Genomic DNA, 56709 nt, shown 5'->3' on the forward strand with positions numbered 1-56709 from the left:
AGGCGTGCCCCCGCTTCGGGTTCTTCGGCAGCAGCGGCGACAGTATGGCCCACTGCTGCTCCGTCAAATCCGTCCGTCCCATGCCGTTATCCTGCCAAATTCAGCCAGACAGACCCTAGCCCTGATGACGGTGATGCCGAGCGTGTATTTGAACCGCCTGCTCCGAACCTTCCTCAAGAACGAGGAATTTCTCCACCAGCACGGCTATTCACTCCGCTATACAAGGTGCAACTCCTGAGGATAACCCTCCGTCTTCGGCCCGGTCAGCAGGCACAGGGGAAGTGTAGAGGCACAGGCGTGTGCGTCACATTCGCCGTTCGGCGCACCATACAACTAAGCCAAAACAGCGAGGGCTGAGGTGCATCAACCTCAGCCCTATCCTCTGTACATGCACTTTATTCCAGGGTCACCAGATAGTCGTACAGGTCCGGGCCGCCCATGTGGGTTTCGATCTCGGCGTCGCTGTAGGCTTCGCCAAGGCGCGCGGCCAGGGTATCTAAGTCCTCCTGGGTTTTCTGCGGGCCGCCGAACACCGTGATGATCTCCTGGCCGTCGTAGTGGCGGCCCAGCATTTCCAGCACGCTGTCTTCGGGGTTGCCGCCGCTCTGCACCAGTTCGTCATCCTTCAGGCCGATCACGTCGCCCTCGGCAATCGCCAGGGTGCGCCCATCCTGCACGGTGATGCTGGTGGTGCGGCTGGCGCGCGTAACCTCCAGGGTGGTGACGGCCCCGGCGGCCTCGGTCATGGCTTCTTTCAGATCCTCGGCGGGGGTGTCGGGGCTGAAGTTCAGGGCGGCGCCCATCCCCTGGCCCAGGGTGCGGGTCGGGATGACGACGGCGCGGCCGTCCATCAGTTCCATCGCCTTTTCGGCGGCCATCAGCACGTTCTTGTTGTTGGGCAGGATGATGACCTTCTCGGCACTCACCGAGCGCACCGCGTCCACAATGTCCTGCACGCTGGGGTTGGCGGTCTGCCCGCCGGACACGATGCGCGCGCCCAGCGAGCGGAACAGCTTGACCAGCCCGTAGCCACTGGCCACCGCCACGAGGCCGCTGGGCGAAATTTCTTCTTCCGCGCGCGCCGCCGAGCCCGCCATGCCCAGGATCTCGGTGTGCTGCTCACTCATGTCCTCGACCTTGGTTTTCAGCATCTTGCCGTAGCGGCCCACGGTGGCCAGCAGCTGGTCGGGCTCGTTGGTGTGGATGTGGCCCTTCACGTAGCCCTCGGCGCCCACCACCAGCAGGCTGTCGCCGTAAGGGCTGACCAGCTCACGGATTTCCTCGATAGGCTTGGTGGCCTCGCTCATCAGGAACTCGGTGCAGAAGCCGAATTCCTCGTTCTCGAATTGCTCCTGGGCATACGAGGTGATCTCGGGGGCGGGCGGCAGCGCCTCGCCGCGCAGCTGCGCCAGCATCCCCTGCACGATGTACAGGTAGCCCTGGCCACCGCTGTCAATCACGCCCGCCTGTTTCAACGCGGGCAGCATCTCGGGGGTCTGGTCCAGCAGTTCCTGGCCCCTGAACAGGGCCTGTTCCAGCACGGCTTCAATGTTCTCGCCCTGCGCGCCCTCGGCCACGCCGCGCGCCACGGTCAGAATGGTGCCTTCCACCGGCTTCATCACGGCGCCGTAGCCCACGCGCTGGGCGGCCTGGAAGGCGCGGGTCAGCGTGGGGGCGTCCACCGCCCTCTGGTCCTTGATGACTTCTGCAAAGCCCTTGAGGAGCTGCGAGAGAATCACGCCGCTGTTGCCGCGCGCGCCCAGCAGCGCCCCGTAGCTGATGGCGCGGGCCACCTGGGCCATACTGCTCTCGTCGCAGGTGTCCAGTTCGCGGCGCACCGACTGCATGGTGAGGTGCATGTTGGTGCCGGTGTCGCCGTCGGGCACCGGGTACACGTTCAGGGCGTTGACCTGCTCGCGGTACACGCCCAGCCAGTCGGTGGCGTAGCGCAGCATGCGGGCCAGATCGGCGGGCTGCAGGTGGGTGTGGGGGGCCACTTCAGACACGCTGCACCCCCACGGCGTGCACGCGGGTGGCGGCCAGCTCCAGGCCCGCCTGGGTTTTCACGGTGTGTTCCACACGCTCGGCAATGTTGCGCGCCACGGTGGGAATGCTGACGCCGTAGGCCATGACCACATACAGGTCGGCCGTGTAGCGCGCGCCGTCCTTGGCGATCACCACGCCGTCACTGACCTGCGCGCGCCCCAGCACGCGGCTAAGGCCTTCCTTAAGGTTGGCGGGGGCCATGCCCACCACGCCCGGAATTTCATGGGCGGTGAGGCCGATCAGGGAGGCCAGCGCCGCCTCGGTGATTTGAATGGAGCCGTTCACAGTAAAGGGCAGTATAAGGGGCGGTAGAAAAGGGAGCGGGGCGCGGGGTGCAGGAAGCGGGGGGCCGGGGTGTCTGGCGTGGGTGAACAGGGCGGGGGCGGGCGTGGTTTACTCCGCGCATGTCACTTGTGAAGAGGCTGGAGCGTGCCGATCTGTCGCTGGTGTTGGCGGGCCCCGAACAGCTTGGGCGGCTGACCCAGGATCTGAAGGCGGGCGAGGTGCGGCTGCTGGCCCGGACCGAAGATGGGGATGAGGCCCTGGCCCTGGCCCCCACGAGCGCCCAGGAGGCCCGTGAACTGGGCGCGGCCCTGGCCGGGCTGGCGCGTGAGCTGAAGGCGGCCTCGGTGAAGGTGCCGGCCACCCCGCACGGCGCGGCGCTGGCGCAGGCGGCCCTGGCCGGAGGCTGGCGAGAAGGCCGCTACCGCCAGACGCCCGTCGCTGCCCCCGCCCTGCTGGTGGAAGGCCTGAGCGACGAAGCCCACGCGCGCCTGAACGCCCTGAACGCGGGCCTGACCTTCGCCCGTGAACTCACCAGCGCGCCCGCCAATGTGCTGAACCCGGTCACCCTGGCCCGCGAGGCCCGGACTCTGGAGGCCCTGGGCCTGGATGTGGACGTGTGGGACGGCGACGACATTCAGGGACGCGGCATGGGCCTGCTGGCCGCCGTGGCCGCAGGGAGCACAGCCGGTCCCCGCCTGATTCGCGTCACCCTGCCCGCACGCGGCGAGAAGACAGCGGTGCTGGCGCTGGTGGGCAAGGGCATCACCTTCGACACGGGCGGCTATTCCATCAAGCCGGCCGCCGGCATGAACGGCATGAAAAACGACATGGGCGGCGCCGCCGCCGTGCTGGGGGCCATGCGCGCCCTGGGGGAACTGCGGGCGCAGGTGCCCGAAGGTGTGGAGGTGCGCGCCTACGTGGCCGCCGCCGAGAACATGGTGGGCCCGAACGCCATGCGCCCCGGCGATATTTACCGCGCGGCCAACGGCCTGCACGTGGAAGTCACCAACACCGACGCTGAGGGCCGCCTCGTGCTGGCCGACGCCCTGACCGTGGCCTGCGAGGAAGGCGCCACCGAACTGGTAGACCTGGCCACCCTGACCGGCGTGAAGGTGAGCGCCCTGGGCAACGACATTGCGGCCCTGTTCAGCAGCGACCCCGCCCTGACCGCCCGCCTGATAACCGCCGCCGAGGCCGCCGGCGAGCACGTCTGGGAACTGCCCCTGCACCAGCCCTACCTGAAGGGCTACCAGAAAAACACTGTGGCCGACCTGAAAAACAGCGACATGAACCCGGCGGGCGCCAGCATCAAGGCCGCCCTGTTCCTGCAGCAGTTCGTCACCCGCCCCTGGGCCCACCTGGATATCGCTGGCAACGCCACCCGTGAGGAGGTGGCGACCGGCTGGGGCGTGGGCACGCTGGTGGAATACGTGTTGGGGCGGTAGGCGGTGCGCGGGCAGCAGGGCGCAGTGGAGGGCTTGTCCCGCTGCCTGCGCCCTGCTCCCCGCTTCCCCTTTACACCGCTGGCCCCAGCTTTCCGCGCAGCATCAATTGGACGCGCTGGCGCAGGCGTTTGTAGACCGGCGGGGCGTACTGGGTGCGGAACTGCACCGTGGCCTCCTCGCTGCCCACGTCGTGGCCGCCGTGCTGGGTCAGGAAATAGCGGTGGTCCATGATCCACAGGTACAGATCGGCCTCGGTGCGGCCGGGAAAGCGCGCCATCACGTCGTGCTTGCCAATGTTGTCCACAATGCGGCAGTACAGTCGTCGGTACCAGCTTTCCACGGCTTCTTCCCAGGTCACGGGCGGCAGGCCCGCGCGTTCAGGCTTGCGGTCCAGAAAGTACTGGCGCGTGCGGATGTGCTCCAGCAGCTTTTCGTAGCGCCCCGGCGTGGTGAACAGGATTTCATGGTGACCCGGCACCACCCGGTCGAGGTTGGTGGCCTTTAAGAATTGCGCGTACTCGCCCTTGATGATCAGGTCCTTGAGGGTGTCGCCTTCCTCGGGAGGGACAGTGACCTGCAGTTCGATCACGTCGGCGTCAATGTATTTCTGACCCTGGCGCCGGGCGACAGAGACCCGGTGATTGCCGTCCTTGACGAAATACAGCTCGCCCACCTGGTACACCTGGATGGGCGGGAGTTCCTTGCCCTGCAACTGCGCGCTGCGCACGCCGATCCAGCGTTCATCCAGGTGGCGTTCTTTGGGCAGGTAATGGCGGTCAAACTCGCGGTAGCGGTCCACCGACCCGATGATGTGGTCCACCTCGATGGTTTGCAGGCCGCGCGCATACTCGCCTTCGGGGGCCAGATGGCGCACCCAATCAAAGGGCAGCAGCTCGTTGGGCTGCCGGCGCAGAATGGACAGCAGGTCGCGGACGTCGCTGAGAAAGCGCGCGCGTTCTACTTCGTGCCGGGCCTGATCGAATGCGGACATGGAAGTTCGGCTCCTTGGAATGCCCTGGGGTCAGGGACGCAAGTCGGCCGGGTCGCCTTCGTTGCCGGGGGAAAGAAAGAGCCCCGGTCGCTGGTGTTCAGGGTACACCAAGGGGCGTCAGGGGCGTGTGATGAAAGCCCCGGCTGCGGGGCGGCGGCGCATAAGACAAGCCTTTAGGCGGCCCACACATCGTGGGCTGGACCCTGGGCAGCCCGGGCGGGGCAGGGGTTGAATGCGGCCATGCTTGGCAAGTTCTTCAAAAAGCCCGCCGACGACATGGGCGGCCGGGTGCCCCCGGGCCAGAGCCTGACCACCCGCTTCCCGGTGCTGACCTATGGCCCCACCCAGCACTACGCCCCGCAGGACGTGGCCGTGCGGATCTTTGGGTTGGCCGAGGAACACACGCTGACCTGGACCGACCTGCTGGCCCTGCCCCAGACCACCCTGACCTACGACATTCACTGCGTGACCCACTGGAGCAAGCTGGACACCACCTGGACCGGCGTGCGCGTCACCGACCTGATGGCGCACGTGCGCCTGAAGCCCGGCGCCACCCACGTCATGCAGCACTCGGTGGGCGGCTACACCACGAACCTCAGCCTGGACGACTTTTCGCGGCCTGACAATCTGCTGGCCCACACCTTCGACGGCCAACCGCTGGATGCCGAACACGGCGGGCCGCTGCGACTGGTGGTGCCGCACCTGTACTTCTGGAAAAGCGCCAAGTGGCTGACTGGGCTGGAGTTCATGGATGCCGACCGGCCCGGCTTCTGGGAGCGCAACGGCTACCACATGCGCGGCGACCCCTTCAAGGAAGAGCGGTATGACGACGACTGAGCCGACAACTGCGCGGGCGGCGGAAGGCGCCCCAGGAGACCTGACCGGCGGCGGCGAGTACCTCGTGCCGGATGTGCTGCGCCCCGGGCTGACCCTGGTGCTGGTGGGCACGGCGCCCAGCCGCATCAGCGCGCGGGCGCGGGCCTACTACGCCAACCCTGAAAACCGGTTCTGGCGCACGCTGCACGAGGTGGGCCTGACCCCCCGGCAGCTCTCTCCCCACGAGTACCCCCTGCTGCCTGACTACAGCATTGGCCTGACCGACGTGGCCAAGCGGCATTCGGGCGTGGACGCTGCCCTGCCGACAGACGCCTGGGCCCCCGAGGAACTGCGGGCCAAGGTGCGCCAGTACCGCCCGCAGGTGGTGGCCTTTACCAGCAAGCGGGGCGCCTCGGAGACGCTGGGGATGGCCACTGGCCGCCTGCCGTACGGCCGCCAGGAGGTCACGCTGGAAGGCACAGAACTGTGGGTGCTGCCCAGCACCAGCCCGCTGGGGCAGACGCACTTTCAGCTGGCCCCCTGGCAGGCGCTTGCCGCGCGGGTGCAGGCGCTGCGCCCGGCGGCGGGAACCTCTGCGCCCGCTGGCCCGTAACCGGGGTATGGCTTTGCACACTCCGCAACCCATTCGGTCTGGTGTGGCCCGGCGGCTGCTCCGGGCCCCGCTGCGGCTGACCCGGGGACTGTGGCGCGCGGCGCAGCCCTGGCCGACCCCCTCCGGCGATTCCTGGGCCCTGGCCCCGCAGACCGGGCAGGGCGCCGGGCTGCGCCGGCTGGCGGGACTGGGCGCCCTGGCGCTGCTGACCCTGGTGGGGCTGTCGTTTCTGGGCACCCTGACCGTACTGCTGGGGATCGGCGTGGCTTCGGGCAGCGACCTGGCCGGCTGGCTGCTGGGATTGACGCTGCTGCTGGCGGTCGTGCTGCTGGTCTGGGCGCGGGGCCGCTTGCGCCAGTGGCAGGCCCAGGCCCACCCGCTGCCTGCCTCAGACGAGCTGGGGCAGTTGCGGGCCCTTCATGCCCAGGCGCGCGCCCTGCCACGCCCGGACCGCGCGGCGGTGCTGGGGGCGCTGCAGGCCACCGCGCAGGCCCTGCAGGTCACAGGCGGCGGGGGCACCCTCACCCGCGACGCCTTTGACGCCCGGCAGGCCGCCCGCGAGGACCTGCCTGAACTGCTGGCTGCCGCGCGCAGTGGGCGAGGCGCCGTGCAGCCACAACTGCAGCTGATCGAAACGCGTATGGCGGCCATTGCTGAACGGGGGCGCGCGGCCCAGGCCCGCGCCGCCCAGGCCCAGGCAGCGTACCTGCAGGACAAATACGCCCCCGGGAAGACGGCGCCTGAAGAGACTGCTTTTTCGGAGACTGGGGGCAAGTCGCCCCCCAGGCGTTAAATTTCGAATAGACGGCCAGGGGCGGGTGATACACTGCGCACTGTGTTCCCGCCAAGCCTGTGGACGAACCTGCTGCTGATCGGTGCAGCCGCCCTGCTGGGGTATGCCACGGTTCGGGACCTCCACGGCCTGATGATTGCCGCCGCTCTTCTGATGGCGGTGCTGACCGCCGGGCGCCGGGGCGGCGTGCGCTGGGTGCCGCTGGGCGCCTACGCGATGGCCTTTGTGGCCTCGCTGCTGCTGCCGGGGCCTACGGCGGGCCTGCCGGATCTGGGCGCCGCGCTGCTGGCCCTGCTGAGCCTGGGCCTGCTGACGGTCCGCGAGCAGGCCAACGCGCGCGAGCTGACCTGGCAGCGCAACACAGTGGCTGCCCTGCGCGCCGGCAGCGAGCGCCTGGCCGATGCCCGCGACGCCGACGCCATTATTCGTGCGGGGATTGGCATTCTGGACAAGCTGCAGGTGGCGCCCAACCTGGCGTTCGTGGCTTACCGCAAGGGCACGCCGCACATCCTGGCGGCCACCGGGGCCTTTGAAGCCTTTCTGGAGCGCCCCATTCACCCCAGCGACAACGACAGCCGCAGTGTGCAGGCCGATCACTGGGTGGCCGAAGAGGTGCTCGCGCTGCTGGACAAGACCCAGCGGCGCGTCTTTCACGTGGCCCCGGTGTATGGACGGGCCTCGAACCACCTGGGCGTGGTGATTCTGGCCCGGCCGGTGCCGGTGCTCTTCGATGAAGACGAGAAGGGTGTGGTAGGCGCTTTCTCGCGGTTGCTGGGCGCGCAGCTGGGCCAGTGGCAGGCCATCCGCGACCTGCGCGACGCCAACGACCTGACCCTGCGCTCGCTGGGCGCGGCCCTGGAACGGCGCGACGACGATACTGGCGGCCACACCATGCGCGTGGTCAGCATGAGCGTGCGGCTGGCCCGGCGCCTGGGCTGGGACGAGGATCAGGTCAAGGCCCTGCGCTGGGGTGCCTACCTGCACGACCTGGGCAAGCTGGCCATCCCCGACGGTGTGCTGCACAAGCGCGGCCCCCTCAGCCCCGACGAGCGCCGCGTGATCCAGACCCATACTGTGATCGGCTACGACATGCTGCAGGACCTGCACTTTCTGCCGGCCGAAACGCTGGATCTGGTGCGCTACCACCACGAACGCTGGGATGGCACCGGCTACCCCAGCGGTCTGCGCGGCCAGAACATTCCTGACACTGCGCGCCTGTTCACCTTGATTGACGTGTTCGACGCGCTAACCAATGCCCGGCCCTACAAGCCCGCCTGGACCCGCGAGCGTGCCCTGAACGAGATTCGTGCGCAGGCCGGGCGCCAGTTTGACCCGCAGTACGTGGACGCCTTCCTGCGCATGATGGCCGAACACGACGACGCCCATCTGGTGATGTAGGGCTGGGGGAAGGCTGGGGAGAAGGCCTGGAGAGGAGCGCTGCCCCCATCGCGTCATACGGATGCCGGATCATCCGTTACAGCCCCTGCGCGTCGCTTCGGCGCTTCCACTCCTATCCGTCACCGTTTTTCCTTCTCCCTCTGGTCGGGTTAATCAGTTATGGAATAACTGATTAACCGGAATCCTTATCACTTTGCTTTGTCGGCCTTCGAGCCGGCTCTGTCGCGGGGTGGATGGCCTACAGGCGTTATCTCCGAGGCGCTCAGGCGAGCCCCCGTCCTTCAATGGTGCAGACAGTTTTCAAGAGGTGCATGACAGTAGTTGCGAAAACGTCCTTTATGACGTCAGGCCATGAGCCCCCTCCCAACCTCCTGCGCAAGGGGGGAGGGGTAAAAACAGCGAGTACGTCGAGCAACGCCATACAGAGTTTCGAAACTGTTCGCGCCAGTGGTGCTTATGTCCTCAACCTCTCCCGACCACCACCGCGTTACGCCGTGGGCAAGGCGGCGAGGTCCTGCCGGGTGGGGGCGTAGGCGCCGGGGTGGGTACAGGCGGCGGCGGCGGCCTGCAGGCCCAGGCGCAGGTGCTCGGTCCACAGGGCGTCCGGGTGCTCGGTGGCGCTCACCAGCAGGCCCGCGCACAGGGCGTCGCCAGCGCCCACCGTGTCGGCCACGGGCACGCGCAGCGCACCCAGGTTGGCCTGCCCGGCGGCGTGGTACAGGGTGGCGCCCGCCGCGCCGCGCGTGACCACGATGGGGGCTTTGGCATTCAGGCCGCGCAGATGACGCAGGGCATCGGCCTCACTCTGGCCCGGGAAGAAAAAGGCCAGATCCTCGTCGCTGAACTTCAGCAGGTCGGCGCGGCGGGCCACGGCCTCGAACACGGCCGGGTAATTGGGATGCCGGTGGGTGATGCGGGCATTCGGGTCAAAGCTGATTTTGACGCCAGCGGCGCGCGCGGTTTCCACCAGCCCCAGCAGGGTATCGGCCAGGGGCCACCGGCTGAGGCTGATGCCGCCCACGTGCAGCCAGCGGGCTTCGCGCAGCCAGCCGCCGGGCAGGCCAGTGGGATCGAAGTGCAGGTCGGCGCTGTTTTCCCCCAGAAAGCGGTAGGCGGGCGGGTGGGTGCGGTACACCACGGCCATCAGCGTGGGGGCCGGTACACGCTGCAAGAACCGCAGGTCCAGCCCCGCTTCCAGCGACGCGCGAGCCAGATCCTCCCCGAAGTTGTCCTGCCCCACCGCGCCCGCAAACGCGCTGGGTACTCCCAGGGCCGCGCAGGCCCGCGCCACGTTCCAGCCCGCGCCGCCGGGGTGGGCCGTCCAGCGGTTGTCACCAGCGGTCACAAGGTCGGTCAGGGCTTCGCCGGCGCTTACGATCAGGGGCAGGGGGGCCATGGGCTGCATGCTACAGCGGCCAAAATACCCGGTGGGAGAGTCTGGAGGGCTTACGTCTGGGCCCACTGGAGAAGTGAGCAGCCCCTGATGTGACCCGACGCATTGCCAAAACAGGCCTCTGGGCGTTCTGATGGGGCATGACGATCACCAACGAGCAGGAACTGAGGGGCATGCAGCGGGCCGGGCAGGTGGTGGCCGAGACTTTGCAGGCCCTGCGGGAGGCGGTGGCGCCCGGTGTCACCCCGGCTGAGCTGGACGCGCTGGCCGGCGACCTCTTCGCGCGCCGCCACGCCACCTCGGCGCCCCGGGAGGTGTATGGGGCCCCCGTGAACGTCTTTATCAGCGTGAACGACGACATTGTTCACGGTCTGCCCACCACGCGGCCCCTGCAACCCGGCGACGTGGTGAAGCTGGACGTGACCCCCTTCGTGGACGGCTATGTGGCCGACGCCGCGATCACGGTGGTCGTGCCTCCCGCCTCGCCAGTGGCCCTGCGGCTGGTGGCCTGTGCCGAGGCGGCCTTCTGGGCCGCGATGAATGCGGCGCGGGCCGGGCAACCGGTGAACGTGATTGGCCGGGCGGTGGAGCGGGAGGTGGCCCGGCGCGGCTTTTCGCTGCTGCGCGAGTTGCAGGGCCACGGCGTGGGCCGCACCATCCACGAGGCCCCGGACGTGCCCAACTTCTATCACCCGGCTTTTCGCACCCCGCTGCGCGAAGGCATGGTGATTGCCGTGGAACCGATGGTGTCCACAGGCCGCTCGTCACGCACCCGAACGCGGCGCGACGGCTGGACCATCCGCACGCGCGATGGCGGACTGGCCGCCCACTACGAGCACACCGTCATGATCACCCGGGGTCAGCCCCTGATCCTGACCGCCTAGGTTGGGGAGAGGGCGAGGAAGAAGGAAGAGATTCGCCTGGAACAGTGGTTCAGACAGAGTTCAAGCATGATGAGTAGCCCATGGAAGAAACGTCGTCTGGGACGCTTGGCTCGCGTCTTCCCCTCTGCTGCGCAGCTGTTCAAGCCCCAACCTCTGCTGCGCAGCTCTGCGAGTTCCCCACGAGGGGGAAGGAAAAAACAGCGTGTTTGTCAGGCTGTCCTCTGTGGCATGTTGAAACTGTCCGAACCCTTGCTGCAATGGGTTCTGTCTGAATGCTGGCGTGCGCGGCAGAGGCCCGGGCACGCCCCTCCTTCTGACCCCAAGCTGATCACGGCCTGATCACGGCGGCGGACGACCATGAATGCTGGGGCGGTGCAAAGGTCCTCGTGGCCCATGCCCACCGCCCTCGCCGCCCAGTTCATGTTTCTGCCCTCAGGAGGCCTACCATGTCCGAACCCCAGCCCGACCCCGCCGCCGACCTTCAGCTGCGCGCCCCCGCGCCCCACGACCTGCTGGCCCTGGCCGAGGAGGTGGCGGCCCTGCACCGCAGTCTGGAACGGCTGGCCCACGCCGATCATCTGGAGCGACTGCTGAAACTCATTCCGCGCCCCGGCTGGACCACCCCGGCGGAATACGAGCTGGTGCGCGGCAGCGTGGCCCACATGCAGATGCATGTGCGCGCCCTGCACGACGCTCAGGCGGCGCTGCTGAGGGGCGCGCAACTGGTGGGTGGCCGCAGCCACTAGGCTGATCGAAAGGCCGTGTGATTCGGGCTGCCGTCCATTTGCAGGACATCCAGAACAGAGGAGGACGTTGCTCTCCTGCGGCGCCTTCCAAGTCCACAGCCTGGGTAGCCTTTCCTGTTCCTTCTTGGCCGGGCGGCTCTGCAAATATCTGTGGGTGGGGAAATCCTGCAGCGCCTGACGGAAGTTTTTGGAGGCCGTATGACCCCTGCGGCGGAATCATCGGCCACCAGTACGGAAAGCGCTTAGGCCACCTGACGGATTTGCGCTTTCCGCCAGCTTTCTAGGCTGGTGCCGATGCCGACCAAACCGCAAGCCACAGGGCGCCCAGCAAAGAGACGAGGGTGGCTGGAGGCGTGGGCGATCCTCCGGCGAGGTCTGGGCCATGCGGGCGTGGCCCTCAACGGCCTGTTCGGGCAGGGCACGCCCCCGCCACCGCCGGCACCCCCCGTGCACCATTGGACAGCGCCGCCCCTCCCTGAAGACGAATTCAGCTGCGCCTTCCGCGAGGTGCTGCGCGAAGATCAGGCAGAGTCCACGCCCGTTCAGAAAACGCCGGAAGCAGCTGGATAGGCCTGAAACTGCAGATCAGCTGCCGTGTCAGGCGACCTTTAGCCGCTCTTCAGTTCTCTGCGCCCGTAGGCTGCCGGAACAGCACCACCCGGAAGCCGAATACCTCGCGCTCGCCGCACGGTTCGAAGCCAGCGCGTTCGTACAGCGCGCGCAGGGCCGGGCGGTTCGCGGCGGTGTCCAGTTTCAGCCAGGGGCGCCCGGCCGCCCGGGTGCGGGCCCGCGCGTCGGCCAGCAGAAGGGTGCTCAGGCCACTGCCCTGGGCGGCCGGATGCACGGCCAGTTTGTGCAGGTACAGGGCCTCGCCGGGGGGGTCGTCCGGCCAGAAGGGGGGATCACGGTCCAGCAGGCAGTAGGTGCCCACCGCCTGCCCGGCGCGCCACGCCACCTGCCAGCCCCCAGCGGGGTAATGGCGCGCCAAGCGCTCTGGGGTCAGGCTCGCCAGGGGCCACAGGGCCTGCCCCCGGGCCTCCAGCTGCGCGGCGCTGGCCTGCAGCACGCCCGCTGCGGCCTCCAGGTCGCCTGTGGTGTAGGTCAGTGGGGGCATGGGCTCAGCCTCCCAGTGCCGGGGCCGGTTCGATGCCCGTCGCCCATACCGTGGCCTGCGCGCCTGCTCCGCGCACGTCCAGACGCACCCGGGGCAGGGGGCCGTTGGCCTTGCCGAACACAGCCTTGCCAGCGTCCAGGGCCGAGAACACGCTGTAGTGGCAGCGGCAGCCCAGGTGCGGCTGACCGTCGGGCGGGCGGTAGTTGAAGGCAAAGGCCAGTACCTCTGGGTCGCGCACCAGATTCACCGCGCAGCCCAGGTGGGTGCAGACTCGGGAAAAGGCCGCCAGATGCACGTCTCCGGCACTCAGGCCGCCGGCCACCGGGCGCGGCACGCGCAGCAGCGTACAGGGCCGCCCGGCGTAGGTGAACAGGTGCTCGGCCCACAGCGTCTTCAGGGCCGAGAGCGGCACTACCTGCTGCGCGGGCGCCGGTTCAAAGGCGGGGGGGCCTGCCTCGCTCTTGCCGCGCAGCACGCGCGTGGCATAAAAGCCCATGTAGCCAAAGGCCCCGGCGGTGCCCGCCACCGGCAACACCCACCAGCGTTCCAGCACCGCCCGGCGGGTCAGGCGCCGGGCCTTCATGGCTGCCAGCCTTCCAGCAGGTTCAGCAGGGCTTCCAACTCTGCGCCCCGCAGATTGGGGAAGCCCGGCATGGCGCCCTTGCCCTGCAGGGTGATCTGCCGCAGGGCGTCGCGGCTCAGCACCGATTCGCGCAGGCTGGGGCCCACGCCGCCGCCGCCGCTGGGCCCGTGGCAGGAGGCGCAGTTGGCCGCGTACACGCGCAGGCCCGGGTCGGTCTCGTTCTGGCGGGCGCGGATGGCGGTGATCAGTTCGTCGGCGTCGCGGCCCTGGGGGTCCAGGGTGCGGTAGCGTTCCAGCGCGCGCAGGGCGTCTTCGTCCTGCCCAAAGCGGGCCAGGGCAAAGCCCAGCAGCAACTGGGATTCGGGCTCCTGGGGGGCCAGTTGCGCGGCGGTGCGGATCAGCAGCGCGGCCTGGGTGGCGTCCTGCGCGCTGGGGGCCTGCCCGCCCCGCTCGCCGCGCGTGAGCAGCAGAATGCCCAGGCGGCGCAGGGCCTCGGGCTGGCGCGGATTGAGTTTCAGGGCGTTGCCGTAGGCGCTTACCGCCTCGTCGTAGCGGCCAGAATCAAAGGCGGCCTTGCCCCAGGCCAGGTAATCGGCGTTCTGGCGGGTGCGTTCGGCGCGGGCTTTCAGGGTGGGCAGCGACAGCGTGGCCTGCAGGTTCAGGGCCTCGGCGGGGTTCAGGGCCGCCAGCTGCCAGCGCGGAATGAAGGTCAGGGCGCCGGCCCCCACCGCCAGCGTGGCCACGGCCAGCAGGCCCAGCGCCAGTGGCCGCACCCGGCGGCCAGAACGGGGGACGGGGGGCAGGGCGTCCAGCGCGCGCAGGGTCAGGGCCGCGCGCCGCTCCAGGCCGGGGCGCGCGGCCTCGTCGCCTAAGGTCTGCAACTGGGCGTACAGGCGCTCGCGCTCCGCCTCCAGCCGGGCACGCTCGGCGGCGTCGGGGTCCTCGGGGGCGCCGGCGCGCAGGGGGCCCAGCACCAGCCACAGGCAGGCCAGCAGCACCAGCGCCAGCAGGCCCACGCTCAGCACGGCGGTCATTCGGGCCCCCGGGCACGGGTGTCGCGCTGCACCTGCGCCAGGTAGGGGTCAAAGGCCGTCTCTGGTTCGGGCCCCGCTTTGGCGGCCGTGGCGCGGCCCCGGCGCAGCACGCCCCACAGCACGCCCGCGCCCGCCGCCAGGGCCAGCAACGGCGTGCCCCACAGCAGGAGGTTGCGCCCCGTCTTGGGCGGGTCCAGCAGAACGAAGTTGCCGTAGCGCTGCGAGAAATACACGTAGATATCGCCGTCGGTGCGCCCGGCGGCCACCTGCTCGCGCACCGATTCACGCATCTTGATGCTGATGTCCGAGCGCGAATCGGCAATGGACTCGCCCGTGTCGCACAGCGGGCAGCGCAAGTTTTTCTGGATGGCCACGGCGCGCGCTTCCTGGGAGGGGGTCAGCGCCGGGGCAGCCAGCGCGCCGCCCAGCAGGCCCAGGCTCAGCAGCAGGGGAAGGGCCGCCCTCACAGACCGGGCACCCCAATGGCCTTCAGGCCCGCGTTCAGCTTCTCGTGGGTCAGGCCGCCCCGGTCCATGTGGCGCACCACGCCCCCGGCGTCCACAAACACCGTTTCAGGGATGCCAGAGACGCCGTAGTTCACGCCCGTGTCCAGCCCCGGGTCTTTCAGGTTGGGGTAGGCCAGGGCGTACTCGCGGATAAAGTCGCGGGCGTTTTTCTCACTGGTCTCGTTGAACAGAATGCCGATCACCGCTAGCCCCTGCCCCGCGCCCTGGCGTTCACTGAGTTCGCGCAGCAGCGGCGCCTCGGCCCGGCAGGGCCCGCACCACGAGGCCCAGAAGTTCAGGACCACCGGGCGCCCCTTGAGGCTTTCCAGGCTGACTGGCACGCCGTCCAGGCTCTGCAGGGTAAAGGCGGGGGCGGGCTTGCCCACCAGAGGGCCGCCCGTGGTGGCGCCCCGGGACGGGCTCAGGAGGGCGGCGGCCAGCGCGGCCACCAGGGCAAAGGCAATGGCCGGGGGCAGCAGTCGGCGCCACAGGGGCGCGGAGGTTGGGGCAGGGGCGGGTTCGCTCATGGGGTCCTCTAGTCGGTGGCGGGGGCCAGGCGGGGCGCGGCGGCGCGGACCGGGCGCGCGGGGTTCACCAGGGTCAGGCTGGCGCCCAGGCAGATCAGCACCGTGCCCCACCACAGCCACGACACCAGCGGGCTTTCGATCAGGCGCACGCTGGCCCACTGTCCCTTGGGGTCGGTCTTGGTAACCACCAGATAGGTGTCGCCCGTGAAGCGGTAGCGCACGGCGGGCGCGGGAAACGGGGTGTCGCCGCCCTGGATATAGGTGTTCATGCGCGCGCGGAAGGGTTCGCCGTCAATGCGCACGTGCGCCACCACGGAGCGGCCGTCGGGGCGGGTCTCCTGGCGAATGGCGGTCAGTTCCAGCCGCTCGGCCAGCACCTGCACGGGTTGCCCTAGGTTCAGGGTGACCTGGGCGTCGCGGCGGTAGGTGCCGCTGCCCGCCAGTCCCAGCGCCAGCACCACCAGGCCAATGTGGGCCAAGTACGCGCCGTACCGCCGGGGCTGGGCGCGCAGGGTGGCCCCCAGGCCGCCCGCCTGCTTGGCCGCGCGTGCGGTCAGCAGGCCCAGGCCCAGCAGGTTGTAGGCACCCAGGCCCACGGTCGCCAGTACGCCGGGGTGGCGGATGCCCAGCAGGAAAGCCACAGCAGCCGCGCCCAGCCCAGCGGCCAGCAGGGGCCACAGCGCACGCCACAGGCCCTGGCCTTCGGCGCGGCGCCAGGGCAGCAGGGGGCCCACGCCCATCAGCAGCAGCAGGCCCAGGCCCAGGGGGATGGCAAAGGCGTTGTAAAAGGCCGGGCCCACGCTGGCGTCGCGCCGACCCTGCACGGCTTCTACCAGCGTGGGAAACAGCGTGCCCACCAGCACCATCACGGCAAAGACCACAAAGAGCCAGTTGCCGGCCAGAAAGGCCCCTTCGCGGCTGAGCGCAGCGGGCGGTTCGGCGTCGTCGCGCAGCCGGGGCGCGCGCCACGCGGCCAGCAGCGTGCCCAGCACCAGCAGCAGCGCCAGAAAGCCCAGGAACACCGGCCCCACCGGCCCGCCCGCAAAGGCGTGCACACTCTGCACGATGCCTGAACGGTTCAGAAAGGTGCCCAGCACCGTGCTGGCGTAGGCCAGCACGATCAGCCACACGTTCCACGAGCGCATCAGGCCCCGGCGCTCCTGAATCTGAATGGAGTGCAGGAACGCGGTGGTCAGCAGCCAGGGAATAAAGGAGGCATTTTCCACCGGGTCCCAGGCCCAGTAGCCGCCCCAGCCCAGCGTTTCGTAGCTCCACCAGCCGCCCGCCACAATCGCGGCGGTCAGGAAGGTCCAGGCCACCAGCGTCCAGCGCCGGGTGACCACCACCCAGTGGTCCGAGAGGCGCCCCGTCACCAGCGCGGCCACCGCGTAGGCAAACGGTACCGACAGTCCCACGAAGCCCAGATATAGCAGCACGGGGTGAACGGCCATCATCCAGTGGTTCTGCAGCGCGGGGTTGGGGCCGCGCCCATCGGCGGGAATGGCCGCCAGCGGGGTAAAGGGCGAGGCCACCGTGGCGCACACCCCCACGAAGAACAGCAGGCTGACAAACATGGTGCCCAGCGCCCAGGGCCGCAGGGCGTCGCGGCGCAGCGTCAGGCTGAGGATGAAGGTAAAGCCGGCCAGCAGCCACGCCCACAGCAGAATGCTGCCTTCCAGCGCCCCCCACAGCCCGGTCACCTTGATCCAGGTGGGCGAGGCGCGCATGGAGTGTTCGGCCACGTAGCGCACGCTCATGTCGTCGCGCAGCAGGGCAAAGAGCAGCACCAGGGTGCCCAGCGACACCAGCGCAAACACCGCCCAGGTGGCGCGCCGGGCGGCTTCCACGGCGCGGGCGTCGCGGGTCACGCCGCCCAGTAGTGCCAGCCCCAGGCCCGCCAGACAGAACAGCAGCGCGCCCAGCAGGCTCAGCTGGCCCAGGGGGGCGGCGGCGCCCCCGTCAAAGGTGATCAGGTTCAGCACGGGCTTCTCCGGTCTTGTGGGGGGGCCGCCTCAGGGGGCAGTCTTGAGCATGTCCTTGAGTTCGGCCTGGGTTTTGGGCACGTTGTATTCCTCGGAGTGCTTGACCACCAGTTCCGAGGCGTGAAAGGTCTCGCCCTGAAACTGGCCGCGCACCACGACGCCCTGGTTTTCCTTGAACAGGTCGCTGACTGCTCCGGTGTACTGCACCGGAAAGCTGGCCCCGCCGTCCGACACCACGAAACGCAGGTTCAGGGTCTGCGGGTCGTACTTGGCGTTCCTCACCAGCCCGCCAATGCGGATAGGGCGGCCCTGCAACTCGGCGCGCTGCTGCTGGTACTCGGTGGGGGTGACAAAGTATTCCAGGCTCTGGTTCAGGTTGCCAAAAGCGATGGCGCCCACCAGGGCCGCCAGGGCGGCGACCCCCAGCACCGGGGGCCAGGGGTTGCGGCGGCGAACGCGGGCCCGGGGCAGCGGCGAAAGGGGCGCACTCAACGGGGCGCCTCCCGGTGGTCCTCGCCGCGCAGGGTACTCAGGCGCCGCCACAGCCACAGCAGGTAGCCGGCCAGCACCCCAAAAGAGGCCGCGTAGGTCACGATCACGTACCAGGCGTACTTATCCACGGGCCACCTCCATGCCAGCCAGGTCGTTCATCAGTTCGCGTTCCTCGCGCGCTTCCTGGCGGGCGGCCAGAATGCCGCGCAGCCGCAGCAGGTACACGTACAGCACCGTAAAAGCAAAGACCGAGAACAGCAGCGTGGGCAGGTAGACGGCTTCGGCCTTCCACTGAATCTTGCCCAGCAGGGTCAAAGTCTGGGTCTGGTGCACGCCGCGCCACCATTCCACGGCCATGTAGTTCACCGGCACGTACAGGGTGCCCACAATGCCCACCACCGCCGACACGCGCGCCCGCTTGTCCGGGTCGTCGATCAGGGAGCGGATCAGGAGGTAGCCGCCGTAGATCACGAGGCTCAGGGCGGTGGTGGTCAGGCGGGCGTCCCAGACCCAGTAGGTGCCCCAGGTGGGCTTGGCCCACAGCATCCCGCCCACGATGGTCGCCAGGGTAAACAGCACGCCAATCTCGGCGCTGGCCATCGCCAGGCGGTCCCAGTGGCGGCGGCGCTGCCACAGGTACAGCAGGCCAAACAGCCCGGTGCCGCCGTAGGCGAGGTAACTCAGCCACGCGGTGGGCACATGCACAAACATCAGCCGCACCAGCGAGCCCTGGTTGGCGTCCAGTGGCGCGCTGAGGCCCAGGCCCAGCACCGCCAGCACGCTGACCAGGGTGGCCGCGCCCAGCAGGGTCGTCGTGAGGTCTCGTTTCATATCGCTCCTCTATTGTGCCGCGCCGGGCGGAAAGATGACCGTGCGCGCCGCGTCAGTGTGGGCAGAATCGCGTGCTGGGTGGGGTGCAGGCAAGTGCGAGTGTCCCCACAGGCCGGGGCGCCTCCTGCCCTGGGCCCAAGGGGGTGCAGGGCAGCCAGCAGCCGAAGGGAAGTGCGGGCAACAGGAACCGGGACAGAGCCTCATTGCAGCGCCACACAACGCGAAACGAGGGCCGTAGCCCCCGTTCCGGTCTTGATTGGATTTACTGCTTGACGATCTTGTCCACCTCGGCCGCGCCGGTGTAGGTGGTGGGGGCGTTCAGGTAGCCCTTGAGCACCACTTTCCAGGCCCCGGCAGCGGGGTTGGGAATGCTGACCGCTTCGCCCGTGCTGGTGCCCTGGGCGCTGGAGCCCACCAGTTGGCCAGCGGGGTTGTAGACCTCCAGGTCCAGGTCGAAGGCGGGGTTGCCCCACTCGGTGCTGACGCGCAGCACGCTGCTGCCGGCGGGCACGTTCAGGGTGTGGGTGGCCTGGGCGTTCTGCACGCAGCCGGCGGTGGGGGCGCACACGGCCGTGCTCACGGTGCCGCTCCAGCCGGGCAGGGCGGTGGTCTGCACGGTGTAGCGCGTGGGGTTCAGGCGCACGGCCTCGCGGATAGAGGCGTTCGCGTCCACGTAGCCGTACCCTACTTCCCATTCCTCGCGCTGTTTCACGACCACCTGGTTGGGGTCCAGGCCATTGGTGGCCTGCGCCACGTAGTACATCTTGCGGCTGGTCTTCTTGAAGGTCGCCAGGATGCTGTCGAGGTTCATCTTGGGGTTGGCTTCCAGCATCAGGGCCACCACACCGCTGATGTGTGGGGTCGCCATGCTGGTGCCGCTGATGGTGCTGTAGCGGGGGTTGTCCACGTCGGGGGCGGTGGTGGCGGCCAGACCGGTCAGGGCGCGCGCCGCGCTGATCTTGACGCCGGGGGCCGTCACGTCCGGGTGCACCAGGGCGTCGCCCGCACGGCCACGGCTGGAGAAGCTGGCGAGGTAGCCCTGCTTGTCGCCGGCCGCCACGCTCATCACGCAGGGGCTGGCGGAGTAGGGGTTGAGGGTGTTGGCATCGGGCCCTTCGTTGCCAGCGGCGAACACGACCACCATGCCGGCCTCGTAAGCGCGCTTGGACGCGAGGCTGATGGGGTTGTACGGCGCGAACTCGCCGCTGCTGCCCCAGGAGTTGCTGATCACGCGGATGTTGTGGGTCTCGCGGATCTCGGGCTTCATCAGGTAGTCAAAGCCCTGCAGCGCGTACAGGATGCTCAGGCCGTCGCCCGCGCCCACGCCCACCAGGGTGGCGCCGGGGGCCACGCCGCGCCGCTCGCGTGTGCCCGCCGAGGCCGCGCCCGAGCCGCCGATGGTGCTGGCCACGTGCGTGCCGTGCCCGCTGCTGGTGTCGGTGTTGGGCAGGTCCAGGTACAGGTAGCCGCCCGCCGGGGTATCCGTGATGGGCCCCACCAGTTTCACGTTCTTGGCCACGTGGGCCAGGTCCGGGTGGGTGCCGTCCACGCCCGAGTCGATGATGCCCACGCCCACCCCGCGCCCGCTCAGGCCGTAGGTGTTGCGGGCCACATCGGCCCCGATGAACTTCACGCTTTCGGCCAGCTTGTAGCTCAGCGGCGCGTCCTGGTAGATGGACACGAGGCCGGGCAGGTTGGCCTGCAGCTGCGCCACCAGTTCCTGGGTCACCAGCGTCTTCAGGGCGATCATGGGCAGGTTCTCGAACGCGCCCAGGCCATTGCCGGGGTCCACGGGCAGCGTGGAGTCCATCCAGGTGATGGCGCGGCCCTTGCTGGTGTCGTCGGCGAAGGCCAGGATCAGGGTGCCCACCTGGCCGTAGCGCATGCTGCTGTCCACCTGCACGCTGCTGGGGCCAGTGGCGTACAGCGCCGAGCAGGCCGAGAGGGTGGTAGCGGTCGTGGCCTGGGCGCCCAGGGTGCGGCTGGACTGGGTGGCCACCGGGGCCGTGGCCGCGCCCTGAGGGGTGCTCTGCCCACAGGCGGAGAGAATGACCGTCAGACCCAGGATGGTGGTGGACACGTTCTTCATCGCAGACTCCTTAGAGGGGGGTAACGCAGGATGGCGGTGTTGAGTGCCCCTATTCCAGCAAGCGGTCCTCAAAAAAAACACAAAAAACTGTTCATGCCGGGGGTGGCTGGCGCGAGGCTCAAGTTTTGCTTAAGACGTTGGGCCGCTCTGGGCGCCCAAGCGTGACTTTTTCCACAGCGAAGGCCGTGCAGGGCGCGAGATGAGGTTGGTTTGAGGGTCAAGGGCAGGGGGGCGGCGGGCAGAGGGCTGACTCGCCCACCTAAGCCGCCGCGCTGGGCCACGCTTTTGAGCTGCCTGGGGCCCCCACCCTATACTGGGCAGATGCTCCCTCTGCCCAAGCGGCTGCTGGCGCGTCTGGATGCGGCGCCCGGGGGAATTGTGGCGCCTGTGGATGTGGGGGCGGCCCAGGCCGCGCTGGTGGCCTGGGCCGAGGGGGTGGGCCGCGCCGTTCTGCGGCAGGCACCCGGCCCAGCCGATGGCCCCTGGCTGTGGCTGCCCGCCCGCCGCCGCGATCTGGAACAACTGCCGCCCTCCTCGCCCGCGCCGCTGCTGCTGGCCGGCCACGACTTGCTGTACACCGCCGCCGAATGGCAGGCCGCCCTGCCGGGGCAAGGCGCAGAACAGGCCGCCGCCAGCTTTGCCGCTGCGGGGGGCTGGCCCGGGGCCCTGCCGCTGGCCCAGGCCTTTCCCGGCGATCCCCACGCGCACACGCACCCGCAGGCCCACATGCTGCTGGGGCCATTGCTACCGCCCCCTGACCTGCGCGCCAGCGCACGCACCCTGGCCGCCGCCACCTGGCTGACCCCAGGGGTGGCCGAGGCGCTGGGCGTGCCCCAGGCCGACTGGGCCGCCCTGCTGGACGGCGGCTGGCTGTGGCCCAGTGGGCCGGGCGCCGCCTTTCCGGTGACGCTGCGCCGCTTTCTGGCGCCCCTGCCTGTCCCTGAAGACGTGCGCCGCGCCGCCCAGGCCCTGCAGGAAGGCGGCCACACCACCCACGCCATGGACACCCTGGCGGAAGGCGGCGCCTGGGCCGAGTACCTGGACCTCCTGGCCTGGACCACCCGCAGCGCCCAGGGCGAGGCCACGCTGCGCGCCCGGCTGGGCGCCCTGCCGCCCGCGTGGCGCGAGTGCCCGCCCGCCGTGTATGTGGCCGGACTGCTGGCCCGCGCCGCCCACGACCTGGGGGACGCCCACCGCCTGTACACCCGCGCCCTGGAGGGGCTCCAGGGCAGCGCAGCGGGGTTGGTCCACAACGCCCGGGGCGTGGTGCGTGCCATGACCGGCGACGTGCCCGGCGCCCTGGATGACTTTGCCCAGGCCGCCACGTGGCCTGGGCTGACCGCTGGCGAAGCCAACCACAACCGGGGCACCCTGCTGGTGCAACAGGGCCGCCACGCCGAGGCCGAGCACAGCCTGAACGCAGCGGTGGCCGCCTTCCGCGCGGCGGGTGACCCAGGGCGCGAGGCCCGCAGCCTGGAAACGCTGGGCACCCTGCAGTTCGGGCGCGGCCTGCTGCGTGAGGCCCTAAGCCCCTACCGCGCGGCCCTAGCCCTGCTGCGGGACACCCACCCCACCGAGGCCGCGCTGGCGCTACTGAATCTGGCCGAATGCCACCTGCTGCTGGGCGAACTGGGCGAGGCCCACGCGCGGCTGCAGGAGGCCGCCGCCTTTCGCCACCTGCCCGGGGTGCGCGGCTGGGCCGGGCGCCTGCAGGCCCTGGTGGCGCTGCAGGGCGGCGACCCGGCCGGGGCCCTGGAGGTGCTGGGCCGCACCACCACCCAGGACCGCAGCCTGCAGGCCGAGGTGGCGCTCCTGCAGGCCCGCGCCCAGCGGGAGCAGGGCCAGCCAGAGGCCGCCCGCGCCGCGCTGGCCCACGCCCGCCCTCTGGGCCTGCGCGCCGACCTGGAAGCCGCGCTGCTGGGCGAAGCCCCGCTGGACGAGGTGATCGAAGCCGCCCGCGCCGAGGAAGCCCGGCTGGAACTGGCCGCCGCCCTGCTGGAACGCGGTACCCCCGACGATCTGCGCGAGGCCCTGGGCCTGATTCAGGCGCACGGCTACCTGCCGCTGCTGAACACCCGCGCCGCTGCCCCCCTGGCGGCCCTGGCCGGCGATGAGGCCACGCGCGCCCTGTTTCCGCTGCACCTGCAGGCGCTGGGGCCGCTGCGCCTGACCCACGCCGGGCGGCAGCTGGGCCTGGGCGACTTTCCCACCCGCAAAAGCGCGGCGCTGCTGGTGGCCCTGGCCCTGGCCGAGCACCCACAGCCGCGCGAGGTGCTGGCCGAGCGCTTCTGGCCCGGGGCCAAGAACCCGCTGGCCAGCCTGCAAACCGCTGTGTACCACCTGCGCAGCGTCTTTTCGGTGCCGCTGATTGCCAGCGAGCGCGGCCTGCTGTCGCTGCTGTTTCCGGTGCGCAGTGACCTCGCCGAGCTGCGGGGCGCCGTCAGCGCGCAGGACCACCACCGCCTGACCGAATTGCTGCGGCCCCTGACCGCTTCCCTGAATGTCCTGAGCGACCTGCCCACCGAACTGACCGAGGAGCGCACCCAGGCCGAGCGTGTGCTGCACGACGCCCTGCGCCTGCACGCCGAGGCCCAGCCCGAAGGCGACGTGCGCCGCCGCGACGCCCTGCGGGCCGCCGTGGCTGCCGATCCCTTTGACACCGCCAGCCGCGAGGACCTGATCGCGTGGCACGAGCGCCGGGGCGAAACGGCCCAGGCCGAGCAGGAGCGCGAGGCCCTGCGGGGGGTGCTGGCGGCGCTGGGCTAGCGTCTACCCTTCGGCGGCGGCTGGGAACAGCAGCGTGGCCAGAATGACAGTGCCCAGATCAAAGGCTGCCAGGAAGGTCAGCCACGTCCCCACCTCTGTGCTCCAGCCGCCCGAAAGCAGCAGGGATGTGGCCTTGACGGTGGCGATCACGGCCGGCACCAGAATCGGAAAAGCCAGCGCGGGCAGCAGCGCCTCGCGCGCGCGCAGATTCACGGTGATGCTGCCGTAGAAGGTGGTGCCGGCGGCAAAGCCAAGCACCCCCAGCACGGTCGTCAGCCCCAGGGCGGCCCAGGGGAGCGCGCCGCTCATGGGGGCCACTTGGCCGGGAAGCGTGGGTTTTTCCAGCGCCCCAAACAGCACCAGCCCCGTGGGCACGGTCAGGGCCGCCACCAGCAGCAGCGGCGGCAGCACGCCCAGCAGCTTGCCCAGATACAGCGCGCCGTGGGGCCCGGGGTAGGCCAGCAGCTGCTCCAGCGCGCCGGCCTCCTGCTCCTGGGCGAAGGCCCGCTGCGCGCCTACGGCGGCGGCCAGCGCCAGCGCGGTCCAGATCGCCCCGGCGGCCAGGGCCGCGCGCTGCCCCGGGGCCGCTCCACTGCCGCTGAGGGCCAGCCCCAGCACCAGCAGCACCAGCCCGGCGAAAAAGGCCGTGGACAGCAGGGTGTCGCGGGTGCGCCCGGCCACCCGCAGGTCCTTGGCCGCCACAGCGGCGGCCATGCGCGCGGCGCCCCGCAGGGCGCTCACAGCGGGCTTTCCTCGCGCAGCACGCCGCCGTGCAGCCGACACGCGCGGGGCGCCACCACGCGGGCCAGTGCCGGCTCGTGCGCCGCCACGATCAGGGTGACCCCCTGGGCGCGCAGGTCCCCCAGCAGCTCCTGCACCAGAGCGCGGCCGGCGTCGTCGAGGTTGGCAAAGGGTTCGTCCACCAGGGTCAGCGGGCGGGCCAGCAGGTGCGCGCGGGCCAGGGCCAGCCGCTTGCGCATCCCGGCCGACAAAAAGCGGGCCCGGCGCCCGGCCGCGCCTTCCAGGCCCACCCGCCGCAGGGCCGCCGCTGTGTCTCCCCGCTGCCCATGCATGCGCAGGGCAAAGGCGAGGTTCTCCTGGCTGGTCAGATCGGGGTACAGGCCGCCGTCCACCGGCATCAGGTGCACGTGGTCGCGCACGGCGCGGCTATCGCGCAGGTCGTAGCCGAACACCCGCCCCTCGCCCCGGGTGGGCCGCACCCCGGCCGACAGCAGGCGCAGCAGCGTGGTCTTGCCCGCACCGTTTTCCCCCAGCAAGGTCACGCCCTCTGCACTGGGGACGTCCAGATCGAGCCCGCGCAGAATGACCTCGCGCCCCAGCCGCAGCCACAGCCCGCGCAGTTGTAGGGCCGGCAAGGCGGTGGGAAGGCCTGGGTGCGCTGGCGCCGCACTTACAGTTTCAGCCACTCGGGCATCACCTCATAGAAGAAGGTGGCCAGACGGGTGAACTGCCCGGTCAGCATCAGAAGGCCCGAGGCCACCAGCAGCACGCCGCCCAGTTTCTCGAAGACCCCGGCGTAGCGGTTCAGGCGCCGCAGGTTCACCCGGTGCCATAGCAGTGCCGCCAGCAGAAAGGGCACGCTGAGGCCCAGGGTGTAGGCGGCCAGCAGCGCCACGCCGCTGCCCAGACTGGCGGTGCTGGCCGCCAGCCCCAGCACACTGCCCAGGGTGGGGCCCAGGCAGGGGCTCCAGCCAAATGCGAAGGCGGCGCCCAGGGCCACCGGGCCGTAACCCCCCGCGTTGGCCAGGGCGCGGGTATCGCGCATCAGGAAGGGCAGGCGAATAACCCCCAGCATCACCAGCCCGAAAAAGATAATCAGCACGGCCGAGACCTGGGCCAGCAGCGCCTTGTGCGGCGCAATCAGGGCGCCCAGGCTGCTGGCGGTGGCCCCCAACGCCATGAACACCAGCCCGAACCCCAGAATGAACCCGAGGGCGCGGCCCCACGGCGCGCGCTCGCCGCCCAGCGCCCCCAGGTAGCTGGGCACCAGCGGCAGCACACACGGGCTCAGGAACGAAACGAGGCCCGCCAGGAACGCCACGGCGAAGGTGGGGGAAGGCGTCATGGCGGGCAGTGTAGCGGCTTCCGGGCAGGCCGCCTGTCCCGCTGCCACTGCTGGAGCAGGCGGCGCGGGCTGGACACACGGCTGTCTTCTGCAACGCCCACCACCTGGAACGGAGCGGAGAGAGGAACTGAGCGCCGCTCTGGGCAGACCTTTCCACTCTTCCGAGAGCGGCGGGCCGTTTGCTGCTCAAAGGCGACCCCTCAATGGAGCGGGCCGCTCCTGCGCAGCCCAAACGCCATGTCTGGCTCAATCCAGCGAGCCAGTAAACGTGCCTTCCCAGGCATTCAGAATGCGCCCGTCCTGCACCAGCAGCACCGTGGGGTAGGCGCCCACCCGCAGTTTGCGCGCAAAGGCGGTGGCGGCCTCGCCCCGCCAGGGCTGAATCCCGGCTGGGGCGGGCGAGGCCACCGCCTCGGCATTCACCGCCCGCACCGGCAGGCCAGAGGCCAGCACCGCCTGCCACAGGTGTCCCAGGTCGCCGCAGTCGTGGCTGTAGACCACCACGACCTCGCGCTCGGCGGCGGTCCAGGGGTGGGCCGGCAGCGCCTCGCCCAACCGCACCCGGGCCTCGGCGGTGGACACGCCCAGGGTGAGCAGCAGGGTCAGCAGCGGCGCGCGGCGGGGTCGCATGGCGTTCATGATGCCAGAGGGCAGGGGCAGCCGGGATGACGCGGGGGTGAGAGGGGCTAGGGGCTCTGGGCCATGAGCCATGGGCTATGAGGGGTTTGGGCAGTGAAGGGCCGGATGAGCCCAAGGCGAAAGAGGCCGGCGCCCCTGTGGGAGGCGGGACGCCGGCTGAAAGAGCAGTGGTTTTAAAGAGCGTCTTTTATCTCGGGAACTTTGTCTCTGCTGTCATGAGCCTCACGGCCCAGAACTCATGGTGCCGTCTGTCCCCCCGGCACCGCCTGATTCCCAGGCGTCCGGGTGGCCTTCAGAGCGGCCGGGTCCGGCGTCTCGTCCTTGAGGGGCTGGGGCGCGGGGTCGGGGGCGTAGGCGGGCAGGGCCTCAATCTCCACGCGGCGCTGCACGATGTTCTCGGGCGGAGTGAACTCGGTGGCGAGGCGGTTGGTTACCCGGTCCAGGCTGACCAGCACCGTCTCCGGGTCCTCGCTGCGGGCATAGCCGGTTTCGCGGTACTGCACTGGTGGGGGCGCGTCTTCCTGCACGTCGGTGTTGGCGGCCCCCCGGAAGCTGGGGTCCAGCACCGCCAGTTTCACGCTTGGCAGGAACTGCGGGTCGGGGGCGTCCACGTACTGAATGCCGGGGGGTTCGCTGAACTGCCGCACCGCCTGCCCCTCGTGGGCCAGTTCCATCATGCGGCGCCAGATGGGCGCGGCCACATAGCCCGAGTAGTAATAAGTGGGCATGTCGCCGCCCTGCTGGCGCCCCACCCAGGCGGCGCCCGTATACAGCGGCGTGGTGCCCACGAACCACAGGTCCTTGGGGCCGTTACTGGTCCCGGTCTTGCCCGCCACTGGCCACTCGTCAAACTTGGCGCGGCCCGCCAGCCCGCCCTGAGGCTCGGTCAGGTCGTTGACCACGCCCCGGATCATGTCCAGGCCCAGCCACGCAATCTGCGGGGTCCACACCCGGGCCGGGCGCACCGGCTCGCTGCCCGCGTCGTACAGCACCTCGCCTCGGGCGGTGGTGACCCGCGTCAGGTAACGGGGCGCGCGGTACAGGCCGCCGTTCACGAAGGGCGCATAGGCCGCCGCCATCTTGACGGGGGTGGTTTCCACGGCGCCCAGCGCGGCGGCCAGCCCGGTGCCGTCGTTGGTCTGCAGCCCCAGCTGGCGCAGCTTGCCGAAGAAGGTCTGCAAGCCAATGCGGTCAGCGAGGCGCACCGTCACCAGGTTCAGCGAGCGGTCCAGCGCCTCGCGGATGGTCATGTCGCGGTAGGTGGTTGCCCCTTCAAAGTTCTGCGGCGCGTACACACCGTTCTTGCAGCCGGTGCAGGGGAAGGTGATGGGCCGGTCGGCCTCGCGGTGGGCCTGGGACAGGCCGGTGGACAGCGCCGTGGTGTACAGCAGCGGCTTGATGGTCGAGCCGATCTGGCGCTGGCCCTGCGCGGCGTTGTTCCAGTCGTCGGGCGGTTCGGTACCGCGCAACTTCTGCCCGATCATGCCCAGCACCTCGCCGGTGTAGGGGTTGATGATGGTGGCGCCCAGGGTGGCGCCAGGGGGCAGGTAGGTGGTTTCGCGGCTGGCGGTTTCCACGGCCGTCTGCACCTTGGGGTCCAGCGTGGTGTAGACGCGCAGGCCCCCCGAGCCGTACACCTTGTCGCGCCCAAACCGGCGCACGAGTTCGGCCTCCACCTGACGCACGAAGTGGGGCGCGCGGGTGGTGGTCACGGCCTTGAGTTCCTTCTGGGTGGGGTCCACGTTCTTGGCGCTCAGCACGTTGCCCTGGGCGTCGTAGGTGACCTTCCAGCCCTTGGGCTCCACCTTTTCGCGCCACGCGGCGTCCATCTGCGCCTGGGTGATCCAGCCGTCTTCCACCATGCGCGCCAGCAGGGTCTTCATGAGGGGCCGCACGGCCTGGTAGTTGGGGTAAAAACGGCCGGGGCTGGGCACCAGCACGGTCAGGTAGGCGCTCTGGGCCAGGGTCAGGGCTTTCGGGGTGGTGCCAAAGTAGGCCAGCGCCGCCGAGTGAATGCCGTACAGCTCCACCGGGCCGCCGTCGCCCCAGTAGATGGCGTTCAGGTAGTTCTGAAGAATTTCTTCCTTGGTAAAGGAGCGCTCCACCTGCACGCTGAGCATCCATTCCTTGAACTTGCGGTCCGGGCTGCGCGCCTGCTGGTATTCCTCCAGCAGTAGGGTGTTCTTGATCAGCTGGTTGGTGAGTGTGCTGCCGCCCTGCACATTGTCGCCGCGTGCCAGCCGCTGAAACTGCCGCCCAATCCCGTAAGGGTCCAGGCCGTAGTGTTCGAAAAAGCGCCGGTCCTCGTTGGAAATCAGGGCCGCCACCATGAACGGGCTGATCTCGTTGAGGTTGACAATCGTGCGGCTGATCGCCTGATCGCCCACCTTGGGAATCAGGGTCCCCAGCGGCGTGTTGTCGCGGGCATACACGCGGGTTTCGGCGCCCAGCGAGCGCGTCAGGTTGTCCAGTTCGCGGTAATCGGGCAGTTCGCGGCCCCACTTGACCGCGTAGGTGGCCGCCACGCCCACGCCCGCCACCAGGGCGGCGAGCAGCAGCGAGGTCAGAAACTTGAAAAAACGCAGGACGTAGATCACGCCCGGCTCCAGAAAAACGCAAGCATCAGCGGCGCCGGGCCTCAATCAGCTGGTTAACCCGGGTGCGCAGGTTCTTGCCGGACAGGGGCTTGTAAACAATGTCGTCGGCGCCCACCAGCTTGGCGTGGTCGCGCGTCTGGTCGTCGTCGAAGCCGGTCAGCAGCAGCACGGGGGTGTCGCGCAGCCGCTTGATGCGCTTGACCCGCGAGCAGATTTCAAAGCCGTCCATGTGCGGCATCTTCACGTCCAGCAGCATGGCGTCTGGCGTGTGGTCCCGAAGGTAATCCAGCGCCAGCTTGCCGTCCTGCACCGCCACAATTTCGTGCCCGTCCGCCGACAGAATGACCTCCAGCATGGTCCGGATGGCCGGTTCGTCGTCTGCGACGAGAATGGTATACGCCATGAAGCCCATGATAGTGCAGGCGCCGCCATCGCGGAGCGGGGCGCCCGGTGGGAGGACCCGGGGGCAGATGACTCATGGCAAAACGCGGAGCTTCCTGCGCCCGGCCATCCGCCATCTGCGCCCTGTCCCCTCGGTGCGTGCGCAGTCCCCTCAATCCGTGCGCAGCTCGTGGTGCACCCGGCAGCGGGCCTCGTAGCTTTCCTGGGCGCCCACCAGCACCACAGGGTCACTCAGGCGGGCGGGCTGGCCGCCGATCAGGCGCTGGGAGCGGGTGGCGGGGGCGCCGCACACCGTGCAGATGGCGGTCAGCTTCTCCACGCTTTCGGCGCGGGCCAGCAGGTCCGGCATGCAGCCAAAGGGCTCGGCGCGGAAATCCAGGTCCAGCCCCGCCAGAATCACCCGCACGCCTGCCGAGGCGAGGTCCAGGGCCAGTGGCACCACGTCCTCACCCAGAAACTGCACCTCGTCAATGCCCACCACATCGGGCAGCGGCGTTTCGCCAGGGTCCTGCAGGAGCGCGCCCTCGCCCGCCAGATGCGCGCGGATGTCGGCGGCGCCGCGCACCGCCACCGCCTGCACCTGCCGCCCCGCGTGGCTGGCCACCGCCGAGACGTGGTAGCGGTCATCAATGGCGGGCTTGAACACCTGCACGCTCTGCCGCGCGATCACGGCGCGCGTGACCCGGCGAATCAGCTCCTCGCTTTTGCCACTGAACATGGGCCCGACGATGACTTCCAGGTGACCGCCGTGGTAGGGGGACTTGAGCACGGGGGGGAGTATGGCATGGGGCGGGAAAGGGGTGATGGTAGAGGGGAGATGGAGAAAAGCAGATGGCACAGGGCAGGTGATCTGGCTGCTTTTGCTCATGGCCCAGAGCCCATGGCCCCACGCAACAAAAACACCCCGCCGGGGGGCGGGGGGCGAAGAGGCCGGGGGCCTTACTTCTTCTTGGTGCGGTAGCTGTCGCCGAAGCGCTTGTTGAACTTGTCCACGCGGCCTTCGGTGTCCACGAAGCGCTCTTCGCCGGTCCAGAAGGGGTGCACGCCGCTCCACACATCCACGTGAATCTCGGGCTTGGTGCTCAGGGTTTCCATCACGACCTGGCCCTGGTAGATGATCTTGCAAGGAACGGTTTTGGGGTGGATGTCTTTCTTCATGGGGTGCCTCCTCCGCCACGTCTGCGCCCTGGGGTATCACCGGGGCATGTGCGTAGCGGGCAACCCTGACAGTGTACACCATGCCCCCACGCCTGCACAGGGGAGGCAGGGGGCATGCGCACGCCCCCGCCGGAGCACCCCCACCACCGGGCCGTTTAAACTTGACTAATTCAGTCGGCTTAGTTCAGGATGCCGGGCGTGTTGAAGCCGCTGACCACCTTGACCCTGCTGCTGGCCGCCACCGCTGCGGCGCAGGCCCTGACCCTGATCCACGATGAAGGCAAGACCACCGTGCCCGCCAAGCCCCAGCGCGTGGTCGTGCTGGATGAGGAAGCCCTGGGCTGGCTGGCGGCACTGGGCGTGAGTGACCGGGTGGTGGGCCTGGGCAGCACCTACTTCACCCCCGACGATTTAAGCGGCGGCAAGATCAAGCCCGAGGTGCTGAAGCAGGGCTTTTACGGGCGCGTGAAGCTGAACAGCCCCGCCTACATCGGCTCGTGGACGGCGCCCAACCTGGAAACCATCACGGCGCTGAAGCCTGACCTGATTGTGCGCCTGACGTGGCAGGGCAACCAGAATTACGAGCAGCTGAGCCGGATTGCCCCTACCGTGGGCTACGCCGAGGCGGGCGCCGCGTTCTGGCAGCGTGGCCTGCGCGATCTGGCCAAGGTGTTTGGCAAGCAGGTGGAGGCCGAGCGGGTGATCAAACAGGTGGCCGACACCCACCGGGCCAATGCGCGCAAGCTGCTTGCGGCCGGGGTGTTCCGCAAGTACCCCAAGGTGGTCGTGGTGGCCCCCTTTGCGGGCGGCACCAACTGGCTGTACACCGACGTGCGCCTGGTGCCGGACCTGCGCGCCCTGGGCTTCAAAGACGGACTGCGCGGGGCCAAAATCACCCTGGGCGTGGGTTCGGCGATCAGTGATGAGGCGCTGCTGGGCCTGGACAAGCAGACGCTGGTGGTGCTGTTTCCCCCCGGCGGCAAGTACAACGGCGCCGAGGCCTTTCTGAACACCCCGGTGGGCCAGCGCCTGAAGGCCCAGAGCGTGGTGTATGTCCCCGAGGACTTCAGCCCCTACAGCGGCCCTCTGACCAGCCTGCGCCACAGCGCGGCCCTGACCAAGCTGATTCTGGAGAAGGTGAAGTGAGCCGGCCATGACCGCTGCCCCCCGCCTGCCCCTGTGCGCGGACGTATCGCGCGAACTGAACGAGGACCCCATCGGCACCGCGCCGCACTGGCAGGAAGTCACAGTGCTGGAACTGGACGTGCCCGTGTGGGGCCAGCTGCGCGACGTGGCGAACTGGACCCCCGAACAGCACACCCTCTTTGAGCGCCTGCGCGGTAAGGTGGAGGCCTCGGGGGCGGGGTTTGGCCTGCTGATGAGCGCGCCGCACACGCCAGGGGCGCCACTGCGGGTGCGTCACTACCGCCTGGGGCCCGGGGGCTATGCCCGGCGGGACTACGCCAGCGACCTGCCCCAGCGCGAGTGGGCCCGGGGCCTGCACGACACCTTGCTGGAGCCCGGCAACCTGCGGGGCTGGCAGGAAGAAGCCGTGCCAGACGGCCCCGATGTTCACGTCTGCACCCACGGCACGGTGGACGCCTCGTGTGGGCGCTACGGGGTGCCAGTGTTTCAGGGCCTGGGCGCGGCGGGGCTGCGGGCGTGGCGCACCGGGCACTTTGGTGGGCACCGCTTTGCCGCGACCGCCGTGGAGTTGCCGTCGGGGCTGATGTGGGCGCACCTGACCCCAGAGCTGGCCGTGCAGGTGGCCCGCCGGGCCGTGGCCCCTGCAGGGGTGGCCCGCCACCTGCGCGGCTTTGCCGGGCTGCCGCCGCTGGCCCAGGTCGTGGACCGCGAACTGTTCGTGCGCCACGGCTGGGCGTGGCTCAGCGCCGAGCGGCAGGCCACCGTGCAGCCGGGCGACGGGCAGGGCGAGGGCGACGAGGTGACCCTGACCTACACCTGGAGAGGGGAGAGCGGCGCCGTACGCGCCCGGGTGGCCCACGACCTGCTGCGGGTGCCCGGCTCCAGCCACAAGGCCGAGTGGTCCGAGGTCCGGCAGTACCAGGTGACGTGGTGCTGAACCCTGCGGCAGGCCGCGCTGCCGCGCCGCGCCGCGCCCAGCCCCTGTGGCTGGGCCTGGGGGCCGGCGCGCTGGTTCTGGCGCTGCTGGTTTCGCTGGCCTTTGGGGCCAGTGACCTGAGTGTGGCCCAGGTGCTGCGCCTGCTCCTGGCCCCCGACGACTCCACCGAGAGTCTGGTGGTGCATACCCTGCGCCTGCCGCGCACCGTGGTGGCAGCGCTGGCGGGGGCGGGCCTGGGCGTCTCGGGCCTGATGTTGCAGGCGGTCACCCGCAACCCCCTGGCCGACCCCGGCATTCTGGGCGTGGAGGCCGGCGGCGCCCTGGCGATTCTGGTGATGGTGGTGTTCTTTCCGGGTGCGCCTGCGTGGCTGTTCGTACCGGCCGCTTTTCTGGGCGGCGCTCTGACGGCCAGCGTGGCCTATAGCGTGGCGCGCAGCATTGGCGTCACGCCGCTGCGGCTGGCGCTGGCGGGGGTGGCCGTGGCGAGTCTGGTGGGGGCGGCGGCCCGGGTGATTCAGCTGCTGTGGGAGCAGCGGGCGCAGGGGGCACTGTTTGCGCTGTCCGGCAGCGTGGCAGGCCGCACCTGGGAACACGCCGCCCAGATCGCGCCGTGGGTGGCCCTGGGACTGGGGCTGAGCCTTGTGCTGAGCCCCAGGCTGAACCTGCTGGCCCTGGGCGACGATGTGGCGCGGGGCCTGGGCGCCCGCCTGGAGCGCGACTCGGCGGTGGTGACGGCGCTGGGCGTGCTGCTGGCCGCTGCCTCAGTGAGCGTGGTGGGCCCGGTGGGCTTCGTGGGGCTGATTGTGCCGCACGCGGCGCGCGCCCTGATGGGCCCCGACCACCGCCTCAGCCTGCCGCTGGCGGCCCTGCTGGGCGCGGCGTTTCTGGTCACCGCCGACACCGCCGCCCGGCTGGTGGACAAGCCCGCCGAAACCCCGGTGGGCCTGCTGGTGGCCGCTGCGGGCGCCCCCTTTTTCGTCCTGCTGGCCCGCCGCGTGGGCCGCAAAGCCTAGTCGTCCCTTTTTTCCTACGTCCCACCCCCCTTTTTTACGGAGCCTGCCCACATGAACAAACGTCTGCTGACCCTCTATCCCTTGACCCTGCTGGCCCTGGCGGCCACTGCCGCCGCCGTGACCGTTCGCCATGAGGGCGGCACCCTCACCCTGGGTGCGCCAGCGAAGCGCGTGGTGGCGCTGGAATACTCGTTTCTGGATACCCTGGTGGCCCTGGGCGTGAAGCCGGTGGGCGGCGCGCTGGGCACCCAGGGCGGTGACCGGGGCGCGCCTCCATACCTGGCCCCGCGCATGGCCGGCATCACGGCCACCGGCAGCCGGGCGCAGCCCAGCCTGGAAACCATGGCCGCCCTGCGCCCCGACCTGATCCTGGCCGACGCCTTCGTGCACAAGGCCACCCTGGCACCATTTGGCCGCCTTGCCCCCACCGCCGCCTTTCAGAGCCGCCGGGGCAGCATCGATGACCTGAACGCCCAGACCCTCCTGATCGGGCAACTGGTGGGCCGTGAAGCGGCGGCGAAGCGCCTGCTGGCGGATCAGGCCAGCCTGATGCAGAAGGCCCGCGCCTTTGCCAAGAAGGGAGCGCCTGCCTTCGTGGCGGCGGTGGCCACGCCGCAGGGCCTGACCGTGCACACCAACCAGAGTTTCGTGGGCAGCTTCCTGGAAGACCTGGGCCGCAAGAACCTGCTGCCGATCAAGGGGGACCAGACCCAGTACGAGATCTCGCTGGAGGGGCTGGTGGCGCTGCAGCCACAGACGCTGGTGCTGTTCACCGCCCCCGACGAAACCCCAATCACCGACACCTGGAAGAAAAACCCGCTGTGGCAGAAGCTGCCGGCTGTAGCGCGCGGGCGGGTGTACGTGTTTAACCGCGACAACTGGACGCGCGGCCGGGGCCCGCTGGCCCTGAAGCTGATGGTGGCCGAGGCCATTGAAAGCCGCCTGCTGCAAGACGCCGCGCCCACTGGCCGTTTCCGCTTCCCGTGACCCTGCCGCTTGGCCCAGAGCGCCGCTTCAGCGCCGCCCGCGCCCTGTGGCTGGGGGCCGGCCTGCTGGCCCTGACCCTGGCGCTGGCCGTGCTGGCGCTGGGGCTGGGTGCAGTCCGTACTCCGGCAGGCGACGTGCTGCGCGTGCTGCTGGGCGGCGGCGACGACCTGACCCGGCAGCTGGTGCTGGAACTGCGCGCCCCGCGCATTGCGGTGGCGCTGCTGGCGGGCGCCATGTTCGCGGCGTCTGGCGCCATGTTGCAGGGCGTGATTCGCAACCCCCTGGCCTCGCCGGACCTGATCGGGGTGGGGGCCGGGGCGGGGCTGGCGGCGACGGTGTTTTTGCTGGCGTGGCCCGGCGCCCCGGCGGGCGGGCTGCCCTGGGCGGCGCTGGCGGGCGCCTGGGGCGGCTTTGCGCTGGTGCTGGCGCTGGCCCGCGACTGGGCTGGGGCGCCGTCCGGTAGCCTGCATCCGGTGCGGCTGGCGCTGGTGGGGGTGGCGGTGGCCGCCGCCCTGGGCGCGGCGCAGCAACTGGTGCTGGTGCGCGCCCCGGACGGTCTGGGCTCGGCCCTGAGTTTCTTGACCGGGACCCTCTACGGCGCCGACACCCTGCGCGCCGCCCGCCTGCTGCCCTGGGCGTTGGCGCTGCTGCCTGCCGCGCTGCTGCTGGCCCGGCCCCTGGACCTGCTGAACCTGGGCGAGGACCTTGCCACCTCGCTGGGCACGCGCGTGAATGCCGCGCGGCTGCTGTGCTTAAGCGTGGCGGTGGCGCTGGCCGGCGCGGCCGTGACCGGCGCGGGCATCCTGGGCTTCGTGGGTCTGCTGGCTCCCCACCTTGCCCGCCTGCTGGTGGGCGCGCGCCACGCCCGCCTGCTCCCGGTGTCGATGCTGATCGGCGCGGCCCTGGTCCTGGCCGCCGATACCCTGGGCCGCGCCCTGCTGCCCCCCATCGAGGTGCCCGCCGGTATTTTCACCACCCTGGTCGGCGCGCCGTATTTTCTGTATCTGCTGCGAAAGGCGGGGTAAGTGGGGAGTGGGAAGTGGTGAGTGGAAAACTGCTCCGCCCCGAGTCTCCTTCTTCTCCGCTTGAACGGCATTCCCACCCTGCTTTTCCCGCCGCCTGCTCCCCGCACCCCGCCTCCCTTCTGTTCCCACTCCCCACTGACCACTCACCCCCCATGACCCATCCCCCCCTGTCCACCACCAACCTGCGCCTGGGCTACGGCCAGTCCGTCATCGTGCCGGACCTGAACCTGCGCCTGGCAGGCGGCAAGGTCACGTCCATCATTGGGCCCAACGGCTGCGGCAAAAGCACGCTGCTGCGCGCGCTGGCGCGGCTGCTGCCCGCTGGGGGCGGCCACATTGAGCTGTACGGGCAGGCGCTGCACGCCCTGCCCAGCCGCGAGGTCGCGCGGCGGCTGGCCATCCTGCCCCAGGGCCCCAGCGCCCCCGAAGGGCTCAGCGTGGAAGAACTCGTGTGGTTCGGCCGCCACCCGCACCAGGGCCGCTTTCCGGTGCGCCGCCCCGAAGACCGCGAGGCCGTGGCCTGGGCCCTGGACCAGACCGGCATGCGCATCTTCGGGGGCCGCCCCCTGGAAGCCCTGAGTGGCGGGCAGCGCCAGCGCGCCTGGATCGCCATGAGCCTCGCGCAGCAGACCGATATCCTGCTGCTGGACGAACCCACCACCTATCTGGACCCCTCGCACCAGCTGGAGGTGCTGCACCTCGCGCAGCGCCTGAACGCTGAGCAGGGCAAGACGGTGGTGATGGTGCTGCACGACCTCAATCAGGCGGCGCGTTACAGCCACGAACTGATCGCCATGAAGGGCGGCGAGGTTTACGCCCAGGGCCCGGCCGAAGCCGTGCTGACCCATGACCTGCTGCGCGACGTGTTTCACCTGCGCGGCCACATCATCCCGGACCCGGATACGGGCAAGCCGCACGTGATTCCGTACGCGCTGACGAGGTAAGAGGCTATGGGCCATGAGGCTTCTCCCCATGGCCCATAGCTCATAGCTCATGGCCCAGCGCCCTTCTGGCCGCTGCCAGGACGGCGGGCAACTGCTCCGTACACCGCCACGCCCGGTTCCAGCCCGGCCAGCTGTGGCCCAGGCGCAGGGGGGGCAGCAGGTCGGCGGGGACGGGCAGGCCCCGGGCGCCGGCAATGGCGCCGGTCACGCAGGCCACGGTGTCGCTGTCGTCGCCCAGGCGAGCGGCGGGTTCAATGCACGCCAGCCAGTCGCCCCGCTGTCCGTGGGCCAGGGCGGCTTCCAGGGTGTCGAGCACATAGCCACTTTGCGAGGTGAAGATGCCCTCTGCCCCCGAGCGCACGCGGGCGCGCACCGCCGCGCGGGCCTCACGGTCCCGCTCGCGCAGGGCCCGCCACGCCGCCTGGGTGTCCACGCCCAATAGGCCAGCGTCCACCAGCGCCGCGTGGGCGTCAAAGCGGTCCATCACAGCCAGCGCCGCGCGGGCGGCTTCGGCGTAGGGCTCGCCGCACTCCAGGGCCGCCAGAAACGCCGTGAAAAACACCGAGGCGTGAACGCAGCGCGGGTCGGCGTGCGTGAGGGCCGTGAGCACCGCCGCCTCGTGGGCCAGCGCCTCGCCCCGGACGCCCGCCAGCCACGGCGCGGCGATGCGCATCAGGCCGCCGTTGCCCGCCGCGTCAAAGCCGCTTTCGGCCCAGGCGCGCACCCCACCGTCTAAGCGGCCCAGGGCCAGCGCGCGGCGGGTCAGGCCACCTACATCCGGCGGCGCGGTGCCCAGCCAGTCGCGCAGCGCCGCCAGCACGCCCGCCGGCCCCTGCCCCCGCGCAAAGCCCAGCAGGGTGGCCACCACCATCTGGCTGTCATCGGTGGCCTCGCCGGGCGCAAAGCCAAACACGCTGCCCGGCTGGTAGGTGCGCAGCGTGGGGCCATAGTGCGCGGCAATGCTTTCTGGGGTTTTGAACTCGGTGGCCGCGCCCAGCGCGTCGGCGGCGCACAGGGACAGCAGGGCACGCAGGGGCAGGGCGGGGTCCGTCACGGGGCCGATCTTCGCACAGCAGCGGGCTGGGCCGTGGAGGACCTGCCGTTTGGCCCCTCAAGGCCAGCCGCCCCGCTGTCTCCGTCCGCCTTTCATTGCGTTCGCCCCAGCGCCAGTCTGGTCCTCCCCCTTCTCTGGCTCTGGGAGCGGCAGCCCCTGAATGCTGTGGTCAGCGCTGTTTTTTCCGGGAGACTCACCTTGTTCGCCCCAGCATCGCACCCGGTTGTATCCTGAGCGGCCTTGGGCTCGGCTCTGAGCCCCACTTCCCCCACAGGGGGCGTGCAGGGGCCCCCCGCTGTGCGGACTGGTGTACCCCCGGACGGGGGCACTACACTGAGGGGCATATGGTGCGAGGCGACCTGGCGGTCTTTCCCTTTCTGTCCGTGATGCAGATGTTCCTGACCAGCGGGCGGGCCGGGCGGCTCATCGTGGAGCACATTCGCGGCGGCCAGCTGTGGCTGGAGCGCGGCGAGATCGTGCACGCCGAGGCCGGGCGGCTGCGCGGCGAGCACGCCCTGCAGTGCATGGCCAGCCTGGACGGCGGCATCTTTACCTTCGAGGTGGGCCAGGAGCCCCCCAACCGCACCCTGGCCCTGCGCCGCGATATGGCCCTACGCCGCCTGCTGGACGATTCTGAAGGCTGGGCCGCGCTGTCGCGCACCTTCCCCGACTGGAACCAGCGTCTGCGCTTCAGTGCCAAGTGGAACGACGCCCAGCCGGTCACGCGCCCGCAGTTCCGGGTGCTGAATCTGGTGGGCGACAGCCAGAACATCCGCATGTTGCTGGAACGCTCGCCCGAGGCCCCGCGCGCCACCCTGGAAACCCTGCGCCCCTTCCTGTTGGCGGGCCTGATCGAACTGGGCTGACCCGCCTGGGCTGAGCCTCTGGGGCAAAAGGCCTTCCTTGGGGCGGTGGGGAAGGTGGGGGCCGATGCCGCCCCGAAGCGCCCCCAGCGCGCGCCGGGCCTTATGCGCTTATGAAGCCTCCGCACACTGCGCGCCCGCGTCAGGCATGATGGGCAGCAGCGGAGGACCCATGAGCGCTGTCACCTACCACGACACCCGAACCGAAACGCGCGAGGACTACGGCCGCGAGCATCAGGCGCGCCCGGCCCCGGCCATTCAGGCGCACCCCAGCTGGCGCGAACACGACCACTTTGAGCTGTGGGTCGAGTGGCAGCAGCGCGACTCGGCCGGGCGCTGGCATCCCCATCAGGCGGTCACGCACCGCACCTTCCGCACCCGCGAAGACACCCTGCTGCACGCCGAGCGCCTGATTGGCCGGGGGGACTTCCCCATGGAGGGCGGCAGCCCCGCCCCCGTAACCCTGCTGCGCAACCGCCGCGCGGCCCTGCTCTCGGCCTTCCGCGAGGCCGAGGGCGACGGCGTCACCCTGATCCGCGAGGTGCTGTTCCCGGTGGGCGAATATGCCCTGAGCCTGCGCGTGACCTGCGAGCGCCTTGCCAGCCCGGTGCGCGCCACCTTTTCCAGCGCCGCCAATCCCCTGCGCAGCCTCGCCGGGCAGCGCGTCAAGTTAACGGTTCTGATCGAGCATCCCTACGACGTGCTGGTGCGCGCCGAGGGCCCTCTGGACCTGGGCGAACGCGCCGCGCGGGTGGGCACCGAGGCCCAGACCTTCGCGCCCGGCGCCAGCGTGACCGGGGTGCCCTACCGCAGCGCCACCGTCACCGTGCCCCGGGGGCTGCTGAAAAAGCCCCTTCTGTACCGTTACGAACTGGCTGCCGAGGCCGCAGAGCGCGAAGGGGCGCCCAGCCGCCCGTAACCCCCTACCCGGCGTGGCGCTCCAGCCACGCCACCATGACCGGCCACACGGCCCGCGCGTCCGGGTGAAAGAAGCCCATGTGCCCCAGGCGCGGCAGGCCGTGGTCGGTGGGGTGCAGCGTCTGTCGCTGGGCATGCGGGGCCATTTTCTTGAACACGCGGATCATGTCCTCCACATTGGTGGGCACGGCAATCTCGTCGTCCGCTGCCCGCAGCCACAGGCTGGGGAGGTCAAGGGTGTCGTACTGGTGCGTGCGGACCTCGCGGCCAAAGCTCGTTTCGACATAGCCCCGGCCCAGGCACCAGCGCGCCCACTGCGCCCCCACGGCGCGCGGCAGCGGTCCGCCCATGCCCACGAGGTCCGTGCGGGCGTAGCCCACGGCGAGGGTGCTGGCCGGAATCAGCACCCGCATGAAGAACTGGGCCTTCAGGCGGTAGGGCGCGGGCATCTGGGCCAGCTGCCCCGACGACCCCGCCACCGCCAGCACCGAGGCGAGGCGCCCGGCACCCGGCATCAGGCCCACCAGTTGCCCGCCCGCGCTGTGGCCCACCAGCTGGGGCCGGGCTGCCGGAAACTGCCGTGTCAGTTCGTCCAGGGCGGCGGGCAGGTCCACCTCGCCCCAGCTCACCAGCGAGGCCGGGCAATCGCGCAGCGCACCGGTGAGCGACCCGCCAATGCCCTGAAAATCAAAGCTCAGCACCCCGTACCCCTGGCCCGCCAGATGCGCCGCGAACGCCCCGTAAAAGCCCCGCCGGATGCCGGTGGCGGGGGCCAGCAGCACCGACTTCTTCACCTGGGTAGGGGAGAGGCCGTCCGGGGTGTAGATGGTGGCAGCCAGCGTGTGGCCAGCGGAGGTGCGGAACGTGCAGGCCATGGGCGACATGCGTTACTTTAACTCGATTCAAAATTAAACCCAGTCAAAGCTATTTTGGTCGTGGGGGTCTTCTGGATAGGCCGATCCGACACACGCACTGTTCTGGCGCCTCCAACCTTGCGGGGGAGTCGCCGGGGAAGAATTTGGAAAGCGGCCAGCAGGGGTGGGGCCGGTCCCCCAGACCACCTTCCCTTCGTGGCCTGAGCGCCTCGCTTGAGAACTGTCTGGACCATTGGCCGAGGACAGGGGGCCTGAGCAGTGCACTGCCCGGACGTGTTCAGGGATTCCGGATCATCCGTGATGGCCCCTCCGCTTCGTTCCGGTGCTTCCATACCTCCCCGTCACCGTTTTTTCTGCTCTGCTGCGCCGCTCTGCGAGCCCCTCCGGTCGGGTTCATCAGGTCTTCCATCACTGATGAACCCGAATCCTTATCAGGGGAGGCCGATGGGCTATCCCTTCAGGCGTAGATCTCCTGCAACTCGCCCAGCGGCACCTCGCCCCGGTACAGGACATGGGGCACGTCCAGCCACAGGATCAGCGGGGCCTCTGGCGGCAACTGGCCCAGCCGGGACAGGGTTTCCAGGGGTGGTGAGGCCACCTGCTGCAGGTGTGCAGCGGTAAAGGGGAGTTCATCGGCCGGGTCGGGTTCGGGTTTGACACCGCCGGGCCAGGGCCGAACCAGCCGCACGCAGGCCCGCGTCGGGTCCAGTGCCCCGGCGGGCAGCGTCCAGAACCGCACTGGGGGCACCGCGCGCCCGGTGGCCCGCACGGCGTCCAGCAGCGGGCCTGGATGCACCGGCGAGAAGAACAGCACGTCCGGCCACTGGCAGCCCAGGCGGGCCACAGGTTCGGTCAGCAGGGCTTCCCGGCCCTGGTACTTGGCGACCTCGCGGGCATAGACGTCCGGGAAGGCAGCCTGCAGGCGGTTCAGGGGCAACAGGGCCTTGCCGCGCATGTCCCGCACGGCGCGGTGGTACAGGGTCAGGCCGGTCCAGTCGTCGGTGGGCATCTCGCCAGGGTGCCTGCACAAGGGGCGCGGCGCCTATGGGCCAGGCGGCGGATTGAAAACCGCCCCCGCCCCCGCGTACACTCCCGAACAGCAGTGACCGGGAGGAGTACCCGGAAGGTTGCGCCCACAGAGAGGTCTCGCCGCGACTGAGAGCGGGACTGGGAAGGCAGCCGGGGAAAGTCGCCCGCGAGCATGGAAGAAGAACGGCCCCCTGGCCTCTTGCGGGGCGCCCAGTAGACCTTCCCGGGTTGCGCCCGGCACAGCGCGCGCAGAGTGCCCTCCAGTCAGGGGGGAAGAGCGGTGGTACCACGGGACGCCTTTTCACGTCTCGTCCGCATCCGGCCCCCAGAGGTCGGCGGACGGGACGTTTTTTCGTTTCTGGAGGACCCAGCCATGAGCACAGCAACCCAAATGACGGGCCACGAACTGCCGCTGACTGAGGCCATTGCCCTGGCTGTGGACCGTGGCTGGCGGCAGCGGGTGCTGGCCTACATCACCCGCGCGGCCCACGAACTGCTGGTCTTTGAGCACCCGCCCCTGTACCCCGATGCCGGCATTCAGGTGCCTGCGGGTGGCGTGGACCCCGGCGAAACCCCCGCCGAGGCCGTGATCCGCGAAACCTTCGAGGAAACCGGGCTGCGCCTGCATTCGCCGGTTCACCTCGCCTCGTTCCACTGGACGCGCGGCGAAAGTTCGCAGGTCTGGCATTACCTCTGGCTGGCCGCGCCGCCCACCATGCCCGACGACTGGCCCCATCAGGTCACGGGCGGCGAGACCGACCAGGGCATGACCTTTCATTGCCGCTTCGTTCCCCAGAGCACCCACGGCCTCATTCCTGGCTTCGGCTATGAAGCCGCGCTCCCCCACCTTCAGCGCCTCATCCCTGCCCACTGACCCCTCTGCCCACTGACCTCGCCCCACTTCCCGCCCCAGGAGCCTCCCCATGACCGATCCCGCCCCCCAGTCCAGCGCGCCCCAGTCCACCCCCGAGAACGACGCCTCTACCCTGGCCAAGCAGTTTGATCCGCAGGCCGTGGAGCCGCAGTGGGCCGCCCGGTGGCGCACCGAGCCCTTCCGCGCCGACGCCACGAGTGGCAAAGAGCCGTTTACCATCGTGATTCCGCCGCCCAACGTGACGGGCAATCTGCACCTAGGCCACGCGCTGGACAACACCCTGATTGACACGCTGATCCGCTTCAAGCGCATGCAGGGCTTCGAGGCACTGTATCTGCCCGGCATGGACCACGCGGGCATTTCCACGCAGGTGGTCGTGGAGCGGCAACTGCGCGACCAGGGCACCTCGCGCCACGACCTGGGCCGCGAAGCGTTTCTGGAACGGGTCTGGGACTGGAAGGCCGAGTCCGGCGGCATGATCCTGAACCAGCTCTCGCGCCTGGGCGTCAGCGCCGACTGGACCCGCGAGCGGTTCACGATGGACGAGGGCCTCTCGCGCGCGGTCCGCCACCAGTTCGTCAAGCTGTACCATGACGGCTTCGCCTACCGGGGCGAGCGCATCGTGAACTGGGACCCGGCGGCGCAGACCACCCTGTCCGAACTGGAAATTGACCGCGAGGTCCGCAAGGGCAAGATGTCCACCCTGTCGTACAAGCTGCGCGACCCGGCGGCGGCGCCCAGCAACGGCGAGGCCGGCGAAATCCGCATTGCCACCGTGCGCCCGGAAACCATCTTTGCTGATCAGGCGATTGCCGTGCACCCGAATGACCCCCGCTTTGCCCACCTGATCGGCCAGGAGGCGCGCATTCCCCTGACCGACCGCTACGTGCCCATCATTGCCGATGAAGCCGTGGAGATGGAGTTTGGCGTGGGCGCCCTGAAAATCACCCCGGCTCACGACCCCACCGACTTTGAGATTGGCGAGCGGCATGGCCTCGCGCGCCCCAGCGTGATTGACCTGCACGGCAACCTGACAGGGGACCTCGTGCCCGCCGAGTTCCGGGGCCTGGAGCGCTTTGCTGCCCGCAAGGCCGTGGTGAAGGCGCTGACCGAATCCGGCGACCTGCTGGAAGAAAAGGACCACGACACCGCCATTGGTCTGTCCGAGCGCACCAAGGTGCCCGTCGAGCCCATCGTGAGCGAGCAGTGGTTTGTGAAGATGAAGCCCTTCGCCGATCAGGTCCTCGCGGGGCTGGACGCGGGCGAGATGCAGCTGGTGCCCGAGCGCTACGCCAAGGTGAACCGCGACTGGCTGGAAAACATCCGCGACTGGAACATCAGCCGCCAGTTGTGGTGGGGCCACCAGATTCCCGCGTGGTACGACGAGGACGGCAACATCTACGTGCCCGACCCCGAGAATCCCGATCTGGACTGCGACCAGGACCCCCGCTACCAGCACTTAGGGTTGCGCCGCGACCCCGACGTGTTCGACACGTGGTTTTCCAGCAACCTCTGGCCCTTTTCCACCCTGGGCTGGCCCGACACCGACCACGAGGACTTCCGCAAGTTCTACCCCACGCAGGTGCTGGTGACCGGCTACGACATCCTGTTCTTCTGGGTGGCCCGCATGCAGATGGCGGCCTACGGCCTGACCGGGCAGGCGCCCTTCCACACGGTGATGCTGCACGGCCTGTATCTGGACGCCAAGGGCCAGAAGATGTCCAAGAGCAAGGGCAACGGCATTGACCCCCTGGAACTGTTTGACGGGTACGGGGTGGACGCCTGCCGCTTTGCCTTCTCGTACCTGTCCACGGGTGGGCAGGACATCAAGCACGACCCCCGGCGCTTTGAGCAGGGCCGCAACTTTGCCAACAAGCTGTGGAATGCCGCGCGCTTTGCCCTGCTGCGCCTGGGCGAGGCCCTGCCCAACCTGCAGACCAGCGGCAGCGAGGCCGACGAAGCCCTGATCCGCTATGTGCAGAGCGCCCTGGACCCCCTGCCCGGCGAGCCAATGCGCAGCCGTGACGCCATTGCCGCCGTGCGGGCCCGCCCGGATCTGGGGCTGGCCGAACGCTGGATTCTCTCGCGCCTGAACGCCGTGACCGCCGAGGCCACCGCCCACCTGGATGCCTTTGACATCGGCGCGGCCATTCGCAGCCTGTACGCCTTTACCTGGGACGAATTCTGCGACTGGTACATCGAGGCGGCCAAGCCGGCGCTCTCGGAAGGCAAGCTGACCACCCTGGTCACGCTGAAGGCCACGCTGGAGCACATCCTGAAGCTGCTGCACCCCTTCATGCCCTTCATTACCAGCGAACTGTACGCGGGCCTGGGGCACCGCCGCCAGGTGGCGCTGCACTCCTGGCCCCACCCGGACGACGCCCTGCGTGACCCGGAGGCCGAAGGCGCCTTTGACGCCCTGCGCGCCGCTGTGGCCGCCGCCCGCAGCCTGAAGAGTGAGCTGGGCCTCGCGCCGCAGGACCGCCTGAACGTGGTGGTGGAAGGCGAGCGCGCCGCCACCGTGCACGACAACGCCCGCGTGGTCGAAAGCCTAGCGCGCGTGGCCCTGGTGCCCACGCTGGAGGGCCGCACCCTATCGCTAGTGGAACGCGGCGTGACGGTGCGCGCGCCGCTGGAAGGCACGGTGGACCTTGCCGACTGGCTGGGCAAACAGAAAAAACGTCTGGCTGAATTCGACAAGCAGATCAGGCAGGCGCAGGGCAAGCTGAGCAACGAGGGCTTTGTGGCCCGCGCCCCTGCCGAGGTGATTGAAGAAGAGAAGCGCCGCGTGACCGACTTCGGCGCCCAGAAAGAGCGCCTGGAGCAGGTGCTGGCGCAGTTTTAAACTATTTGATTATAACTTGATAATGCTTTCCTAGAACTCGAGCTACTGTCTGATGTAGCTCGAGTTCTTTGGATTTCAAATTACGCCTCTGAAACTCTGTCTCTGCGCTATAGGTGAAGGTCACAATACTATTGGTGCTATCTACATCTATTTGCGCAACTCTAAGGAAAGCGCGTAATTGCAGGCTGCTTAATCGCAATATTTCAGCTATTGGCGAGACTGTCTCAGGGAAGCTTATTCTAGAGATATCCTTCTTGATTTCTGAAATGTAGCTATAAAATATTTCGCTGTCTAACATTCTATTCTCAATAGTTTTGACATAGTCCATTATCTCATCTATTTTATTATCCGTTGTTTTAGGAGAGGGCCTTGTGATCATTGATGGCAGATCGTTGATCGCGCTGATAAGATTGGGCCATAGACTCTCAAAGATAGCCCTTAGTCTCGATTCAGGAAGTGGTCTCTCTGAGGAGATGTTAATTGAATCTAGTAAGCTGTATATATCTTCCTTGCCAAATGTCTTTGCGTGAAACTGGGACAGTGGGCCGCTCAGTTCTGATATTTTTAGTCCAAACAAGAGTGGCGCTAGTTTGGCTCGACCAATGGTATTGGATATGGCTCCCGCCTCAAAGTTGAGCCAGCTCGAGTTTTGGTTCTCCGGTGTTACGCAGATGATGCCGAATTGGGCCTGAAGTAGATTTTGCTCAATTTCCGCAGACCACCGCTCTCCACCTTTCAGCTCTGCGTCGGACATCCAGGGATCTGCCGATTGTACAACGCTGGGCAGCCAATCCCACAATATGCGCGCAACCTCCTTAGATTTTTCCCCTGACCAACTAATGAATATCTTCACTTCGGCTCCTCCCCTAATCGCGTTCGCGTTGCACGCTTGAAGATCCAGACCTCTAAATACAATCTACTCTCTAAAAGAGACTTGTTCGCAACCCCCGGTAGGATCATTGGTTAAGATTATGATTAGCAGATTTTTCTACCTATTATGACTTGGCTCAAAACGCTGCGTGAAGACCGTGGCAAAACTGAAACCCGTCACCTACCAGAACCACACGCTGCTGACCCGGAAGCCTATACCGCCCACTAGTTTGCGTATGCTGGCCCCCATGCCCCCCGCCACCCTGAGCGTGCTGGCCGAGTGGCTGCAGCGGCACTTGGACGAGTCCCAGCCCCTCAAGCGCCCCGGCCCGGAGGCAGTGACCCGGCTGGCCCTGGCGCTGGAGCCGGCTGATCTTCCTGTTCGTCTGGCCGCCGACGCCCTGTTCCTGCACCGTTCGCGCGGGGTGGGGGAGGGCTGGTCGGGCCTGGGTGTGCTGGGTGCCCACGACGGCTTTGACCTGCATCTGACCACCGGGCCGAACCGAGTGCTGGCCGCGCGCCTGGGCTGGACGGACGGGCGCCTCCTGACCTGGGCCGGCCAACCTGCCGGTCTGCTGGCCACGGCGCCCCAGACCACCTGGGCGGACCTGCGCGCCGCCCTGCACGCCGAACTGGGCGGCGAGGACGCCTCGTTTCCCCCAGCGCGGGCCGGGGCAGCGCCGCTGCGCGTGGCCCTGATGAACCGCCTGAATCCACAGACGGTGGCGCTGGTGGCGGGGGCCGGCGCGCAGGTGTATCTGACCGGGCAGGTGCGGCCCTCGGCCGTGCCCGCTCTGCAGGCGGCGGGCCTGGGCCTTGTGGCGCTGGGCCACGCCCGCACCGAACGGTGGGGCCTGCGCGAACTGGCCCGAGAGCTGCGCACGGCCTTTCCGGGCCTGCAGACCACCGTGTCCCCTGGCCCTCCCGGCGCACCAGAACTGTAGCTTCACCTGCAATGCGGCGCTGAGTGTACAGTGAGTCATGTTCGATCAGCGCAAGCGTGCCGCCCCCAAGCCGGGTCAGGCGCCGCCCCCCGGGCCGTCATCCCCCGAACAGACGAAGCTGCCCCCGGCGCGGGCCCCGCAGGTGGGGGCGCAGGCCCGCCGGGTGCCGGCCCCGGCCCGGCCCACGCCGGACCTCGCTGGGCACACCCAGGCGTTCGCGGCGGCGCAGCGGCAGGCCACGCAGGCGCTTAAGCCGCCAGCGCTGCCCAAAGGGCCGGCGCCCCTGGTCGTCCCCAAACCGACCCCTGTCGCGGCGGTCCCTCAGGCCCAGCCCGCGCCCTTGCCCAGCGCCCCACTGAATATCGCCGCGCCCCAGCCGCTCCCGGCCAAGACCACGGGCCCCGCCAGGGTGCAGTTCGCCGCGCCCAAATTGGACAAGGCCCAGCTGCGGGCGGCCGGGGTGTCGCACACCGCCGCCATGAAAAAGCTGGCCGCCCGCCGCAAGGCCGCCAGCGCCCTGGCCACCGCCTTCGTGAAGCGTGGCCGCGCCCAGGTGGCTGGGGTTCAGCGCCACGCGGGCAGCGCCCAGAAGCAGGTGCGTGCCCAGGCCACGCGCGCCGCCGCCCGGGTGTCTGGGGCCGCTGCCGCGCAGCAGGCGGCGGTGCGCCGTGGGATTGGCGCCCAGAAAGCCCGCGCCCGCGCCCGCTCGGCGCTGTCCACGGCCCAGCTGGGCGCGCGCAAGGCCGCCGCCCTGGCCGCCCTGCCCGCAGCGACCCAGGCCGCCAAAACAGTGCTGCAGGCCGAGCACACCCGCGCCCTGCAGGGGGCACGCACCGCCGCCGAGACCCAGAAGGGTGCCGTGCGTGCCGAATACGAGCGCCTGAAGCCTGACTACGCCCAGGCGGGCAGCGAAGTGGGCGAACAGGCCCGCGCCCGCGCCGAGGAGCAGGCCCGCGCCTATGAGGCGAATGTGACCGGCCAGGATGACAGTCTGCTGGACGGCCCCCTGACCGACAACAAGTGGAAGGCCCGTGCGGGGGCGGCGCGGGAGGTGGGCGCCGCCTACGCGCCCGGCTTCCGCGAACAGGCCGAGAATGAGGCCCAGAAACTCACCGCCCCGGGCGGCGGCCTCGACAAAGACCTGAACAACATTGACCTAGCCCTGAAAGACACGGAAAAGCTCCTGAAACAGCACCTCGACGCCGCCGAGCGCCGCCTCAGCGCCCGTGAGCGGCAGGCCCGGCAGCAGGCCCTGAGCGCGTACAGCAGCCTGCAGGCCGCCCTGCGCGCCCAGCTGGCCGGCACCCTGAGCAGTCTGGACGCCACCCAGGGTGCTCAGATCGCCGCCATTGCCACCCAGGCGCAGGCGCAGCGCGCGGCGCTGGGGCAGCAGGCCACCGGGGCCAGCGCCGCCCTGGGGCGCAGCGTGGCGGCGCTGGCCGGGCAACTGGAGGGCCAACTGGGCACGTTTGGGCAACAGGTGGGCCACCTGCAGCCGCCGGACCCCGCCGCCCTGAAACAGACGCTGGCCCAGGCGCAGAGCGGGATCACGGCCGGGGTGCGCCGCGCGCAGCTCAGCTTTACCCAGGGCACGGCCCGCATCACCGCCGGGCTCAGCCAGGGGGCCGACCAGACGGCGCGCACGCTGGCGGGCACCGCGCAGGCGGGCCTGAAGCAGGGGGCGGCTCAGGCAGGCGGCTTTGACCGCTCGGCGCAGGCGGTGGTCTCGCAGGCCCTCTCCTTGTTTCAGGGGCTGACCAGGGCACACACGCAGGGCAGCCAGCAGGACTCGAAAAGCACGGCCAAAACCATACAGTCGCTGGAGCAGGGCCTGGAAAAGCTGTACGCCAAGGCCCTGAAGGGCCTGCCCGAGGAGCTGCGCGCCACCCTGCCGCCGCTGCGCGAGGGCCTGCGCGGCAACTTTCCCAAAGAGGACGAGGCGATTCGCACGAACGCCGAAAAAGCCGCCGCTCAGGTGCAGCCGCGCTGGAAAGGCTGGGTCAAGATTGCCCTGATGATCGCCGTGATCATCGTGGTGGCCGTGGTGGCGGGCCCCGCCGTGATCGGCGCGGTGGGGGCGATGGCCGGGGCCCTGGGCGCCGGAGCTGCCGCTGGGGCCATTGGCGCCGTGGTGGGCGGCGCGCTGGTGGGGGCTGCCAGCGGCGCCGTGATTCAGATGGGCAACAACGCCATTGACAATATTGGCGTGGAGGCCAAGTTCCAGAAAAGCCTCTTTGACGGCGTGGGCAAGGCCGCCCTGATCGGCGCGGTGGGCGGGGCCCTGGGCGGCGCCGGCGGCCTGATTGCGGGCAAGCTGAGCACGGCGGGCCTGCTGGGCAGCGGCCTGACCCAGAAGGCCGGCACGTTCGCTGTGGGCACCACTTTCGACCTGGGCGGCAACGTGCTGGGCGACCTGATGAACGGGGCCTCGCTGGGTGACGCCCTGAAGAACCTCTCCAACCCCGAAACCCTGATGATGATGGCCATTGGCACCGGCGTGGGCGCGGCCACTACCCGCCTGCCGGGCCGCGCGGGTGGGCTGCAGACGCGGGCGCACGCGGCGGGCGAACACTTCGGCGCGAATCTGGGCGACCGGGTGAACAATGTCACCGGCAACCGGCACGGCGTGGTGCCTACGGAGGTGAATGCGGCGCTGGCAGGGCACGACACCCCGGGGCGTATTTCCGGCCACACCCAGGGCCAGACGAAGCTGGAACTGTCACCGACTGCGGCGCCGCGCGACGCGGCGCTCCACGATCAGTACGCGCGGCAGGTGCGGCAGGAAAACAGCCCGGTTAGCCGCATGACCGACCGGGTCAAGGCTCTGTTCGGCGCAGAGGCTGATCTTCGCCCTGGCACGCGGCGCTGGGAACTGGGCACCGAGGCGGCCAAGCATCAGGATATGGCGAACTGGCGCTTTCAGGAGGCGGACGCGTTGCCGGCAAACTCGCCGCGCCGGCAGCAACTGCTGCAAGAAGCCCATGATCTTCAGCGGCTGTCCCAGGATTATCAACAGGCCGCCCAGCGCGCCGACGGGCGCACCATCGTGGACGACAGCCTGATTGAAGGGCGCAAGAAGCTCTACACCAACCACGATGAGGTCGAAGCGCTACTGGGCAAGCCCTTTGACGCCTCTGCGCTGCCCGACCGCTACGTGACCTTTGAGGTGGAGGGCGGGCGCAAGGTGGTGGGGCGCCTGAACACGGACGGCACGTTCGATATGAAGTCCGCGATTCTGCTGGTTCGCCCGGACGGCACCGTGCAGGTCAATCCCACCAACCGCATCACGTACGATTACATCCAGAAGTACCAATTGGACCCCGGCGCGCGCCCGGACATTGATTTTGGCCGCGACGGCCACACCCTGCACCACCTGATTCCCGATAAGGTCAGTACCTCTGATCCTCTCTGTGTCAAGGCGATGGAGCTGATTGGGTATAGCCCGGACCGCATGACCAACTACCATGAAATGCCGATGGAGAAACTGTACCGGTTGCTCGACGGCCAGGAAGTCGGTCACTGGTCACACCACGCCGACTATGACGCAACGGTAGTGCGCCCCGCCCTCAAAAACTCTCAACAGACCCTGGAAGCCGATTTCGGGCCGATGTCCACCTGGAATTCAGGTCATCCCCGGTTGGCCGAGTTGCAGGCCGCGCTCCGCTTCGAGCTTCAGGCCGTTGAGGCCACGCTGAAGCAGCGGATTCTCGATGGCAAGGTGCCCATGACGTCTGAGACAACGAGTGGTGGCAAGGGACGAATAAAATGAGTGAGCAGGTCTATATCATCGAAAATCGGTCAAGCGGAGTGTGGACGGATATGGAAATCCCGGGTGACATCACCTTGACTTCGGACTTCACCTTTGACTCAAGGGCTTACGATTTAGGCGAGTCTCTTGGGGCAGTGCGTTTTCAATTCGAAGTCTGGAATGAAAAAATCTGCGAGCTTGACTGGCTGCGAACCACCAACATCTCACTGCTTGTGGTCTCCGAAAAATTCTATGAAGTGGCTCGCTCACTCTCGAATGTGCAATTACAAACTTACCCGGTCGAGTTCTACGAAGACGGCGAGAGATTTCACACACCAACACCGTATTATGTCCTTCAGCTGGGAAAGCCGCATGATTACTTTGACCGAGAAGGATCTCAATTTGAAACCAGACTGAATTACAAAGGAGAGGAAGTCATCAGCCATATCGAGCGCTACGAGTTGAGGTTGCCGCAGGATGTGCCGCCATTGTTTCGCTTAGCCATTTCGCCGTGGCATCCAACATTCGCTTCCCAGGGTTTTCTGGATGAAGCCCGGCGTCAGAAGTTAACCAATATCGGTTATATGGACGTGGCCTCTTTTTCGCCAACTAACCAGCTTCGGCCTTTGTAGGCTGCCGCTGTTCAGACAGCATTTGGACACTACGTGCAGCGCTTCCTGGGTGACGATGTGGCCCAGGCGGGTGCCCAGCGCTGGGCACCCGAAGCCCGGAAACACGGCGATATAGCCGCGTGGCGCGGACAGCAGGGCCGAAGCATGATCCCATTGCGCGCTTGGCCTGCAGGAAGCCGACGACCAGAACCGTTCCAAGGGCGCACCCCAGGACCGCGCCGCTGGCCAGATTAACCACAGCGACTTGCCCTGTCTGACAGCCGACGAATACAACGCTTTCCGCTGGCTAATTTAAATACCACGAGGTAAGTGATATGGCTCACGCTGTGGCTGAAGATTACGTTTTCGAGACCTTAGAAGAAGACATCGTCTGGTACCGTCAGTCGGTTCACGAGTCCCTGGCGGGCGTAGAGAGGCAAGGGCATGACCTCAACTGGTTGGCGACAAAGGCTTATACGTTGGCCGCCCTGCTGGTGCTCGCTGGACGCGCGTCGGACTCCGAATGCGGTGACATGATGTGGTTGGCCGGAAACGCCGAAGCATATGCGCTTTATCTCGCGCTGTTTCCCAAAGGTGCAAAAGAGCTAGAAGTCCTGATTCCCAAGCCTCCTGGCGACGTAATGAGCATTGGGCGCACGACTACCGGCCCCACCAGTTCTTCCTCGCCAGGTCACTGGTTCAAAGCGTTTTACCTCACCCTGCTTTGGGAAGAGCCGTTCCTCAAGGAGGAAGTCCTCATGCGGTCTTTTGCCTCCACTTTTGCGGCGTCCTCAACCAAAGCGCCTGCTTACCGCACCCTCCAGGTGGAAGCCGCGCAGGCTATGTACACCCGCGCGCCGGACGCGATGACCAAAATCCTGGCCGCTTTTGACGCCATGCAGACGCCGGGTCTGGACCCTGAAGACCATGCCTTTTCCGTTGAAGTCGCCCAGTGCGAAGCTGGCATGATGGCCCGCCTCGTGTCCGGCGATGAGGCCGGGTTCAACGATGAAGTCCGTCTGGCGCTGGAGCGGCATGTCAAGTACTACCGCCAGGACGAGGAATTCCGAAATAAACCCGTGGCCTGGGTGTGCCTGCCTGCCCTTGGGTTGTCCGCGTTGGCCCAGCGGCGCGGCCTGAAGGTCTCGGTGCAGTCGCCGCTGTTGCCCCTGGAACTAATTTCGAATTGAGGGATGAGGCGAGACCTCCAGACGCTCTGGCGCTGGCTGGTCTTCACCGCTGAGGTCTTGTGTCCAACAACCAGCGGCTCAGGAAATCGGCAAGTCTTCACCCCACACCATAGCTCCCCTCGAACTTATTCCTAAACATCTGAGCAGATATTCAGGTAAAGTGGGGTCATGAGCCGCGCTGCGTCTGCTGCCGTGCCCCCCACTGCGCTGGATTACCACGTAGAGGGCATGGACTGTCCTAACTGTGTGCGCAAGATTGAAGGGGCCCTGGCCCGCCTGCCGGGGGCCGCCCAGGCGCAGACCAACCTCACGCGCCAGTCCCTCACCCTGACGCTGGACGAAACGCAGACCCCACGCGCCACGCTGGAAAAAACCCTGCACGACCTGGGCCATCCCCTGCGGCTGCGCGAGGACCGGGCCCAGCGGCCCCACGAGCACGAGGTGGCGCCGTGGCACGCCACCCGGCAGGGCCGCCTCGTGCTGCTCAGCGGCGGCCTGCTGGCCCTGGCCTTCCTGTTCGGCAGGCTGGAACCGGCGCTGGCGGTGTGGGGTTATGCCGCCGCCACGCTGCTGGGCACATGGCCCCTGGCCCTCAAGGCCCTGGCGGCGGCGCGGGCGGGCGATCCGTTCAGCATCAACACGCTGGTGACGCTGGCCGCTGCCGGCGCCCTGGTGATTGGCGAGGCGGCCGAGGCGGCGGTGGTGGTGTTCTTCTTCGCGGTGGGCGAGCTGCTCGAAGGCGTGGCGGTGGGCCGGGCCCGTAGCGGCATCCAGACCCTGACCCGCCTGACGCCCAAAACGGCGCGCATGCTGCAGGGGGGCCGGGTGGCCGAGGTGCCGGTGGACATGCTAAAGGTGGGCGACCAGTTGCAGATCAGGCCCGGTGACCGCGTGCCCGCCGACGGCACCATCACGGCGGGCCACAGCCACCTTGACGATTCGCCCGTGACTGGCGAGAGCGTGCCCGTGAGCAAGGGCGTAGGCGAGCGCGTGTACGCCGGCTCCATCAACACCGACGGCGTGCTGACCGTTCAGGTGGACCGCGAGGCCCACGACAACACCCTGGCGCGGATCATCCACCTGATCGAGCAGGCCGAAGCCAGCAAGGCGCCCATCAGCCGCTTTATTGACCGCTTCAGCCGGGTGTACACGCCCCTTGTGGTGCTGGCGGCGGCCCTGACGGCCCTGGTGCCGATGGGGCTGGCCGGGCAATACCTGCCAGAGGCGCTGTACCGGGGGGTGGCGCTGCTGCTCATCGGCTGCCCCTGCGCGCTGGTGCTCAGCGTGCCGGCCGCGATCACCAGTGGCCTGTCGGCGGGGGCCCGGCACGGCCTGCTGGTCAAGGGTGGCGCGCCTCTGGAAGCCATCGGCGGCGCCCGGGTGGTGGCGTTCGACAAGACCGGCACCCTTACGCAGGGGCACCCACGTGTCACGGACATTGTGCCGCTGACGGGGATGCCCGAAGAGGCGGTGTTGCGACTGGCGGCGGCGGTGGAGGCTGGGTCCAGCCATCCGCTGGCCCGGGCGATCACCGAACGCGCGGCGGCCCTGACCCTTCCGGCAGCCACCGGGGCCCGCGCCCTGGCGGGCCGCGCGGTGACCGCCACGGTGGACGGCCAGGCCTACGCGGTGGGCTCGCCCCGCTTTGCCGGGGAGACGGTGGGCCTGCCGGCCGCTGTGCAAACCCAGCTGCAGGTGCTGGAAGAGGCCGGCAAGACCGTGGTGGTGCTGACCGGCGGGGCGGGTCCACTGGCCCTGATCGCCCTGCGCGACGAACCCCGCCCCGATGCCCGCGCAGCGGTGGCGCAGCTGCGGGCGCTGGGGGTGCAGCCGGTCATGCTGACGGGCGACAACGCCCGCACCGGCCGGGCCATTGCCCGGGCTCTGGGCCTGGAGGTGCACGCCGAACTGCTTCCTCAGGACAAGCTGCGCCTCGTCGAAGAGCTAAAGCGCACCGGCCGCGTGGTGATGGTGGGCGACGGCATCAACGACGCCCCGGCCCTGGCCGCCAGCGATGTGGGCGTGGCGATGGGCGGCGGCACCGATGTGGCCCTGGAAACGGCCCACGCGGCGCTGCTGCACCCCCGGCTGGGCGGCGTGCCCGATCTGGTGCGGCTGTCCCGGGCCACCATGACCAACATCAAGCAGAATGTGGCCTTTGCCGTGGGCCTGAAGCTGGTGTTTCTGGTCACCACCCTGCTGGGTCTGACAGGACTGTGGCCCGCCATTCTCAGCGACACCGGGGCCACGGCGCTGGTGACCGCCAACGCCCTGCGGCTGCTGCGCTTCCGGCCAGGGGGGGCGGCATGACTGGGCCAGTTCGTGACACCTGCGACGCCTGTACCCACCCCGCCGCCGTGGCCCGCGCGCGGCAGGCAGTCCCCGACGACGCCTGCGTGGAGGACGCCAGCGCTCTGCTTAAGGCGGTGGCTGACCCCACGCGGCTGCGCCTGCTCTCGGCCCTGGCCGCCGAGGAACTGTGCGTGCATGATCTGGCGCTGGTGGTGGGGGCCAGCGAATCGGCCACCAGTCACCAGTTGCGCCTGCTGCGCGCCCACCGGCTGGTGGCGCCCCGCAAGGTGGGCCGCACGGTGTACTACCGCCTGGCCGACCAGCACGTGACCCTGCTGCTGCGCAACGCCCTGGACCACGCCCGCGAACGCTAGGAACGGGTGCGAGAGGGCCGTGCTGATCAGGCGCGGCCCTGCTGTTCCGGCTCGCTAAAGGTTGTCAAGCACAAAGCTGCGCGGTGTCGGAGACGGGTGGGCCCCTCTCCAGCCAAAAGGCAGAGATTCGGCCCAAGATGCTCAAAACAGACGACGCCGAGCGAACTTGCTCGGCGTCGTTGTCCTTTGCCTGTTTTGCCCTCCTACCTACCCTGTGCGGCTCCATGCGGCAGCCTGCACCAGGGCAGCGGCGGCGGCGTCTACCTCGGCTGGGGTGGTGGCGGCCCCAAAGCTAAAGCGCACCGAGGCGCGGGCGTCGGCTTCACTCAGGCCGGTCGCAATCAGCACGTGACTGGGCTGCATGGTACCCGCACTGCACGCGCTGCCCGCGCTGGCGCACACGCCCAGCATGTCCAGATTCATCAGCAGGGCCTCGCCGTCAGCGCCGGGCAGGGTCACGCTGACCACCTTGGGGCTGCCGTCCGGGGGATGGTTCATCCGCAGCCCCGGGATGGGGGTAATGGCATCCAGAAAGCGCGTGCGCAGGGCCAGCAGGTGGGCGTGGGTGGCGGCGCGCGCCTCCTCAGCCTCTGTCAGCGCCACACCCGCCGCGTACACCCCGGCCGTGTCCTGGGTGCCGGGGCGCAGGCCCCCTTCCTGGCCGCCGCCCAGGGTGACGGGCGGCAGCACCGTGCCCCGGCGCACGTACAGAAAGCCCACGCCCCGGGGCCCGCCCCACTTGTGCGCGCTAAAGGTGGCAAACGTGACCCCCCAGCCCAGCAGGTCCAGCGGCAGCACACCGGGGGCCTGCACCGCGTCGGTGTGGTACGGCACGCCGCGCGCCGCTGCCGCAGTCGCCAGCGCCGCCGTGTCCTGCACGGTGCCCAGTTCGTTGTTGGCGTGGTGAATGGACACCAGCGCGGTGTCGTCCCGGAGGGCGCCGGCCAATTCGGCGGGATCGTAGCGGCCAAAGCGGTCTGGGGTCAGCCACGTCACCGCCCAGCCCTGCGCCGCCAGGGCCCGCGCCGGGGCCAGCACCGCCGAGTGCTCGGTAGGCGTGGTGATCAGGTGACCGGGGCGCCCGCGTGCGTCCTGCCACGCACGCGCTACCCCGAACAGCACGTGGTTATCGCCTTCAGTGCCGCCGCTGTTGGCACTCAGGGTGCGCGGGTCCACGCCCAGGGCGGCGGCCACGCGGGCGCGCCCCTCTTCCAGTCGCTCACGCGCGGCCTGCCCGGCCGCGTGTACGCTGGCGGGGTTGCCGGGCAGCGCCGCCGCCTGGGCATAGGCCGCCAGCGCCGCCGGGGTCATGGGGTGGGTGGCGGCGTAATCCAGGTAGATCATGGGTTGCCTGGCGTCACCGTGATGTAGTCCTGGCCGTCGCGCTGCACCACAAACACCGCGTCGCCCGTGACGGTGATCGTGGCGCTGGCGGGCTGCCCGGCGAGGCTGGCCGCGTCGTACTGGAAGTCTAGGGGGCGCTCGCCCGTGTCGTCGCGCACCACCAGCGTGTAGGTGCCTTCGGGCAGGTCGGTGGGGAAAGTGTAGGCAAAGCTCACGGTGCGGGGGGCGGCCACGGGTTCAGCTGGAATCTCTTCGGGGCTCACCGGCGGGGTCACGGCGCTGTCCGGGGTGCCGGTGCCCTCGCCAGGGGCGGGTTCAGGCTCGGCGGGCACCACGGGTTCCTCAGGCAGTGGGGCGGGCGGCAGGGGCAGGGCGTCTGCCGGGCGGCTGGGGGCGCTGTAACGCGGCGCGGCCACCGTCAGCTTGACTGGGCTGCCCACCTTGACCCGTGCAAAGGGCGCGGGCGACTGTTCCAGCACCGTCCCCTCGCGGGCGTCGCTGGGCTGCGGCACCACGGTGGTGACCACCAGCCCGGCGGCGCGGGCGTATTCGCGTGCCTGCTCGAAAGTCATCCCGCTCACGTTGGGCAGGAAGGTGTCTTTGCCCTGAA

General features: G+C 69.1%; 52 protein-coding genes (1 of these 52 only partly in view). 24 read left to right on the forward strand and 28 right to left on the reverse strand.

What is annotated here, in order from left to right; translation table 11 throughout:
* Positions 1–395 precede the first annotated feature (395 nt).
* On the reverse strand, positions 396–1955 hold the full coding sequence (locus KMW22_RS13505; protein WP_221090677.1) for a DAK2 domain-containing protein: 1560 nt from the start codon (positions 1953–1955) through the stop codon (positions 396–398).
* Positions 1956–1998: 43 nt separating this feature from the next.
* Complete coding sequence (locus KMW22_RS13510; RefSeq protein ID WP_221090576.1) at positions 1999–2331, reverse strand: Asp23/Gls24 family envelope stress response protein; 333 nt, start codon at positions 2329–2331, stop codon at positions 1999–2001.
* A 119-nt stretch (positions 2332–2450) separates the two neighbouring features.
* On the opposite strand from KMW22_RS13510, the gene KMW22_RS13515 reads away from it, so the two are divergent.
* Entirely contained in the window at positions 2451–3776 is a 1326-nt protein-coding gene (locus KMW22_RS13515) for a M17 family metallopeptidase (protein WP_221090577.1), read from the forward strand.
* Between the two features lie 70 nt (positions 3777–3846).
* On the opposite strand, the gene KMW22_RS13520 is transcribed toward KMW22_RS13515, so the two are convergent.
* Positions 3847–4767 carry a DUF4032 domain-containing protein gene (locus tag KMW22_RS13520; protein WP_221090578.1) on the reverse strand — a complete coding sequence of 307 codons (921 nt, stop codon included), beginning with the start codon at positions 4765–4767 and terminating at the stop codon, positions 3847–3849.
* Positions 4768–5007: 240 nt separating this feature from the next.
* Here KMW22_RS13520 and KMW22_RS13525 point away from each other — a divergent pair, with 240 nt between their 5' ends.
* The 4 genes from KMW22_RS13525 to KMW22_RS13540 are packed head-to-tail and all read left to right on the forward strand — an operon-like array spanning position 5008 to position 8387.
* Positions 5008–5604: a sulfite oxidase-like oxidoreductase gene (locus KMW22_RS13525; protein ID WP_221090579.1), complete on the forward strand. Its 597-nt coding sequence runs from the start codon at positions 5008–5010 to the stop codon at positions 5602–5604.
* On the forward strand, positions 5591–6196 hold the full coding sequence (locus tag KMW22_RS13530) for a mismatch-specific DNA-glycosylase (RefSeq protein ID WP_221090580.1): 606 nt from the start codon (positions 5591–5593) through the stop codon (positions 6194–6196). Before KMW22_RS13525 ends, KMW22_RS13530 begins: the two co-directional genes overlap by 14 nt.
* 7 nt (positions 6197–6203) lie before the next feature.
* Positions 6204–6989 carry a hypothetical protein gene (locus tag KMW22_RS13535; RefSeq protein WP_221090581.1) on the forward strand — a complete coding sequence of 262 codons (786 nt, stop codon included), beginning with the start codon at positions 6204–6206 and terminating at the stop codon, positions 6987–6989.
* Between the two features lie 42 nt (positions 6990–7031).
* Complete coding sequence (locus tag KMW22_RS13540) at positions 7032–8387, forward strand: HD-GYP domain-containing protein (RefSeq protein ID WP_328774704.1); 1356 nt, start codon at positions 7032–7034, stop codon at positions 8385–8387.
* 487 nt (positions 8388–8874) lie between these two features.
* Here the strand turns inward: KMW22_RS13540 and KMW22_RS13545 are convergent, their stop codons facing one another.
* Positions 8875–9783 (reverse strand): carbohydrate kinase family protein, encoded by a 909-nt coding sequence (locus KMW22_RS13545; protein WP_221090582.1) that lies wholly within the window; start codon positions 9781–9783, stop codon positions 8875–8877.
* A 137-nt stretch (positions 9784–9920) separates the two neighbouring features.
* Here KMW22_RS13545 and map point away from each other — a divergent pair, with 137 nt between their 5' ends.
* Both map and KMW22_RS13555 read left to right on the forward strand, forming a co-directional pair.
* Positions 9921–10664 (forward strand): type I methionyl aminopeptidase, encoded by a 744-nt coding sequence (gene map / locus KMW22_RS13550; protein WP_221090583.1) that lies wholly within the window; start codon positions 9921–9923, stop codon positions 10662–10664.
* Positions 10665–11110: 446 nt separating this feature from the next.
* Positions 11111–11410 (forward strand): hypothetical protein, encoded by a 300-nt coding sequence (locus KMW22_RS13555; protein ID WP_221090584.1) that lies wholly within the window; start codon positions 11111–11113, stop codon positions 11408–11410.
* A 619-nt stretch (positions 11411–12029) separates the two neighbouring features.
* Here the strand turns inward: KMW22_RS13555 and KMW22_RS13560 are convergent.
* From KMW22_RS13560 to KMW22_RS13605, 10 genes are all read right to left on the reverse strand, one after another.
* A complete protein-coding gene (locus tag KMW22_RS13560) occupies positions 12030–12524 on the reverse strand; it encodes a GNAT family N-acetyltransferase (RefSeq protein WP_221090585.1) in 495 nt (164 codons plus the stop codon).
* A gap of 4 nt (positions 12525–12528) precedes the next feature.
* Complete coding sequence (locus KMW22_RS13565; protein WP_221090586.1) at positions 12529–13107, reverse strand: Rieske (2Fe-2S) protein; 579 nt, start codon at positions 13105–13107, stop codon at positions 12529–12531.
* Positions 13104–14141, reverse strand: a complete 1038-nt coding sequence (locus KMW22_RS13570) for a c-type cytochrome (RefSeq protein ID WP_221090587.1) — start codon at positions 14139–14141, stop codon at positions 13104–13106. The genes KMW22_RS13565 and KMW22_RS13570 overlap by 4 nt, the downstream gene beginning before the upstream one ends.
* Positions 14138–14608, reverse strand: a complete 471-nt coding sequence (locus KMW22_RS13575; protein ID WP_221090588.1) for a cytochrome c-type biogenesis protein — start codon at positions 14606–14608, stop codon at positions 14138–14140. Before KMW22_RS13575 ends, KMW22_RS13570 begins: the two co-directional genes overlap by 4 nt.
* Positions 14605–15174 (reverse strand): TlpA family protein disulfide reductase, encoded by a 570-nt coding sequence (locus KMW22_RS13580; RefSeq protein ID WP_221090589.1) that lies wholly within the window; start codon positions 15172–15174, stop codon positions 14605–14607. Before KMW22_RS13580 ends, KMW22_RS13575 begins: the two co-directional genes overlap by 4 nt.
* An 8-nt stretch (positions 15175–15182) precedes the next feature.
* Entirely contained in the window at positions 15183–17156 is a 1974-nt protein-coding gene (locus KMW22_RS13585) for a heme lyase CcmF/NrfE family subunit (protein WP_221090590.1), read from the reverse strand.
* A 30-nt stretch (positions 17157–17186) separates the two neighbouring features.
* Entirely contained in the window at positions 17187–17648 is a 462-nt protein-coding gene (gene ccmE, locus KMW22_RS13590) for a cytochrome c maturation protein CcmE (RefSeq protein WP_221090591.1), read from the reverse strand.
* On the reverse strand, positions 17645–17776 hold the full coding sequence (ccmD, locus tag KMW22_RS13595; RefSeq protein ID WP_221090592.1) for a heme exporter protein CcmD: 132 nt from the start codon (positions 17774–17776) through the stop codon (positions 17645–17647). The genes ccmE and ccmD overlap by 4 nt, the downstream gene beginning before the upstream one ends.
* Positions 17769–18479, reverse strand: coding sequence for a cytochrome c biogenesis protein CcsA (ccsA, locus tag KMW22_RS13600; protein WP_221090593.1), 711 nt, complete (start codon positions 18477–18479; stop codon positions 17769–17771). The genes ccmD and ccsA overlap by 8 nt, the downstream gene beginning before the upstream one ends.
* Positions 18480–18741: 262 nt before the next feature.
* Positions 18742–20568 (reverse strand): S8 family serine peptidase, encoded by a 1827-nt coding sequence (locus KMW22_RS13605; protein WP_221090594.1) that lies wholly within the window; start codon positions 20566–20568, stop codon positions 18742–18744.
* Between the two features lie 321 nt (positions 20569–20889).
* On the opposite strand from KMW22_RS13605, the gene KMW22_RS13610 reads away from it, so the two are divergent.
* Entirely contained in the window at positions 20890–23334 is a 2445-nt protein-coding gene (locus tag KMW22_RS13610; protein ID WP_221090595.1) for a tetratricopeptide repeat protein, read from the forward strand.
* A gap of 3 nt (positions 23335–23337) precedes the next feature.
* Here the strand turns inward: KMW22_RS13610 and KMW22_RS13615 are convergent, their stop codons facing one another.
* The 8 genes from KMW22_RS13615 to rpmE all read right to left on the reverse strand — a co-directional run bounded on the left by KMW22_RS13615 (position 23338) and on the right by rpmE (position 30216).
* Positions 23338–24048 (reverse strand): heme exporter protein CcmB, encoded by a 711-nt coding sequence (locus KMW22_RS13615; protein WP_221090679.1) that lies wholly within the window; start codon positions 24046–24048, stop codon positions 23338–23340.
* A 23-nt stretch (positions 24049–24071) separates the two neighbouring features.
* Positions 24072–24761, reverse strand: a complete 690-nt coding sequence (locus KMW22_RS13620; protein WP_328774705.1) for an ABC transporter ATP-binding protein — start codon at positions 24759–24761, stop codon at positions 24072–24074.
* Entirely contained in the window at positions 24746–25420 is a 675-nt protein-coding gene (locus KMW22_RS13625) for a cytochrome c biogenesis CcdA family protein (protein WP_221090596.1), read from the reverse strand. The genes KMW22_RS13620 and KMW22_RS13625 overlap by 16 nt, the downstream gene beginning before the upstream one ends.
* Before the next feature lie 246 nt (positions 25421–25666).
* The gene (locus KMW22_RS13630) at positions 25667–26050 is read right to left on the reverse strand and encodes a penicillin-binding protein (protein ID WP_221090597.1); all 384 of its coding nucleotides are present in this window, start codon (positions 26048–26050) and stop codon (positions 25667–25669) included.
* Between the two features lie 245 nt (positions 26051–26295).
* A complete protein-coding gene (locus KMW22_RS13635) occupies positions 26296–28656 on the reverse strand; it encodes a transglycosylase domain-containing protein (protein WP_221090598.1) in 2361 nt (786 codons plus the stop codon).
* A gap of 25 nt (positions 28657–28681) precedes the next feature.
* Entirely contained in the window at positions 28682–29068 is a 387-nt protein-coding gene (locus KMW22_RS13640; protein ID WP_107138625.1) for a response regulator, read from the reverse strand.
* 141 nt (positions 29069–29209) lie between these two features.
* Positions 29210–29827, reverse strand: coding sequence for a thymidine kinase (locus KMW22_RS13645; RefSeq protein ID WP_221090599.1), 618 nt, complete (start codon positions 29825–29827; stop codon positions 29210–29212).
* Positions 29828–29997: 170 nt separating this feature from the next.
* The gene (gene rpmE / locus KMW22_RS13650; RefSeq protein ID WP_107138623.1) at positions 29998–30216 is read right to left on the reverse strand and encodes a 50S ribosomal protein L31; all 219 of its coding nucleotides are present in this window, start codon (positions 30214–30216) and stop codon (positions 29998–30000) included.
* A 189-nt stretch (positions 30217–30405) separates the two neighbouring features.
* Between rpmE and KMW22_RS13655 the strand changes: the two genes are divergently transcribed.
* From KMW22_RS13655 to KMW22_RS13680, 6 genes are all read left to right on the forward strand, one after another.
* Positions 30406–31362, forward strand: coding sequence for an iron-siderophore ABC transporter substrate-binding protein (locus KMW22_RS13655; protein ID WP_221090600.1), 957 nt, complete (start codon positions 30406–30408; stop codon positions 31360–31362).
* A gap of 7 nt (positions 31363–31369) precedes the next feature.
* Positions 31370–32299, forward strand: a complete 930-nt coding sequence (locus KMW22_RS13660) for a sucrase ferredoxin (RefSeq protein ID WP_221090601.1) — start codon at positions 31370–31372, stop codon at positions 32297–32299.
* Entirely contained in the window at positions 32293–33312 is a 1020-nt protein-coding gene (locus KMW22_RS13665; RefSeq protein ID WP_407928448.1) for a FecCD family ABC transporter permease, read from the forward strand. Before KMW22_RS13660 ends, KMW22_RS13665 begins: the two co-directional genes overlap by 7 nt.
* Positions 33313–33363: 51 nt before the next feature.
* Positions 33364–34299, forward strand: a complete 936-nt coding sequence (locus KMW22_RS13670) for an ABC transporter substrate-binding protein (RefSeq protein ID WP_221090602.1) — start codon at positions 33364–33366, stop codon at positions 34297–34299.
* A 2-nt stretch (positions 34300–34301) separates the two neighbouring features.
* The gene (locus KMW22_RS13675; RefSeq protein ID WP_235692963.1) at positions 34302–35324 is read left to right on the forward strand and encodes a FecCD family ABC transporter permease; all 1023 of its coding nucleotides are present in this window, start codon (positions 34302–34304) and stop codon (positions 35322–35324) included.
* Positions 35325–35476: 152 nt separating this feature from the next.
* Complete coding sequence (locus KMW22_RS13680) at positions 35477–36268, forward strand: ABC transporter ATP-binding protein (protein WP_221090603.1); 792 nt, start codon at positions 35477–35479, stop codon at positions 36266–36268.
* Positions 36269–36308: 40 nt separating this feature from the next.
* Here KMW22_RS13680 and KMW22_RS13685 read toward each other — a convergent pair whose 3' ends face one another.
* Positions 36309–37322 carry an ADP-ribosylglycohydrolase family protein gene (locus KMW22_RS13685; RefSeq protein WP_221090604.1) on the reverse strand — a complete coding sequence of 338 codons (1014 nt, stop codon included), beginning with the start codon at positions 37320–37322 and terminating at the stop codon, positions 36309–36311.
* A gap of 344 nt (positions 37323–37666) precedes the next feature.
* Between KMW22_RS13685 and KMW22_RS13690 the strand changes: the two genes are divergently transcribed.
* On the forward strand, positions 37667–38188 hold the full coding sequence (locus KMW22_RS13690) for a DUF4388 domain-containing protein (protein ID WP_221090605.1): 522 nt from the start codon (positions 37667–37669) through the stop codon (positions 38186–38188).
* 169 nt (positions 38189–38357) lie between these two features.
* Positions 38358–39104 carry a hypothetical protein gene (locus KMW22_RS13695; RefSeq protein WP_235692953.1) on the forward strand — a complete coding sequence of 249 codons (747 nt, stop codon included), beginning with the start codon at positions 38358–38360 and terminating at the stop codon, positions 39102–39104.
* 4 nt (positions 39105–39108) lie between these two features.
* Here KMW22_RS13695 and KMW22_RS13700 read toward each other — a convergent pair whose 3' ends face one another.
* Both KMW22_RS13700 and KMW22_RS13705 read right to left on the reverse strand, forming a co-directional pair.
* Positions 39109–39987 (reverse strand): alpha/beta hydrolase family protein, encoded by an 879-nt coding sequence (locus tag KMW22_RS13700; RefSeq protein WP_221090606.1) that lies wholly within the window; start codon positions 39985–39987, stop codon positions 39109–39111.
* A 448-nt stretch (positions 39988–40435) separates the two neighbouring features.
* Complete coding sequence (locus KMW22_RS13705; RefSeq protein ID WP_221090607.1) at positions 40436–40987, reverse strand: hypothetical protein; 552 nt, start codon at positions 40985–40987, stop codon at positions 40436–40438.
* A 393-nt stretch (positions 40988–41380) separates the two neighbouring features.
* Between KMW22_RS13705 and KMW22_RS13710 the strand changes: the two genes are divergently transcribed.
* Together KMW22_RS13710 and KMW22_RS13715 are read left to right on the forward strand one after the other, a co-directional pair.
* Positions 41381–41881, forward strand: coding sequence for an NUDIX hydrolase (locus tag KMW22_RS13710; RefSeq protein WP_221090608.1), 501 nt, complete (start codon positions 41381–41383; stop codon positions 41879–41881).
* Positions 41882–41930: 49 nt separating this feature from the next.
* Positions 41931–44726 (forward strand): valine--tRNA ligase, encoded by a 2796-nt coding sequence (locus tag KMW22_RS13715; protein ID WP_221090609.1) that lies wholly within the window; start codon positions 41931–41933, stop codon positions 44724–44726.
* Between the two features lies 1 nt (position 44727).
* Here KMW22_RS13715 and KMW22_RS13720 read toward each other — a convergent pair whose 3' ends face one another.
* Complete coding sequence (locus tag KMW22_RS13720; protein ID WP_221090610.1) at positions 44728–45579, reverse strand: toll/interleukin-1 receptor domain-containing protein; 852 nt, start codon at positions 45577–45579, stop codon at positions 44728–44730.
* 265 nt (positions 45580–45844) lie between these two features.
* Between KMW22_RS13720 and KMW22_RS13725 the strand changes: the two genes are divergently transcribed.
* The 6 genes from KMW22_RS13725 to KMW22_RS13750 all read left to right on the forward strand — a co-directional run bounded on the left by KMW22_RS13725 (position 45845) and on the right by KMW22_RS13750 (position 54755).
* On the forward strand, positions 45845–46540 hold the full coding sequence (locus KMW22_RS13725; RefSeq protein ID WP_221090611.1) for a Nif3-like dinuclear metal center hexameric protein: 696 nt from the start codon (positions 45845–45847) through the stop codon (positions 46538–46540).
* A 37-nt stretch (positions 46541–46577) separates the two neighbouring features.
* On the forward strand, positions 46578–50309 hold the full coding sequence (locus KMW22_RS13730) for an AHH domain-containing protein (RefSeq protein ID WP_221090612.1): 3732 nt from the start codon (positions 46578–46580) through the stop codon (positions 50307–50309).
* A complete protein-coding gene (locus tag KMW22_RS13735; RefSeq protein WP_221090613.1) occupies positions 50306–50920 on the forward strand; it encodes a hypothetical protein in 615 nt (204 codons plus the stop codon). The genes KMW22_RS13730 and KMW22_RS13735 overlap by 4 nt, the downstream gene beginning before the upstream one ends.
* A gap of 314 nt (positions 50921–51234) precedes the next feature.
* Positions 51235–52089 carry an immunity 49 family protein gene (locus tag KMW22_RS13740; RefSeq protein ID WP_221090614.1) on the forward strand — a complete coding sequence of 285 codons (855 nt, stop codon included), beginning with the start codon at positions 51235–51237 and terminating at the stop codon, positions 52087–52089.
* A 168-nt stretch (positions 52090–52257) separates the two neighbouring features.
* On the forward strand, positions 52258–54399 hold the full coding sequence (locus KMW22_RS13745) for a heavy metal translocating P-type ATPase (RefSeq protein WP_221090615.1): 2142 nt from the start codon (positions 52258–52260) through the stop codon (positions 54397–54399).
* On the forward strand, positions 54396–54755 hold the full coding sequence (locus KMW22_RS13750; protein ID WP_221090616.1) for an ArsR/SmtB family transcription factor: 360 nt from the start codon (positions 54396–54398) through the stop codon (positions 54753–54755). The genes KMW22_RS13745 and KMW22_RS13750 overlap by 4 nt, the downstream gene beginning before the upstream one ends.
* 207 nt (positions 54756–54962) lie before the next feature.
* Here the strand turns inward: KMW22_RS13750 and KMW22_RS13755 are convergent, their stop codons facing one another.
* Both KMW22_RS13755 and KMW22_RS13760 read right to left on the reverse strand, forming a co-directional pair.
* Positions 54963–56099 carry a cysteine desulfurase family protein gene (locus KMW22_RS13755; protein ID WP_221090617.1) on the reverse strand — a complete coding sequence of 379 codons (1137 nt, stop codon included), beginning with the start codon at positions 56097–56099 and terminating at the stop codon, positions 54963–54965.
* Positions 56096–56709, reverse strand: the 3' portion of a protein-coding gene (locus KMW22_RS13760; RefSeq protein WP_221090618.1) for a PASTA domain-containing protein. The gene runs 1015 nt beyond the window's last position; 614 of the gene's 1629 nt are visible here — the last part of the coding sequence; the start codon falls outside the window, past its right edge — the gene reads right to left on this strand; the stop codon is at positions 56096–56098. The genes KMW22_RS13755 and KMW22_RS13760 overlap by 4 nt, the downstream gene beginning before the upstream one ends.

Origin of the sequence: Deinococcus aquaedulcis, from assembly GCF_019693445.1 — a bacterium.
GTDB lineage: Bacteria > Deinococcota > Deinococci > Deinococcales > Deinococcaceae > Deinococcus > Deinococcus aquaedulcis.

Excerpts from the sequence above, each read along its gene's own strand:
- KMW22_RS13610 (WP_221090595.1), top strand. The coding sequence starts at position 20,890 with ATGCTCCCTCTGCCCAAGCGGCTGCTGGCGCGTCTGGATGCGGCGCCC.
- KMW22_RS13630 (WP_221090597.1), bottom strand. The coding sequence starts at position 26,050 with ATGCGACCCCGCCGCGCGCCGCTGCTGACCCTGCTGCTCACCCTGGGC.
- KMW22_RS13525 (WP_221090579.1), top strand. The coding sequence starts at position 5,008 with ATGCTTGGCAAGTTCTTCAAAAAGCCCGCCGACGACATGGGCGGCCGG.
- KMW22_RS13570 (WP_221090587.1), bottom strand. The coding sequence starts at position 14,141 with ATGACCGCCGTGCTGAGCGTGGGCCTGCTGGCGCTGGTGCTGCTGGCC.
- KMW22_RS13625 (WP_221090596.1), bottom strand. The coding sequence starts at position 25,420 with ATGACGCCTTCCCCCACCTTCGCCGTGGCGTTCCTGGCGGGCCTCGTT.
- KMW22_RS13580 (WP_221090589.1), bottom strand. The coding sequence starts at position 15,174 with ATGAGCGAACCCGCCCCTGCCCCAACCTCCGCGCCCCTGTGGCGCCGA.
- KMW22_RS13695 (WP_235692953.1), top strand. The coding sequence starts at position 38,358 with ATGAGCGCTGTCACCTACCACGACACCCGAACCGAAACGCGCGAGGAC.
- map (WP_221090583.1), top strand. The coding sequence starts at position 9,921 with ATGACGATCACCAACGAGCAGGAACTGAGGGGCATGCAGCGGGCCGGG.
- KMW22_RS13615 (WP_221090679.1), bottom strand. The coding sequence starts at position 24,048 with ATGGCCGCCGCTGTGGCGGCCAAGGACCTGCGGGTGGCCGGGCGCACC.
- KMW22_RS13745 (WP_221090615.1), top strand. The coding sequence starts at position 52,258 with ATGAGCCGCGCTGCGTCTGCTGCCGTGCCCCCCACTGCGCTGGATTAC.
- KMW22_RS13715 (WP_221090609.1), top strand. The coding sequence starts at position 41,931 with ATGACCGATCCCGCCCCCCAGTCCAGCGCGCCCCAGTCCACCCCCGAG.
- KMW22_RS13505 (WP_221090677.1), bottom strand. The coding sequence starts at position 1,955 with ATGCTGCGCTACGCCACCGACTGGCTGGGCGTGTACCGCGAGCAGGTC.
- KMW22_RS13725 (WP_221090611.1), top strand. The coding sequence starts at position 45,845 with ATGCCCCCCGCCACCCTGAGCGTGCTGGCCGAGTGGCTGCAGCGGCAC.
- KMW22_RS13535 (WP_221090581.1), top strand. The coding sequence starts at position 6,204 with ATGGCTTTGCACACTCCGCAACCCATTCGGTCTGGTGTGGCCCGGCGG.
- KMW22_RS13735 (WP_221090613.1), top strand. The coding sequence starts at position 50,306 with ATGAGTGAGCAGGTCTATATCATCGAAAATCGGTCAAGCGGAGTGTGG.
- KMW22_RS13560 (WP_221090585.1), bottom strand. The coding sequence starts at position 12,524 with ATGCCCCCACTGACCTACACCACAGGCGACCTGGAGGCCGCAGCGGGC.
- KMW22_RS13520 (WP_221090578.1), bottom strand. The coding sequence starts at position 4,767 with ATGTCCGCATTCGATCAGGCCCGGCACGAAGTAGAACGCGCGCGCTTT.
- KMW22_RS13690 (WP_221090605.1), top strand. The coding sequence starts at position 37,667 with ATGGTGCGAGGCGACCTGGCGGTCTTTCCCTTTCTGTCCGTGATGCAG.
- KMW22_RS13705 (WP_221090607.1), bottom strand. The coding sequence starts at position 40,987 with ATGCCCACCGACGACTGGACCGGCCTGACCCTGTACCACCGCGCCGTG.
- KMW22_RS13730 (WP_221090612.1), top strand. The coding sequence starts at position 46,578 with ATGTTCGATCAGCGCAAGCGTGCCGCCCCCAAGCCGGGTCAGGCGCCG.
- KMW22_RS13555 (WP_221090584.1), top strand. The coding sequence starts at position 11,111 with ATGTCCGAACCCCAGCCCGACCCCGCCGCCGACCTTCAGCTGCGCGCC.
- KMW22_RS13710 (WP_221090608.1), top strand. The coding sequence starts at position 41,381 with ATGAGCACAGCAACCCAAATGACGGGCCACGAACTGCCGCTGACTGAG.
- KMW22_RS13700 (WP_221090606.1), bottom strand. The coding sequence starts at position 39,987 with ATGTCGCCCATGGCCTGCACGTTCCGCACCTCCGCTGGCCACACGCTG.
- KMW22_RS13750 (WP_221090616.1), top strand. The coding sequence starts at position 54,396 with ATGACTGGGCCAGTTCGTGACACCTGCGACGCCTGTACCCACCCCGCC.
- KMW22_RS13605 (WP_221090594.1), bottom strand. The coding sequence starts at position 20,568 with ATGAAGAACGTGTCCACCACCATCCTGGGTCTGACGGTCATTCTCTCC.
- KMW22_RS13565 (WP_221090586.1), bottom strand. The coding sequence starts at position 13,107 with ATGAAGGCCCGGCGCCTGACCCGCCGGGCGGTGCTGGAACGCTGGTGG.
- KMW22_RS13530 (WP_221090580.1), top strand. The coding sequence starts at position 5,591 with ATGACGACGACTGAGCCGACAACTGCGCGGGCGGCGGAAGGCGCCCCA.
- KMW22_RS13670 (WP_221090602.1), top strand. The coding sequence starts at position 33,364 with ATGAACAAACGTCTGCTGACCCTCTATCCCTTGACCCTGCTGGCCCTG.
- KMW22_RS13515 (WP_221090577.1), top strand. The coding sequence starts at position 2,451 with ATGTCACTTGTGAAGAGGCTGGAGCGTGCCGATCTGTCGCTGGTGTTG.
- KMW22_RS13680 (WP_221090603.1), top strand. The coding sequence starts at position 35,477 with ATGACCCATCCCCCCCTGTCCACCACCAACCTGCGCCTGGGCTACGGC.
- KMW22_RS13755 (WP_221090617.1), bottom strand. The coding sequence starts at position 56,099 with ATGATCTACCTGGATTACGCCGCCACCCACCCCATGACCCCGGCGGCG.
- ccsA (WP_221090593.1), bottom strand. The coding sequence starts at position 18,479 with ATGAAACGAGACCTCACGACGACCCTGCTGGGCGCGGCCACCCTGGTC.
- rpmE (WP_107138623.1), bottom strand. The coding sequence starts at position 30,216 with ATGAAGAAAGACATCCACCCCAAAACCGTTCCTTGCAAGATCATCTAC.
- KMW22_RS13660 (WP_221090601.1), top strand. The coding sequence starts at position 31,370 with ATGACCGCTGCCCCCCGCCTGCCCCTGTGCGCGGACGTATCGCGCGAA.
- KMW22_RS13740 (WP_221090614.1), top strand. The coding sequence starts at position 51,235 with ATGGCTCACGCTGTGGCTGAAGATTACGTTTTCGAGACCTTAGAAGAA.
- KMW22_RS13545 (WP_221090582.1), bottom strand. The coding sequence starts at position 9,783 with ATGGCCCCCCTGCCCCTGATCGTAAGCGCCGGCGAAGCCCTGACCGAC.
- KMW22_RS13655 (WP_221090600.1), top strand. The coding sequence starts at position 30,406 with ATGCCGGGCGTGTTGAAGCCGCTGACCACCTTGACCCTGCTGCTGGCC.
- KMW22_RS13640 (WP_107138625.1), bottom strand. The coding sequence starts at position 29,068 with ATGGGCTTCATGGCGTATACCATTCTCGTCGCAGACGACGAACCGGCC.